This window comes from Kutzneria chonburiensis (assembly GCF_028622115.1).
Lineage (GTDB): Bacteria > Actinomycetota > Actinomycetes > Mycobacteriales > Pseudonocardiaceae > Kutzneria > Kutzneria chonburiensis.
Genome location: NZ_CP097263.1, coordinates 3,250,029 through 3,307,699 on the forward strand (window position 1 = coordinate 3,250,029; position 57,671 = coordinate 3,307,699).

45 protein-coding genes, 1 pseudogene and 1 riboswitch (2 of these 47 cut by a window edge) are annotated in these 57,671 nt (G+C 70.0%); of the genes and pseudogenes, 25 read left to right on the top strand and 21 right to left on the bottom strand.

Translation table 11 applies throughout. From position 1 onward, the window contains the following. The 6 genes from M3Q35_RS14615 to M3Q35_RS14640 form a co-directional block, all read left to right on the top strand. A protein-coding gene (locus tag M3Q35_RS14615; protein WP_273942288.1) for an RICIN domain-containing protein crosses the window boundary here: on the top strand, window positions 1-1,640 show its 3' portion. Its footprint begins 169 nt before the window's first position; only the last 1,640 of its 1,809 coding nucleotides appear in the window; its start codon lies beyond the left edge, outside the window; it ends in the stop codon at window positions 1,638-1,640. A 35-nt stretch (window positions 1,641-1,675) separates the two neighbouring features. Next, complete coding sequence (locus tag M3Q35_RS14620) at window positions 1,676-1,930, top strand: hypothetical protein (protein ID WP_273942289.1); 255 nt, start codon at window positions 1,676-1,678, stop codon at window positions 1,928-1,930. A 71-nt stretch (window positions 1,931-2,001) separates the two neighbouring features. Further along, the gene (locus M3Q35_RS14625) at window positions 2,002-4,101 is read left to right on the top strand and encodes a ricin-type beta-trefoil lectin domain protein (protein ID WP_273942290.1); all 2,100 of its coding nucleotides are present in this window, start codon (window positions 2,002-2,004) and stop codon (window positions 4,099-4,101) included. After that, the gene (locus M3Q35_RS14630; protein WP_273942291.1) at window positions 4,053-5,501 is read left to right on the top strand and encodes an arabinofuranosidase catalytic domain-containing protein; all 1,449 of its coding nucleotides are present in this window, start codon (window positions 4,053-4,055) and stop codon (window positions 5,499-5,501) included. The genes M3Q35_RS14625 and M3Q35_RS14630 overlap by 49 nt, the downstream gene beginning before the upstream one ends. A gap of 11 nt (window positions 5,502-5,512) precedes the next feature. After that, window positions 5,513-7,474, top strand: coding sequence for an alpha-L-fucosidase (locus M3Q35_RS14635; RefSeq protein WP_273942292.1), 1,962 nt, complete (start codon window positions 5,513-5,515; stop codon window positions 7,472-7,474). 14 nt (window positions 7,475-7,488) lie between these two features. After that, a complete protein-coding gene (locus M3Q35_RS14640; protein ID WP_273942293.1) occupies window positions 7,489-8,955 on the top strand; it encodes an arabinofuranosidase catalytic domain-containing protein in 1,467 nt (488 codons plus the stop codon). 97 nt (window positions 8,956-9,052) lie between these two features. On the opposite strand, the gene M3Q35_RS14645 is transcribed toward M3Q35_RS14640, so the two are convergent. From M3Q35_RS14645 to M3Q35_RS14665, 5 genes are read right to left on the bottom strand one after another with little or no spacing between them, the layout of a single operon-like run. After that, entirely contained in the window at window positions 9,053-10,366 is a 1,314-nt protein-coding gene (locus M3Q35_RS14645) for an extracellular catalytic domain type 1 short-chain-length polyhydroxyalkanoate depolymerase (RefSeq protein WP_273942294.1), read from the bottom strand. Beyond that, the gene (locus M3Q35_RS14650; RefSeq protein ID WP_273942295.1) at window positions 10,356-12,284 is read right to left on the bottom strand and encodes a DUF8034 domain-containing protein; all 1,929 of its coding nucleotides are present in this window, start codon (window positions 12,282-12,284) and stop codon (window positions 10,356-10,358) included. The genes M3Q35_RS14645 and M3Q35_RS14650 overlap by 11 nt, the downstream gene beginning before the upstream one ends. Window positions 12,285-12,287: 3 nt before the next feature. After that, window positions 12,288-13,157 (bottom strand): carbohydrate ABC transporter permease, encoded by an 870-nt coding sequence (locus M3Q35_RS14655; RefSeq protein ID WP_273942296.1) that lies wholly within the window; start codon window positions 13,155-13,157, stop codon window positions 12,288-12,290. Continuing rightward, complete coding sequence (locus M3Q35_RS14660; RefSeq protein ID WP_273942297.1) at window positions 13,147-14,028, bottom strand: carbohydrate ABC transporter permease; 882 nt, start codon at window positions 14,026-14,028, stop codon at window positions 13,147-13,149. Before M3Q35_RS14660 ends, M3Q35_RS14655 begins: the two co-directional genes overlap by 11 nt. Beyond that, complete coding sequence (locus M3Q35_RS14665) at window positions 14,025-15,359, bottom strand: ABC transporter substrate-binding protein (protein ID WP_273942298.1); 1,335 nt, start codon at window positions 15,357-15,359, stop codon at window positions 14,025-14,027. Before M3Q35_RS14665 ends, M3Q35_RS14660 begins: the two co-directional genes overlap by 4 nt. A gap of 229 nt (window positions 15,360-15,588) precedes the next feature. Here M3Q35_RS14665 and M3Q35_RS14670 point away from each other — a divergent pair, with 229 nt between their 5' ends. Next, on the top strand, window positions 15,589-16,341 hold the full coding sequence (locus tag M3Q35_RS14670; protein WP_273942299.1) for a FadR/GntR family transcriptional regulator: 753 nt from the start codon (window positions 15,589-15,591) through the stop codon (window positions 16,339-16,341). Here M3Q35_RS14670 and M3Q35_RS14675 read toward each other — a convergent pair. Continuing rightward, window positions 16,338-18,353: a cellulose binding domain-containing protein gene (locus M3Q35_RS14675; RefSeq protein ID WP_273942300.1), complete on the bottom strand. Its 2,016-nt coding sequence runs from the start codon at window positions 18,351-18,353 to the stop codon at window positions 16,338-16,340. The genes M3Q35_RS14670 and M3Q35_RS14675 overlap by 4 nt on opposite strands. Before the next feature lie 175 nt (window positions 18,354-18,528). On the opposite strand from M3Q35_RS14675, the gene M3Q35_RS14680 reads away from it, so the two are divergent. From M3Q35_RS14680 to atzF, 9 genes and pseudogenes are all read left to right on the top strand, one after another. Further along, the gene (locus M3Q35_RS14680; RefSeq protein WP_273942301.1) at window positions 18,529-19,446 is read left to right on the top strand and encodes an RlpA-like double-psi beta-barrel domain-containing protein; all 918 of its coding nucleotides are present in this window, start codon (window positions 18,529-18,531) and stop codon (window positions 19,444-19,446) included. A gap of 86 nt (window positions 19,447-19,532) precedes the next feature. After that, entirely contained in the window at window positions 19,533-20,564 is a 1,032-nt protein-coding gene (locus M3Q35_RS14685) for a LacI family DNA-binding transcriptional regulator (protein ID WP_273942303.1), read from the top strand. A 257-nt stretch (window positions 20,565-20,821) separates the two neighbouring features. Further along, window positions 20,822-21,790: pseudogene (locus M3Q35_RS14690) on the top strand (non-reducing end alpha-L-arabinofuranosidase family hydrolase); the annotation flags it as partial. A gap of 129 nt (window positions 21,791-21,919) precedes the next feature. Then, window positions 21,920-24,076, top strand: coding sequence for a cellulose binding domain-containing protein (locus M3Q35_RS14695; protein WP_273942304.1), 2,157 nt, complete (start codon window positions 21,920-21,922; stop codon window positions 24,074-24,076). A gap of 159 nt (window positions 24,077-24,235) precedes the next feature. Further along, a riboswitch (guanidine-I (ykkC/yxkD leader) is annotated at window positions 24,236-24,345 on the top strand. A 68-nt stretch (window positions 24,346-24,413) separates the two neighbouring features. Further along, window positions 24,414-25,925, top strand: coding sequence for an amino acid permease (locus M3Q35_RS14700; RefSeq protein ID WP_273942305.1), 1,512 nt, complete (start codon window positions 24,414-24,416; stop codon window positions 25,923-25,925). After that, on the top strand, window positions 25,922-26,566 hold the full coding sequence (locus M3Q35_RS14705) for a DUF1989 domain-containing protein (RefSeq protein WP_273942306.1): 645 nt from the start codon (window positions 25,922-25,924) through the stop codon (window positions 26,564-26,566). Before M3Q35_RS14700 ends, M3Q35_RS14705 begins: the two co-directional genes overlap by 4 nt. Next, window positions 26,563-27,189, top strand: a complete 627-nt coding sequence (locus tag M3Q35_RS14710; protein ID WP_273942308.1) for an urea amidolyase associated protein UAAP2 — start codon at window positions 26,563-26,565, stop codon at window positions 27,187-27,189. Before M3Q35_RS14705 ends, M3Q35_RS14710 begins: the two co-directional genes overlap by 4 nt. Next, on the top strand, window positions 27,186-29,222 hold the full coding sequence (locus tag M3Q35_RS14715; RefSeq protein WP_273942309.1) for a carboxyltransferase domain-containing protein: 2,037 nt from the start codon (window positions 27,186-27,188) through the stop codon (window positions 29,220-29,222). Before M3Q35_RS14710 ends, M3Q35_RS14715 begins: the two co-directional genes overlap by 4 nt. Beyond that, window positions 29,219-30,841, top strand: a complete 1,623-nt coding sequence (gene atzF / locus M3Q35_RS14720) for an allophanate hydrolase (RefSeq protein ID WP_273942311.1) — start codon at window positions 29,219-29,221, stop codon at window positions 30,839-30,841. Before M3Q35_RS14715 ends, atzF begins: the two co-directional genes overlap by 4 nt. Here the strand turns inward: atzF and M3Q35_RS14725 are convergent. The 7 genes from M3Q35_RS14725 to M3Q35_RS14755 all read right to left on the bottom strand — a co-directional run bounded on the left by M3Q35_RS14725 (window position 30,795) and on the right by M3Q35_RS14755 (window position 37,752). Next, window positions 30,795-31,505, bottom strand: a complete 711-nt coding sequence (locus M3Q35_RS14725; protein WP_273942312.1) for a DUF2306 domain-containing protein — start codon at window positions 31,503-31,505, stop codon at window positions 30,795-30,797. The genes atzF and M3Q35_RS14725 overlap by 47 nt on opposite strands. 57 nt (window positions 31,506-31,562) lie before the next feature. After that, window positions 31,563-32,228 carry a response regulator gene (locus tag M3Q35_RS14730; protein ID WP_273942313.1) on the bottom strand — a complete coding sequence of 222 codons (666 nt, stop codon included), beginning with the start codon at window positions 32,226-32,228 and terminating at the stop codon, window positions 31,563-31,565. Beyond that, window positions 32,225-33,346 (bottom strand): sensor histidine kinase, encoded by a 1,122-nt coding sequence (locus M3Q35_RS14735; RefSeq protein ID WP_273942314.1) that lies wholly within the window; start codon window positions 33,344-33,346, stop codon window positions 32,225-32,227. Before M3Q35_RS14735 ends, M3Q35_RS14730 begins: the two co-directional genes overlap by 4 nt. Before the next feature lie 55 nt (window positions 33,347-33,401). Further along, window positions 33,402-34,343 (bottom strand): NADP-dependent oxidoreductase, encoded by a 942-nt coding sequence (locus M3Q35_RS14740; RefSeq protein WP_273942316.1) that lies wholly within the window; start codon window positions 34,341-34,343, stop codon window positions 33,402-33,404. Beyond that, the gene (locus tag M3Q35_RS14745; protein ID WP_273942317.1) at window positions 34,340-35,257 is read right to left on the bottom strand and encodes an NADP-dependent oxidoreductase; all 918 of its coding nucleotides are present in this window, start codon (window positions 35,255-35,257) and stop codon (window positions 34,340-34,342) included. Before M3Q35_RS14745 ends, M3Q35_RS14740 begins: the two co-directional genes overlap by 4 nt. A 108-nt stretch (window positions 35,258-35,365) precedes the next feature. Continuing rightward, window positions 35,366-36,778, bottom strand: a complete 1,413-nt coding sequence (pdxR, locus tag M3Q35_RS14750) for a MocR-like pyridoxine biosynthesis transcription factor PdxR (RefSeq protein WP_273942319.1) — start codon at window positions 36,776-36,778, stop codon at window positions 35,366-35,368. Window positions 36,779-36,819: 41 nt separating this feature from the next. Next, window positions 36,820-37,752 (bottom strand): cupin domain-containing protein, encoded by a 933-nt coding sequence (locus M3Q35_RS14755; RefSeq protein WP_273942320.1) that lies wholly within the window; start codon window positions 37,750-37,752, stop codon window positions 36,820-36,822. A gap of 189 nt (window positions 37,753-37,941) precedes the next feature. Between M3Q35_RS14755 and M3Q35_RS14760 the strand changes: the two genes are divergently transcribed. The 3 genes from M3Q35_RS14760 (at window position 37,942) to M3Q35_RS14775 (ending at window position 43,081) form a co-directional block, all read left to right on the top strand. Next, a complete protein-coding gene (locus M3Q35_RS14760; RefSeq protein WP_273942321.1) occupies window positions 37,942-38,556 on the top strand; it encodes a TetR/AcrR family transcriptional regulator in 615 nt (204 codons plus the stop codon). A 113-nt stretch (window positions 38,557-38,669) separates the two neighbouring features. Then, window positions 38,670-39,416 carry an SDR family oxidoreductase gene (locus M3Q35_RS14765; protein WP_273942322.1) on the top strand — a complete coding sequence of 249 codons (747 nt, stop codon included), beginning with the start codon at window positions 38,670-38,672 and terminating at the stop codon, window positions 39,414-39,416. Window positions 39,417-39,586: 170 nt separating this feature from the next. Next, window positions 39,587-43,081 carry a discoidin domain-containing protein gene (locus M3Q35_RS14775; RefSeq protein ID WP_337960582.1) on the top strand — a complete coding sequence of 1,165 codons (3,495 nt, stop codon included), beginning with the start codon at window positions 39,587-39,589 and terminating at the stop codon, window positions 43,079-43,081. Window positions 43,082-43,083: 2 nt separating this feature from the next. Here the strand turns inward: M3Q35_RS14775 and M3Q35_RS14780 are convergent, their stop codons facing one another. Continuing rightward, window positions 43,084-43,632: a TetR/AcrR family transcriptional regulator C-terminal domain-containing protein gene (locus M3Q35_RS14780; protein WP_273942323.1), complete on the bottom strand. Its 549-nt coding sequence runs from the start codon at window positions 43,630-43,632 to the stop codon at window positions 43,084-43,086. Window positions 43,633-43,846: 214 nt separating this feature from the next. Between M3Q35_RS14780 and M3Q35_RS14785 the strand changes: the two genes are divergently transcribed. From M3Q35_RS14785 to M3Q35_RS14795, 3 genes are all read left to right on the top strand, one after another. Beyond that, the gene (locus M3Q35_RS14785) at window positions 43,847-44,401 is read left to right on the top strand and encodes an ester cyclase (RefSeq protein WP_273942324.1); all 555 of its coding nucleotides are present in this window, start codon (window positions 43,847-43,849) and stop codon (window positions 44,399-44,401) included. A gap of 173 nt (window positions 44,402-44,574) precedes the next feature. Next, window positions 44,575-45,105, top strand: coding sequence for an RNA polymerase sigma factor (locus M3Q35_RS14790; RefSeq protein ID WP_273942325.1), 531 nt, complete (start codon window positions 44,575-44,577; stop codon window positions 45,103-45,105). Between the two features lie 5 nt (window positions 45,106-45,110). Next, entirely contained in the window at window positions 45,111-45,686 is a 576-nt protein-coding gene (locus M3Q35_RS14795; RefSeq protein ID WP_273942326.1) for a hypothetical protein, read from the top strand. A 54-nt stretch (window positions 45,687-45,740) separates the two neighbouring features. Here M3Q35_RS14795 and M3Q35_RS14800 read toward each other — a convergent pair whose 3' ends face one another. Together M3Q35_RS14800 and M3Q35_RS14805 are read right to left on the bottom strand one after the other, a co-directional pair. Next, window positions 45,741-48,395: a WD40/YVTN/BNR-like repeat-containing protein gene (locus M3Q35_RS14800; protein WP_273942327.1), complete on the bottom strand. Its 2,655-nt coding sequence runs from the start codon at window positions 48,393-48,395 to the stop codon at window positions 45,741-45,743. 113 nt (window positions 48,396-48,508) lie between these two features. Next, window positions 48,509-48,985, bottom strand: coding sequence for a cupin domain-containing protein (locus M3Q35_RS14805; protein ID WP_273942329.1), 477 nt, complete (start codon window positions 48,983-48,985; stop codon window positions 48,509-48,511). A 110-nt stretch (window positions 48,986-49,095) separates the two neighbouring features. Between M3Q35_RS14805 and M3Q35_RS14810 the strand changes: the two genes are divergently transcribed. Continuing rightward, window positions 49,096-50,055: a GlxA family transcriptional regulator gene (locus M3Q35_RS14810; protein WP_273942330.1), complete on the top strand. Its 960-nt coding sequence runs from the start codon at window positions 49,096-49,098 to the stop codon at window positions 50,053-50,055. Here the strand turns inward: M3Q35_RS14810 and M3Q35_RS14815 are convergent. The 4 genes from M3Q35_RS14815 to M3Q35_RS14830 all read right to left on the bottom strand — a co-directional run bounded on the left by M3Q35_RS14815 (window position 50,049) and on the right by M3Q35_RS14830 (window position 55,135). Further along, window positions 50,049-50,906, bottom strand: a complete 858-nt coding sequence (locus tag M3Q35_RS14815; RefSeq protein ID WP_273942331.1) for an alpha/beta fold hydrolase — start codon at window positions 50,904-50,906, stop codon at window positions 50,049-50,051. The two genes, M3Q35_RS14810 and M3Q35_RS14815, sit on opposite strands and share 7 nt — an antisense overlap. A gap of 41 nt (window positions 50,907-50,947) precedes the next feature. Further along, window positions 50,948-51,757 (bottom strand): enoyl-CoA hydratase/isomerase family protein, encoded by an 810-nt coding sequence (locus M3Q35_RS14820; RefSeq protein WP_273942332.1) that lies wholly within the window; start codon window positions 51,755-51,757, stop codon window positions 50,948-50,950. A gap of 26 nt (window positions 51,758-51,783) precedes the next feature. Continuing rightward, the gene (locus tag M3Q35_RS14825; protein ID WP_273942333.1) at window positions 51,784-52,161 is read right to left on the bottom strand and encodes a nuclear transport factor 2 family protein; all 378 of its coding nucleotides are present in this window, start codon (window positions 52,159-52,161) and stop codon (window positions 51,784-51,786) included. A 148-nt stretch (window positions 52,162-52,309) separates the two neighbouring features. Beyond that, window positions 52,310-55,135, bottom strand: coding sequence for a GH92 family glycosyl hydrolase (locus M3Q35_RS14830; RefSeq protein WP_273942334.1), 2,826 nt, complete (start codon window positions 55,133-55,135; stop codon window positions 52,310-52,312). A 169-nt stretch (window positions 55,136-55,304) separates the two neighbouring features. Here M3Q35_RS14830 and M3Q35_RS14835 point away from each other — a divergent pair, with 169 nt between their 5' ends. Then, window positions 55,305-56,192: a hypothetical protein gene (locus M3Q35_RS14835; protein ID WP_273942335.1), complete on the top strand. Its 888-nt coding sequence runs from the start codon at window positions 55,305-55,307 to the stop codon at window positions 56,190-56,192. On the opposite strand, the gene M3Q35_RS14840 is transcribed toward M3Q35_RS14835, so the two are convergent. Next, window positions 56,172-56,711: a TetR/AcrR family transcriptional regulator gene (locus tag M3Q35_RS14840; protein WP_273942336.1), complete on the bottom strand. Its 540-nt coding sequence runs from the start codon at window positions 56,709-56,711 to the stop codon at window positions 56,172-56,174. The two genes, M3Q35_RS14835 and M3Q35_RS14840, sit on opposite strands and share 21 nt — an antisense overlap. Before the next feature lie 108 nt (window positions 56,712-56,819). Between M3Q35_RS14840 and M3Q35_RS14845 the strand changes: the two genes are divergently transcribed. Further along, on the top strand, window positions 56,820-57,671 hold the 5' portion of the coding sequence (locus tag M3Q35_RS14845; protein ID WP_273942337.1) for an aldehyde dehydrogenase. It continues 597 nt past the right edge of the window; the window shows 852 of its 1,449 coding nt (coding positions 1-852); the start codon lies at window positions 56,820-56,822; its stop codon lies off the right edge, out of view.

Below are 57,671 nucleotides of genomic sequence, written 5' to 3' on the forward strand. Positions count from 1 at the left end.
CCTCGGACGGCACCCAGCCGGTCGACCAGTTCCTCCAGCCGTTGGGCCTCAACGCCTTCCGCGGCGGCGGCTGGTACTCCGGCGGCTGGATCAGGGACGGCTACCGCTTCGGCTCGGCCACCCAGGCCGACCTCGACTCGATGATCGCGCAGGCCCGGCGGCTGACCCGACCGCCGTACCACGCCCAGTACCAGGCGCTGCTCACCGACATCTACGGCCTCAACGGCGGCCAGCCCTCGAACACCACCTACCCGTGCGACAACGGCAGCTGCGCGAACTGGGTCAGCTTCATCGACGCCACCATCGGCGCGTTGCAGGCGTCGGGACTGACCTTCGCCTACGACATCGACAACGAGCCCGACATCTCCGTGTTCTGGACCCGGGGTGTGAACAGCGCCCAGTACTTCCAGATGTGGGACACCGCCTACCGGGAGATCCGGCGGCTCGCGCCGGGGGCGAAGATCGTCGGCCCGTCGTTCGCGTACACGCCGCAGGCCCGCTCGGCCCAGTGGCAGACCTGGCTGGCCCACGTCAAGGCGGCCGGCACCGTGCCCGACATGATCACCAATCACGACGAGGGCGACGTCGACGACCCGGTCACCGTCTCGCAGTCGCTGAACAACGCGCTCACGACGGCCGGTGTCGGTCCGGTTCCGTTGTCGGCCAACGAGTACCAGCCGGCTGACCGGCAGACCGCCGGCGTGACCGCGTGGTACCTGGCCCGGTTCGCCCAGTCCGGCTACACCAACGCCATGCGCGGCAACTGGGTCTGCTGCGTCACCCCGAACCTGACCGGGGTCCTCACGCAGAGCGGCGGGACCTGGCAGCCCACCGGCAACTGGTGGGCGCTGCGCGACTACGCCGACCTGACCGGGACGCTGGTCGCCACCTCGGGGCAGGTCGGCTCGACCGCGATCTCCGCCGCCGAGGACGCCACCGCCAAACGCGCCGTGGCGATCATCGGCGACTCCAACGGGTACACCGGTTCCTCGCCGGTCACCTTCAGCGGCCTGTCGGCGGTCCCCTGGCTGGCCAACAACGGTTCGGTGAACGTCACGGTCCAGCGCATCCCGGACCAGGCGCCGCTGGCCGCGCCGCAGGTGGTCTACAACCAGAATGTTAGCGCTAACAGTGGCTCGATCACCGTGCCGGTGACGTTCCAGGCCTCGCACGACGCGTTCGCCGTCTACCTGACACCGGCCACGTCCGGCGGCGGTGGCTTCCCCGGCGGCAACCGCCAGTTCGTGGTCGCCAGCAACAACCTCTGCCTCGACGTGTACGGCGCGAGCTCGAACACCGGCGCGGTGATCGACCAGTGGAGCTGCAACGGGCAGACCAACCAGCAGTTCCAGTTCGTCCCGGGCACCGGCGGCTACGGCGAGCTCCGCGCCCAGGGCTCCGGGCAGGACGTCGTGGCCGGTTCCACCGCGCAAGGCACGCCGAACATCGTCCAGGGACCGCCGGGCACCGGCGGCCTGTGGCAGCCGCTGCCGCAGTCCGACGGCTCGTACGAGTTCCGCAACCAGGCCAGCGGCCTGTGCCTCGACGTCTACGGCGCCAGCGGCAACCCCGGCCAGCAGCTCGACCAGTGGCCGTGCAAGGACGCGCCCGGCACCAACCAGGACTTCCTGCTCCGCTGACTCGTTTTTTCCCTGCACCGGAAGGCATCAAAGCCATGGCCATCCGTACCACAGCAGTGCTCGCCGCACTTGCTGCCCTCGCCGGGAGTGCGGTGATCGCGACCCCCGCGCACGCCGCCGGCGCCGTCACGATCGCCGTCTCCCCCACCGGCAACGACGCCAATCCCGGCACGCTCGACCAACCCGTCGCCACACCGGCCAAGGCGCAGCAGCTGGCCCGCGCCGTGGCGGCGAACAACGACGTGGTCGTGCAACTCGCCGGCGGCACCTACCGGCTCACCTCTCCCTGACCCTCACCGCCGCCGACTCGCCCGGCAGCGGTCACCAGGTCACCTGGCAGGCCGCGGCCGGCCAGACCCCGGTGCTGTCCGGCGGACAGCAGGTCACCGGCTGGACCGTGCGTGACGCGGCGGCCAACATCTACGTCGCCACCGTGCCCAAGGGCATCGACTCCCGGCAGCTCTTCGTGGACGGATCGCTGGCCCCTCGCGCGGCGATCTCGTTGTCCCGCAACGACGTGCAGATCACCACGGCCGGCATGACGATCACCAACCCGGCGCTGAACTATCTGGCCACGCTGCCCGGGCAGAACCGGATCGAGGTGGAGAGCCAGAACTCGTTCACCGACCGGTTCGCGCCGGTCGACCACATCAGCGGCACCGCGATCACCATGCAGCAGCCGGCGTGGAACAACAACAACTGGGGCTACGACACGCTGGCCAAGCCGTTCGGCGGCGGGCAGCTGTTCCTGGAGAACTCGTACTCGTTCCTCAACGCCGGGCAGTGGTTCCTCGATCCGTCGGCCGGACAGCTGTTCTACAAGGCCCCGGCGGGGAAGAACCCGGCGCAGAGCGACATCGAGCTGCCGCGCCTGACCTCGCTGGTCGACATCGGCGGCAGCTACACCGCCCCGGCGCACGACATCGCGTTCAAGGGCATCCACTTCGAGCACACGACCTGGCTCACGCCGAGCACCTCGGTCGGCTACGCCGACCAGCAGAGCGGCACGTTCCTCCCGCGCGCCGAGCAGCAGCCGTCCGACTTCCTGAGCTCGTGCCAGTCGGGCTGCCAGCTGTTCGAGGGCGCGCGCAACGACTGGGCCCAGGCTCCGGCGGCCGTGCAGGTCTCGGCGGCCAGCCGGATCGCCTTCGCCGACAACACCTTCACCAACCTCGGCGAGGTGGCACTCGGCATCGGCAATGACGCCGACGCCCACGCCTCCGGTGTCGGTCTCGGCGCATCGTCGATCACCGTCGACCACAACACGTTCACCGAGGACTCGGGGGCGGGCATCGTCGTCGGCGGCGTGCGGCCCGACGCGCACCACCCGTCCAACCCCGCGATGGTGGACAAGGACATCACGCTGTCCGACAACCTGGTCACCGGCGTCGCCAAGGACTACAAGGACATGGCCGGCATCCTGTCCACCTACGTCACGCACGCCGTGATCACCCACAACGAGGTGGCCAACCTCGCCTACGACGGCATCGACATCGGGTGGGGCTGGGGCGCCAACGACGCCGGCGGCAGCCAGGACTACCGCAACCGCGGCCTGTACAACTACCAGCCGGTCTACACCACCGCCACCACGTTGCGGGACACCGTGGTCAGCTACAACCGCGTGCACGGCACCAAGCGGATCTTCCACGACGGCGGCAGCCTCTACAACCTCTCGGCCAACCCCGGCAGCTCCTTCGACCACAACTACGTCTACGACAACCAGCACACCGTCGGGCTCTACCTGGACGAGGGCTCGCGGTACGTGAGCCTGTCGAACAACGTGGTGCAGGACTCCGGGGTGTGGGCGTTCACCAATGCCAACGGCAGCAACAACACCAACGACAACACGTTCTCCACCAACTGGTACAACGGCGGCGCGACCAACGTCGCCACCGGTGCGCCGCACAACAACGTGCTGAGCGGGAACGTGCTGGTGAGCGGCACCAACTGGCCGTCAGGCGCGCAGCAGGTGATCTCCGCCGCCGGTGTCGGCGGCAGCGGTGGCGGCTCGACGTCTGGCGTGCTGCGCAACAGCGCCGCCAATCGGTGCCTCGACGTCAACAACAACAGCACGACGGCCGGCACCCAACTCCAGATCTGGGACTGCAACAGCGGCGGCAACCAGACCTGGACCCGTACGGCCAATGGCGAGCTGAGCGTCTACAGCGGCGACAGCATGCGCTGTGCCGACGCCAGCGGTCAGGGCACGACGCCCGGCACCAAGGTGATCATCTGGAACTGCAACGGCCAGACCAACCAGCAGTGGACCGTCAACGCCGACGGCACCGTCAAGGAGTCCAATCAGGACTGTGCCTCGACATTACCGGCACCACCAACGGAACCCTCGTCCAACTGTCGACCTGCAACGGCCAGACCACCCAGAAGTGGGCCACCAGCTGACGGGAGCGGACAATGTGGTCTCGAATCGCGATGGCGTTGGCGGTGCTGCTGGCCGCGGTGACGTGGTCGGCGCCGGCTTCGGCCGCCGCCACCGGCCCCTGTGACATCTACGCCGCCGGCGGCACGCCGTGCGTCGCCGCCCACAGCACGGTGCGCGCGCTCTACGGCTCGTACTCGGGCAGCCTCTACCAGGTCCGGCGCTCGTCGGACAACACGACCAGGAACATCGGCGTGCTGGTGGCCGGCGGCACCGCCGACGCCACCGCCCAGGATTCCTTCTGTGCCAACACTTCCTGCGTCATCACCGTGGTGTACGACCAGTCCGGCCACGGCAACGACCTGTGGTACCAGGGATCGAGCGCGGTTCCCGGCTCGCCCCAGAGCAGTCCCGCGAAGGCGACCACCGAGTCGCTGACGGTCGGCGGCAGCAAGGCCTACTCGCTGTACATCAACCCCGGCAACAGCTACTGGCGTGACGGCCATCTGACCGGGATTCCGACCGGCACCGCGCCCGAAGGCATGTACATGGTCACCAGCGGCACGCACGTCAACGGCGGCTGCTGCTTCGACTACGGCAACAGCGAGACGACAAGGAAGGCCGACGCCGCCGGGGCCATGGACGCCATCAACTTCAGCACCTCCTGCTGGTTCGGCGGGTGCAGCGGCACCGGCCCCTGGGTCCAGGCCGACCTCGAATGGGGGCTCTACCCCGGCGGCAGCCAGCAGTGGAACCCCAACCAGCGGGCCTTCACCAGCAAGTACGTCACGGCGATGCTGAAGAACAACGGCACGACACGATTCGCGCTCAAGGGCAGCAGCGCACAGGCCGGCGCCTTGACGACACTGTGGGACGGCTCGCTGCCGCCCGGCTACAACCCGATGAAGAAGCAGGGGGCCATCGTCCTGGGCAGCGGCGGGGACTGCTGCAAGCCCGGCGGCGGCGCGAACCTCAGCGCCGGCACCTTCTACGAAGGTGCGATGGTGTCCGGCTACCCGTCCGACGCGACCGAGAACGCGGTGCAGGCCAACATCGTCGCCGCCGGGTTCGCCAGCGGCGGCAGCGGTTCGACCGGGGCGGTGCGGGCGGTCGGCGCGGGCAAGTGCCTTGACGTCAACGGGCTCAGCACCACTCCCGGCACGCAGCTGCAGATCTGGGACTGCAACGGCGGGACCAACCAGACATGGAGCCGGACGGCGACCGGTCAGCTGACCGTGTACAGCGGCAGCGACATGAGGTGCATGGCAGCGGCCAACGACCAGACCACCTCCGGCACATCCGTCGTGATCTCGGCCTGCGGCAGTGCAGCCGGCCAGCAGTGGCACTTCAACGACGACGGCACCATCACCGGCGCGCAGTCCGGGCTCTGCCTCGATGTTAGCGGTAACAGCACCGCCGACGGCGCCAAGACCCAGCTCTGGACCTGCAATCACGGCAGCAACCAGCAATGGACCCTCGGCTGAAAGGCTCCGCCATGTCCCACCGGTTCACCCGCCGAAGGCTGCTGACCGTCGCCGGCATCACCGCGGCCGCCGGCCTGACGCGCCCCGGCATCGTCTGGGCCACCGCCGGCCCGAGCAGCTACAGCCCGACCTGGGCCTCGGTCGACCAGCACCCGCCAGCGCCGGAGTGGTACCAGGACGCCAAGTTCGGCATCTACTACCACTGGGGCGTGTTCAGCGTCCCGGCGTTCGGCAACGAGTGGTACCCGCGCAACATGTACAGCAACGGGTCGGCCGAGAACAACCACCACAAGGCCGTCTACGGCGACCCGTCGGCGTGGCCGTACCAGAACTTCATCAACGGCGCCCGCGACAAGGCCGGCAACTGGGTGCAGTTCGCGCCGAAGCTGCCGTCGGCGGGCGGCAACTTCGATCCCGACGCGTGGGCGCAGCTGTTCGCCGACGCCGGCGCGAAGTTCGCCGGGCCGGTCGCCGAGCACCACGACGGCTACTCGATGTGGAACAGCACCGCCAACGAGTGGAACTCCGTCCGGACCGGACCCAAGCTGGACCTGTTGCAGCTGCATGCGAACGCCATCCGCGGCAAGGGCCTGAAACTGGTGGCGGCGCTGCACCACGCCTATCACTTCAACGGGTACTACCAGTACGTCCCCTACCAGTCGACGGAGACGCTGCGCCGGCTGTTCGGCCAGAACGGCTCGGCTGCCGAGAACCTGCTGTGGTACAACAAGCTTCAGGAGGTCATCGACGGCTACCAGCCCGACCTGGTCTACCAGGACTTCGATCTGGGCCTGGTGGACGAGTCGCAGCGGCTGGCCTTCCTCGCGCACTACTACAACCAGGCCGTGGCCTGGAACCGCGATGTGGTCGCCACGTACAAGGACGGCCTGGACAACAAGGGCGAGGTCTACGACTTCGAGCGCGGCGGCCCGACCAGCCTCCAGTTCCCGTACTGGCAGACCGACGACAGCATCTCGCCCACCAGCTGGTGCTACACCATCGGACTCAGCTATTACACCGCGAAGTCGCTGCTGCACTCGCTGGTCGACCGGGTCTGCAAGAACGGCAACCTCCAGCTGAACATCGCGCCGATGGCCGACGGCACGATCCCCGACCAGCAGCGGTCGATCCTGCTCGCCATCGGCGACCACCTGCGGCGGTTCGGCGAGTCGATCTACGCCACCCGCGCCTGGACGGTGTACGGCGAAGGGCCGACCCAGATGGGCGGCAGCGGCCCGAAGGAGGGCACGAACCGGGACATCCGGTTCACCCGCAGCAAGGACAACACCGTGCTGTACGGCAGCGTCCTCGGCTGGCCGGGCAGCACGCTGACCATCACCACCCTTGGCTCCAACCAGGTCAGCCTGGCTTCACTGAAGTCCGTGCAGCTGCTGGGAAGCACCGCCGGCACGTTCGTCGACCTGCCGACCCGCACGCAGGACGGCGGCGGGCTGCACATCACCATGCCCACGACCAACCCGCCGTTCGACGCGTTGGCCTACGTGGTCAAGCTGACCTTCGCCGGGCCGATCCCGACGCCGGGCTCGGGCCCGCTGCCCACCGGCTGGACGCGGATCGCCAACGGCACCACCGGTTTGGTGCTGGACGGCGGCGGCAGCGTGGCCGCCGGATCCCGGGTCAAGCAGTGGAACTGGGACGGCAGCACCAACCTCCAGTGGCAGCTGGTCGACGCCGGCGGCGGCTACTACCGGATCGTCAACCGCACCAACGGGTTGGTCATCGACAGCGGGGGCAACACAGCCAACGGCGCGACGGCCGTGCAGACCGCCTGGAACGGCAGCACCAACCAGCAGTGGCGGTTGAACAGCATGGGCAACGGCCTCTACCAGATCATCAACCGCGGCACCGGTACCGCACTCGACGGCGCGGGCGACCGCACGGTCGGCGACGCCGCGGTCCTATGGGCTCCGAACAACAGCACCAACAACCAGTGGACCATCACCGCCGTCTGACCACGGGGAGACACATGGGAAGCAAGCTGCTCCTACGGGCCGGCCTGGCCGCCGCGCTCGTGCTCGGCTCGCTCTTCGCGACCAACGCCGCCGCCGTCCCGGCCCGGGCCGCCACCAGCGTGGCCTGCGACATCTACGCCGCCGGCGGCACGCCGTGCGTCGCGGCGCACAGCACCACCCGGGCACTGTTCGCGGCCTACAGCGGCCCGCTGTACCAGGTCCAGCGCAACTCCGACAAGAAGTTCCTCGACATCGGCGTGCTGGCCGCCGGCGGTGTCGCCGACTCCGCGCCGCAGGTCACTTTCTGCGCTAACACCTCTTGCACCATCACGAAAATCTACGATCAGAGCACCAACCACAACGACCTGCCCATCTCCTGGGGCGGCTTCTGGCACGGCCCCGGACCGAACGGCTCGGACATCGGGGCCAACGCGATGGCGCTGCCGGTGACGGTGGGCGGCCATCCGGCCTACGGCATCAAGAACACGCCGGGCACCGGGTACCGGATCGACGTGGCCAAGAACGCGCCGACCGGGTCGCATCCGGAGGGCGTCTACATGGTGACGTCGTCGAACTACGTGAACAACCAGTGCTGCTTCGACTACGGCAGCGGCGAGACATCGCACAACGACACCGGCAACGCCACCATGAACGCCATCGAGTGGGGCACGGCGTGCTGGTTCGGCAGCTGTGTCGGCAGCGGGCCGTGGGTCGAGGCCGACCTCGAGAACGGCATGTACCACACGGGAACCGGGTCCAACAAGGACCCGAACAATCCGGGCGTGCACTTCCCGTTCGTCAGCGCCTGGGAGAAGAACAACGGCACCAGCAACTTCACCCTCAAGTACGGCAACGCCACCGCCGGCGGACTGACCACGCCGTACTCGGGCGCGCTGCCCAGGGGCTACTCGCCGATGAAGACCGAGGCCTCGATCCTGCTGGGCACCGGCGGCGACAACAGCGTCGGCGGCGTCGGCCAGTTCTTCGAGGGCGCGGTGATCTCGGGCTTCCCCTCCGATGCCACGGAAAGCGCCGTGCAGGCCGACATCGTGGCCGCCGGCTATTCCGCCGGCACCGGTGGATCGAGCACGGCGGCGGTGCGCAACAACGCCGCCAACCGCTGCCTGGACGTCAACAACAACACCACGACACCGGGCACGCAGGTCCAGATCTGGGACTGCAACAGCGGGGCCAACCAGACCTGGACCCGCACCCCGGCCGGCGAGCTGAGCGTCTACAGCGGCGACACCATGCGCTGCCTCGACGCCAACGCGCAGGGCACCACGCCGGGCACCAAGGTGATCATCTGGAACTGCAACGGCCAGACCAACCAGCAGTGGACCGTCAACGCCGACGGCACCGTCAAGGGAGTCCAATCAGGACTGTGCCTCGACCTCGTCAACTCGGGCACCACCAACGGAACCCTGGCCCAGCTACAGAGCTGCGGCGGTCAGGCGAGCCAGAAGTGGACGCTGAGCTGACCACATGACCGATTCCCCGGGAGCACGGGCGGCTGTCCCGGGGGATCGAAACCGGGCCCGGCGCACTGCGCCGGGCCCGGTCCTTCATGCGCGGGAATCAGCCGAGGGTCCACTGCTGGTTGGAACCGCCGCTGCACGTCCAGAGTTGGACAAGTGCGCCGTCAGCGGTGCTGTTACCGCTAACATCGAGGCATAGGCCCGATTGCACACCGGTGACGGTGCCGTTGGCATTGATCTGCCACTGCTGGTTTGTCTGCCCGTTGCACGGCCAGACAACGGCCTTGGTGCCGGCCGAGGTCCCGTTGCCGTAGGCGTCGAGGCACAATGACGAGCCCACCGTGAGCTGGTTGGCGGCGGTGTGCGTCCACGCCTGGCTTGCCCCGCCGGTGCAGTCCTGGATCTGCACCTGAGTGCCGGCCGTGGTCGACGAGTCCAGGCACTTGCCCGCGCCCACCGCGTGCAGTGGACCGCTGGTCGGCTGAGTGCCACCGCCGTCAAGCCCGAAGAAGTGGATCGCGTTGGCCGCCATGCCGCCCTGCGGCAACGCATGCCCGACCCCGGCAATGCTGTACGCCTCGACGTCGACAGTGCCGCTGCCGTCGGCGTACCGGGTCCGCGTCCAGCCGGACTGCGGCGTGTCGGTGGACGTCGGTGTCTGGCTCAGGCCGAAGACGTTGGTCCACTGCTTGATCTCTTCGCCGAAGTTCGCGTAGTAGAGCGTGGTGTCGGCGGTGCCGTGCCACAGCTGCATCCTCGGCCGCGGACCGCTGTAGCCCGGATCGGCTCCACGAACCAGATCGCCCCACTGCTGCGGGGATTTGCTGATGTGGCCCTGCGCGCACTGGGCGTTCCACTGCGAGCCGTCGGTCGTGGCGAAGCAGCCGAACGGCACGCCCATGAACGCGGCGCCGGCCTTGAACACGTCCGGGTAGTCGCCGAGCAGGACGTTGGTCATCATCGCGCCGGAGGACCCGCCGGTCACGTAGACCCGGCCGGCGTCGGCGCTGTGGTGCTGCTCTTCGTACTGGATCATCGACACCAGGCCGACCGGATCATTGTTCCCGTTGTGGGTCAACGAGTTCGGTGAGGACACGTCCCAGCAGTCGTAGCTGCGGGTCACCGAGGGATAGATCACGATGAAGCCGTACCGGTCGGCCAGTGACCGGAACTCGGTGGAGGAGAAGAACTGTGGGCCCGATCCGGTGCAGCCGTGCAGGGCGAGCAGCACCGCCGGATGCGGCCGCACGGTGTCCGGCACGTACTCGTACATCTTGAGATTACTGGGGTTATTGCCGAACTGGGTGACCTGCGTCAGCGACGCCGCCGGCGCGGCGCCGGCCGGTGCGGTCACGGCGATCGCGGCGCCGGCGAGCACCGCTATCGCCGCGGTGAGAAGTCGGTCAAGGCTCATGCCAGGTGCTCCTTCGCACATCGAAAGGCGTTCGATAGCTGGCGGCGTTGTCCCTCAAGGTGAGGCGCAGGGTGAGGCGGATGCGGGTGGAGGCGGGCAGCTCGACGGCCAACCACGGACCGTCGACCGGCAACGATTCCTCGATGACCTGAGGCTGCCCGTGCCCGTAGTCGTAGAGCCCGCCGATCCACGAGTCGTCGTGGCACGCCGTATGGCGCACCGTGTGAATGGTGTGCTCGGCGAACGCGCCGGCCTGCACGATCACGGTTCGCCGCTGCCGCCCGTCCAGGTTGACCAGTTCGACCACGGTCGCCTCGGGATCGATGCCGCGGACCAGCGCGGCGACCGCCGGCGGCAGTCCGGGCCGGCGGGTATCGCCGTCGTAGTAGCGGACACGGGCCTGCGGCAGGCCGCCGTTGTAGATCACCTGCGGTGCGCCCCAGGTGAGCTGCACGAGCGCCTCGGTGACGACCGGGTTCGACTGCTGCCACAGGTGAATGTCCGCCTCCGGCACCTCCTGGTCCCGGTACCGGGCCATGCGGGCCAGGCGATGGCGGACCTGCGCCTGCGCGGCCGCCAGAATCCGCTCGGGATAGTCGGGGTTGTCGCCGCTGAGGTAGGCCAGCCAGGGTTCCTCGTGGCCCGCTTCCTCCTTGCTGCGGAACGGCCGCACCGTACGCCAGTCGTGTCCGCCGGCGGCGCGCAGCCGGTCGAGACGCTCCCGGTCGCCGTCGGCCGCGCTGTGGTGCCACAACGCGGTCGGCACGGCCATGAGCATCGGGTTGAAGTCGAACCATCCCCGATCGTCGTGACGGAACGGCACATGCAACGTGGGCACATCGACGTCCTCGCCGAGCTGGACCGTCCATTTGGAACGGAGGCTGGAGTCGGCATCGGAGAACGCGATGGTCTTGCCGTTGGCGATGACCGCGTCCAGCGCCGGGCGGACGAGGTCGAGGTGGCTCTCGTCGCCGGTCGCCTCGACGGCGGCGACCGCGGCGATGATCGCGGCGTGCCCGACGCTGTACCAGCCGTGCGGCCAGGACCACCCGTAATGGCCGCCGTACCAACGACCGTCCAGCAAGCCGCCGACTGTGCCGTCCGGGGCCACGTTGTCGGGCAGGATCCCGCCGGCGGCTCGTTCCCGCCAGGCGCCGACGTACTCCGCGATCCAGTCACGGTATTTCCGGTCCCCCGACAGGAGCAGGGCGTTGTGCACGAGACCGGCCACGGCGAGGTTGACCGCCGTGTCGCCGACCCCCAGCCGCTCGGTCATCTCGCGGCCCAGCCGCGGATCCCGGTCGCGCGGCGGCTCGTCGACGCCCGGCGGCAGCAACCAGTTCAGCGGAAAGCCGTAGGTCTCGGCTTCGCTCGGCAGCCACGGATACCAGTCCCCGTCGAACAGTCCGGTGCGCGTGGCGTCGGATCCGTTGTGCGGACGGGTGATGATGCGGCGCTCCGGGTCGTAGTTGCCGTGTGCCGGGTCGACGTACAGATCGGCGAAGCGCAGCGCGCGCTCCTGCCAGCGCTCGGGCGCGGCCATGCACAGGAAATACAGCAGCAGCAGGCTTTCGCCCTGGTGGAACCAGTCGTAGCCGCGCTCGAACTCGTCGGAGAGCATGCCGAGTTCGGTGAGCTGCGCGGTGACGCCGTGCCAGTGGCGTTCCGATTCGCCCAGCAGGTCGTCGGCCCCGCCGAGCAGGTAGAGCTGCGGCCAGTTGAAGAAGGACTCGTAGAAGTCGTCGACGCCGTCACGGGAGCTGAGCCGGCCGTGGTAGGTCAGCCGCCCGTCCGGGCCGGTGTAGTCGCGCGCGAACTGCCGCCACGCCTGGTCGAGCAGATCGAACAGGCCGCGCTGGGCGACCGCCCAGCCCGGCGGCTCGAGCAGCGGCACGGACGCCGTGATCACGGGATACATGGCTCAGTCCTTCGTCGCGCCGGACAGCAGGCCGGCCACCAGGAAGCGTTGGGAGAACAGGAAGACCACCAGCACCGGGGTGATCGCCAGCAGGGTCGCCAACGCCACCTCGGGCCGCTGCACCGCCGCCGCGCCGGCGGTCGGGTTGAACTGCGGGACGTTGTCCAGCAACGTGCCCAGGCCCACCTGCACCGGAACCTGGTCGCTGCCCGGCAGCAGCACGTACGGCAGGAAGTAGTTCGTCCAGTTGGCCACGAAACTGAAGAAGCCGACCAGGGCGACGACCGGCGCGGCCAGCGGCAGGGCGATGTGCCGGAAGGCGGCGAACTCCGAGCAGCCGTCCAGCTTGGCCGCGTCCAGCAGGTCCCGTGGCAGCGCGGCGCCGAAGTAGATGTAGGCCAGGTATACCCCGAAGGGGTAACACGCGTACGGCAGGATGATCGACCACATCGAGCCTATCAGGTGCACCGCGTTGACTTCGAGGAAGAGCGGCACGACCAGGGTCGCATTGGGCATCAGCATGACCACGAGGGTCGCGATCAGCAACGCCCGCCGGCCGCGGAACTCGGTCAGGGCCAGGGCGTAGCCGGCCGGGATGGCCACTGCCAGGGTGATCACGAGCGCCGCGAACGAGTACACCGCGGAATTGCCCAGCCACCGCAGGATCGCGCCGCTCTGATAGCCGGTCAACGCGTCCCAGTTGGCCCGCAGCGCCGACCACGACCCGAACGACAGCGGGCTGTCGTGCACGAGCTGGTCGTCGGTCTTGGTGGCCGCGAGGACCAGCCAGACCACCGGCAGCACGAAGAAGACGGCGAACAGCCCGAGCACGGCCGCCCTGAGCAGACCGGGAACCGCGCGCTCAGTCCGCATCGAAGAACCCCGACCGCACCACGAAGACCGCGGCCACGACCAGCCCGACCACCAGCAGCTCGACCGAGATCGCCGCGGCGGTGTTGACGTTGTCGTTCTGGAAGGCGAAGTCGTAGGACAGCTGGTTGGGCGAGTAGTCCCGGCCGGCCACGCCGACGCTGGCCTGGGAGAGCAGCTGCGGCTCGACGAACAGCTGCGTGCCGCCGGCGAAGGCCAGGATCACCATGTAGACAATCCACTTGCGCAGCAAGGGAATCTGGGTCCGCCACGCCGTCTGCCACGCGCCGGCGCCGTCGATCCGCGCCGCCTCGAGCACCTCGGTCGAGATGGTGTTCAAAGCGCCGTACAGCACCACGATCCAGCCGCCGGCGCCGGTCCAGAACGCGATCGCGGCGAACAGCACGGGCAGGTTGCCGGGCGCGATGACCTGGCCGAACGTCTCATAACCCAGCGCCCGCAACAGAAATCCGACCGGGCTGACCACGGGGTCGAGCACGAACAGCCACACCATCACGCCGGCCGCGCCGGCCAGCGCACCGGGCAGGTAGTAGAGGAGCCGCAGCGTCCGACCGGCCCCGCTCGCGCCGAGCCGGTGCAGCAGCAGCGCCAAAGCGACCACCAGCACGACCAACGCGGCCAGCCAGCACACCAGGTACAGGGCGACGTGCCCGATGGCCGGCAGGAAGCGGAAATCAGCCGCGGCGACGGCGAAGTTGGCCAGGCCCGCGAAGGCGCCTTCGTTGTCGGTGAAGGCGAAGTAGATCGCATAGGCGGTCGGCACGATGCCGAACGCCACCAGCAGGGTCACGTAGCCGGCGACGAACGCCGGCGCGGCCCGGCTGGGGCGTGGACGGGATCCGACCGTCGTCACTCGGTCACCTGGTAGCCGTCGGAGCGGGCATAGTCGGCGATCGCCTTCTGCCAGGCCGGCAGCATGGAGACGATGGTCTTGCCGGCGGTCAGCCCGGGAGTGACGGTGGCGGCCCAGATCGCCTCCTGGCTGAACTGGCCGTAGCCCCAGTCCGGCCACACCTGGCCGGCCGCGGCCTGAAGCGGCGCGGTGATGTCGTTCGCGTAGTAGCCGGACGCGGCCTGGGCGGCCAGCCAGGTCTTGGCCGCCGGGGCGTAGGCCGGATAGCCGACGGCGAGCTTGCCCTGGTAGTCGTCCGAGGTGGTGACCCAGGTCAGGAAGTCGGTGGCCGCCTTGAGATGCGCGGAGTGGGCCGAGAGCAGCCAGGTCCCGCCGCCGACGTTGCCGGCGGACGGGCTCGGGTCGTCGGCCCAGTGCGGCATCGGCGCGATCCCGACCTGCCCCTTCGGCGTCTTGAACGTGCCCTGGAACAGCGAGCCGCCGTACCAGGACGGGCCGGGCATCATGAGGATCTTGTCGGCCTCGTTCTTGTCGAAGTCCGAGGAGAAGACGCTGCTCGTCGACATGGTCTTGGCCGCGACAAGGCGGTCCAGCAGCGAGGCCATCCGCGTGCAGGCCGGACTCGTGGTGTTCACCGCGACGGCCTTGGGCCCGGTGATGTGGTTGGCGCCGCACTTGCTCGCCCAGAGGTAGATCTCCGGGGTGAAGGTGTCGCCGGCCGCGCCGACGAGGTAGCCCGGGTGCTCCGTGGCGACCTTCTTGCCCAGCGCTTCGTACTGTTCCCACGTGGTGGGGACGGTGTAGCCCCACTGGGTCATCAGCGCGGCGTTGTACCACAACACCGTCTGCGAGAGGTCGTTGCGCAGGCAGTGGACCACACCGTCCACAGTGCACGGTTGGTTGGCGTTGTTGGCCCAGCCGTCCAACAGGGACTGCGGGATCAGGCCTTTGTTCAGCGGGGCGGCGAACTTGGCCGTGACGGCCCAGGTCGCCTCGTTGTTCTGGGAGCTGAACACCACGTCCGGCCAGCCGTTGCCGGTGCGGTTGAACAGACTCACCTTGGTCTGGAGGTAGTTGGACCCGTTGGCGTCGCCGTCGTAGGTGACGATGTCCATCTTCACCGCCGGGTGCTGCTTCTGGTAGAGCTGCGCCGCGGGCAGCCGGGTCGAGTCGACCCACACGGTCAGCGGGCCGTCGGACTGCGGCGCCTGGGTGAAACCGTCCTTGGTGTCACCGGCGTTCGTGGTGCCACTGCATGCAGTGGCGGCCAGCGCTGCGGCGACGGCCAGCAGGGTGATCGTCCGGGGAGGTCTTGCCTTGCTTCGGATCATGGCTTGCTCCACGACTGTGTGGGCCGGAGACGCCCAGAATTAGGCTCCCCATCTCGGCTCACGTCAAGAGGAAGAGCCCACCTATTCCCCGGCTGCTGTCCGCCTTTGCAGCGCATTTGCCGGACACACCTGCGGCGTCGACTGTTTCGATGGCAGAATAAGTCGTACACATATGGGCCAAGCCGGTGATGGCGTACGCTCATCCCGGCCACGATCACGGAGGTACACGGTGGACGCACTGCCCGTGGAGCCGGCAGCCGGCGGGAAGGCCTACCGTCCCGGCTATGAGCTCGTCGCCGAGCAGATCCTCCAGCTGATCGCCGATCTCCGGCTGCGGCCGGGCGACCGGATGCCGACCGAGAACGAGCTGGCCGCCCGGCTGGGCACCAGCCGCACCGTGGTCCGGGAGGCCATCAAGATCCTCTCCGCGATCGGCCGGGTGCGGGCGCAGAAGGGCCGCGGCCTGTACGTCGCCGACGACGAGGGCATGCTCGGCACGGCCCGCTGGGGCGGCTTCTTCATGCCGACCGACCTGGACCACGTCTACATGCTCTTCGAGTTCCGCCGCATCCAGGAGATGGAGGCCAGCCGGCTGGCCGCCACCCGGGCCACCCCGGCCGAGCTGCGGGCCATCGAGGCGGCCGGCGAGACCTGCCGGCACGGCCATCTCACCGGCCAGGCCGCCGTTTTCGAGCAGGGCGACGACGAGTTCCACGTCGGCATCGCCACCGCGTCGCACAATCCGCTGCTGGTCATCGCCGTCCGCGAGGCCCGCCGGCTTCAGCACCAGTCCAGCGTGATCGGGCTGAACGGGACCGTCGGCGGGCACGCCGAGGACGCCGTCGCCGAGCACGCCGCGATCTACCAGGCGATCCGGGACGGTGAGCCGGAGGCCGCCGCGCGGGCGGCGGCCCTGCACATCGACAACACGCTCGAGGACTACCGCCGGGAGATCCAGCGCCGGGTGTTCGGCCAGGGCTAGCCGGTGGCGCACACGGTTCCGTTCAGGGTGAAGGCGATCGGTGTCACGTTCGGCCCGGTGTAGCCGGCGACGAAGCCGGTGTTGACCTTGGCGTTCGGCGCCAGCTGGCCGGTGCCGGTGACGACGACCGTGGTTCCCTGCTGCGTCCATGTCCCGTTCCAGCCGCTGCTGACCTGCTGGTACGGCGTCGGCCAGGTGAAGGCGAGCGTCCAGCCGTCGAGCGGGGCGGAGCCGGTGTTGGTGATGTCGACGCTGCCGACGAAGCCGCTGGCCCAGTCGTTGGCGTCGGCGTACCGCACCGAACACGTGCTGTGAGCTGGTGCCGTTGTCGTGAACGTCAGCGGCGGCGAAGACCACGACACGGCACCGGAACCGTTGCGGGCCAACACGTTCACGGTGTAGCGCGTGCCCGGGTTGAGGTTGGCGACGTCCAGTGACGTGCCGGTGGTCTCCCCCAACTCCTCGCTGACGGCACCGACCTGCCGGTAGACCTCGTACTTCAGACCGGTGCCGGACGACGGCCAGGAGATCGTCGCGGTCCGATCCGTGACCGTGCCGGCGGACGGCTGGCCCGGCGGCGCGGGCTGGGCGTTGGTCGCGGCGGGATGCAGCAGCACGGTGGTCAGGGAGTACGGCGGCAGTGTTTGGCTGGTGGCCGTGCCGGCGGAGGTGGTGGTGACGGCGCTCGCCCCGTTGGTGAACGTCGAAACTGTCGGAACAGCAGGCGAAGGCGTGTATCCCGCGTAGTTGACGGCGATGGTGTGGGCGTTGTCGGGATCCTTGTTCACCAACAGGAGCGCGAGATCACCGTTGGCCCGGCGAACGGCGTAGGCGTTGACGGTCGGCTGATCGCTGCCGGCCCGCACGAACTGATCGCCGGGCCGGGCAAAGGAACCAAGCATGGACAGCGCGTGGTACGGGGCGAAGGGCGTGTTCACCGCCGGCTCGCACGTGCCGTTGACGCAACCGCCGCTGGACAGCAGCCCGGAGTCGCCGTAGTCGGTCTGGCCGGCCACGGTGGACACTGTTGTCGGCCCGTTGTGCGTGTCCCACCAGTCGACCGTGAACACGCCGTTGGCCAGCAGACTGGCGTAGGTCTCGGCGGCGAACAGTGCGCCGGGCTGGGTGTCCATGCCGACGGCGGTGTTGGTTTCCGTCAAGGCGATGCCGATGTCCCGGCCGCCGGAGTGCCGGTCGATCTCCTGGCGCACCAGGTAGAGCATGTCGGTGACCTGGTCCGGGCGGGACAGCTCGTCGGCCGCGGTCGCGCCGGACGGGTACCAGTGCAGGATGACGAAGTCGATGTGCGACGCCGCGATCGACAGCACGGTCTCGTTCCACGTGGCCGAGTCGCCGCTGCCGACCAGGCCGTCGGGCCAGTTCGCCGGGGTGGTGAGGACCGCGCCGACCTTGATCGTCGGGTCGACGGCCTTCATCGCGTCGGCGTAGGCGACCACGCCCTGCGCGTAGGCCGTCGGGCTCTTGTCGGCGTGCTGGTCGGCTTCCCAGTTGGCGCCGTAGTGGCCGTTGCCGTACAGCTCGTTGCCGATCTCCCAGTACTTGGCCCCGTATCCCTTGGTGACATTGGCGTATCGCACCCAGTCGGCGGCCTCCTGCGGCGTGCCGCTGCCGTAGTCGGCGATGATGATCGGCTGTGCGCCGGCGCGGTGCACGCCGCCCATGAACGTGTCGAAATCGGTGTTCGGCGCGACGTAGCCGCCGGGGGCGGTGTTGTCCTTCCAATGGTAGATGTCGCCGTAGGAGCCGCCCGGGTAGCGCATCATGCCGACGCCGGCCTTGGCGTACAGATCGGCCACCGTGTTCGTGCCGAGCTCGCTGTCCCACACCGCGTGGTTCACGCCGACGGCCGTGTCGGACACGGTGGCCAGCCCGGCCCGGGCGTTGACCGTGACCGTCACCGACCCTGGATCGGCCGCGGCCGGCCCGGCCGCGAGCAGTCCCGCGCCGAGTACCGCGACCGCCGTGATCAGACGGAATCGCCGCGCCGTCAACGAGATCACCATCCTGCCTGTGCCGCAAGGGAAGATCGCTGTCCGGGCCGGAGGAAAGCACCGCCACGACGAGACCGTCAACCACCGCGGCCATCGACGGGGTCGGCCGCGGAAACTTTCACGCCGGCCACGCGGAAACTTGACAGCGCGACTGTTGGCGCTCACAGAATCGGCCATGCGCAAGGATGTCGTGTCCCGACTGGCCTCGGTCGCCGTGCTCGCGGCGGGCCTGCTCGCCACCCCGGCCGCGTCCGGTCCGGTGACCGGCAACGCCACGTACTTCTCCGGCCTCGGCTCGCCGTACGGCGGCTGTGGACTGCCGCAGTCCGCCATCGACAGCCAGAACTTCGTGGCGCTCAACGTGTTCAACACGCCCGGCGACTACGGCTGGCATCAGCGCCCGATCCCCGCGTCGTCGTCGAATATCATCGGCTCGTTCGACAACGGTCACAACTGCGGCCGGTACGTCCAGGTGACCATCGGCGACCTGTGCACCGGCACCAACGACGGCGCGCCGGGACAGCCCTTCTGCCGCAACGGGTCATGGATTTCCGACAAGTACGACGGAGCGACGCTCACCATGCTGGTCGCGGACAGCTGCGCCGATTCCAACGCCTGGTGCCGTGACGACCCGAACCACCTGGACCTGGCGCAGAACTCGCTCAACCTGTTCGCGAAGGGCGGGCAGCCGGTCGGCGACCTGTACCCGAACCACTGGAACAACCGGCGGATCAGCTGGCAGTACGTGCCGGCCCCGGCCTACTCCGGCGACATCCGCATCGGTTTCATCCAGTCGGCCCAACCGTACTGGCCGGTCATCGCGATCTCGCACCTGCCCAACGGGATCCACGGCGTGCAGTACTACTCCAATGGCGCCTGGCATGCGGCCACCATGGACTCCGACATGGGCCAGGACTACCAGATCGCGCCCACGACCACATCGCCCGCCCAGGGCACGCAGTACCAGATCCGGGTGGTGGACGCCGCGGACGCCCCGGTGGCCGGAGGGCGGATCTACCAGTTCTCGCTGCCGTCCACCTGCGCAACCGGTTGCGGCCCGGCCTACACGGCGGTCACGTACACCACGTCATGAGTGAACGTTCCTTCCTTGCCCGGCATGAATGTTTGCGGTAACACTGAGGTTACGCCACTGGACAACGCCGTCGTGTGAGGTGGAGCGTGACCGCTGTCGAGCCGTGCCCTTCGCCCCCGACGCTCGCCGATGTCGCGCGGGCGGCCGGGGTGTCCTCGGCGACCGCGTCCCGAGTGCTCAACGGTTTTCCGCGCGTGCGCGCCGAGACCCGGAGACAGGTCGAGTCGGCCATAGCCACATTGGGCTATGAACGCCAGCGTGCCGCCCGGGGTGCGCCTCGGCCACGCTCGCGGTCGATCGCGTTCGTGGTGTGCGAGGAGGGACTGCGGCTGTTCACCGATCCGTACTTCGCGCGCATCGCGGCCGGCGTCAGCCGGGAGCTGACCGCCGCCGGTCTGCAACTGGCACTGTTACCGGTACCGTCCACAAGGGACTGCCAGGCGCCGGCCATGCACTACCTGAGCAGTGGTCACGTTGACGGCGCGCTGTTCGTCAGCATGCACGGCCGCAGTCCGCTTGATCTCGACCGCATCGAGGTCCCCGTGGTCATCGGCGGCCGACCGGTGCACGGCGACGGACACGACGACTTCTCCTACGTGGACGCGGACAACCTCGGCGGTGCCGCCCGGGCGGTGCGACACCTCGTGGACAGTGGCCGTTCGGTGATCGCCACCGTGGCCGGGCCACGGGACATGGCCGTTGGCCTTGACCGGCTTGCCGGCTACCGCCGGGTCATGGCCGAGGCGGAGCGGTCCGACCACGGCCTGATGTTCTTCGGCGACTTCGGCCAGTCGTCCGGCGAGCATGCGGCGGCGCGATTGCTGGAGCGCCGACCCGACGTGGACGCCATCTTCACCGCGTCCGACCTGATGGCCGTCGGGGTGCTGCGGGCCTTGCGCCGGGCCGGCCGCCGGGTGCCCGACGACGTCGCCGTGATCGGCTTCGACGACCTGCCGATCGGCCGGCACACCGATCCCCCGCTGACCACCGTCCGCCAGCCGGTCGAGGAGATGGGCGCTCGGATGACCCGGGAACTGCTCAGCCTGATCGGCGGCGGCCCGTCGGCGCCGCGCCGGGTCGTGCTCGACACGGAGCTCGTGCTGCGCGCCTCGGCGTGACCCCGGACCGACGGGCTTTGTAACTTTCATCGCCCGACTGTCCTTTGTGGACCGTGCATCGCCGTCTCGACGTGCTGAGGCCGACCCACCAGCCGGACGCCCGTGACACACGGATTGACAACTCCCGACCCGGAAGTCGAGGCTTGGCTGCGAGATGTTAGCGGTAACAGTCCCTTCGTTCAGGGGGAAGTGCCATGAACAGAGCAAGTCTCAGGGGCCGGTCCTTGCTGGCCGCCGCGGCCGTGGTCGCGTCGGCCGGGCTGCTGGGCACCGGCACGGCAACGGCCAGCGCTACCGGCCCGTCGTCGACCAGCGCCGGCTGCTCGCTGCCGTCCACGTACCACTGGACGTCAACGGGCGCGCTGGCCACGCCGCAGCACGGGTGGGTCTCGGTCAAGGACTTCACCAACGTCGTCTACAACGGCCGACATCTGGTCTACGCGTCCAACGTCAACGGGTCCTCGTACGGCTCGATGGCCTTCACTCCCTTCACCAACTGGTCGGACATGGCGTCGACCGGGCAGACCGGGATGAGCCAGGGCACGGTGGCGCCGACGCTGTTCTACTTCGCGCCCAAGAACATCTGGGTGCTCGCCTACCAATGGGGCCAATACCCCTTCATGTATCGCACGTCGAACGATCCCACCAACCCCAACGGCTGGTCCTCGCCGCACGCGCTGTTCACCGGCAGCATCGGTGGCTCCGGCACCGGTCCGATCGACCAGACCCTCATCGGCGACGGCACCACCATGTACCTGTTCTTCGCCGGTGACAACGGCAAGATCTACCGGGCCAGCATGCCGATCGGGAACTTCCCCGGCAGCTTCGGCTCCTCGTACACGACCATCATGAGCGACTCGACGAGCAACCTGTTCGAAGCGGTCCAGGTCTACCACGTCCAGGGCCAGAACCAGTACCTCATGATCGTCGAGGCGATGGGCACGAACGGGCGCCGCTACTTCCGCTCGTTCACGGCCAGCAGCCTCGGCGGGGCGTGGACCCCGCAGGCGGCCAGCGAGAGCAATCCCTTTGCGGGCAAGGCCAACAGCGGCGCCACGTGGACCAACGACATCAGCCACGGCGACCTCGTCCGCAGCAATCCGGACCAGACCATGACCATCGATCCCTGCAACCTCCAACTGCTCTACCAGGGCAAGTCCCCCTCGGCCGGCGGTCCCTACGACCAGCTGCCGTGGCGGCCGGGGCTGCTGACGTTGCAGCGCTGACCCGACATCCGTGCAAGTTTCATCGGCGATGCCAGGTGGACCGGGGCGTGCCCGGGCGTCGGTTGACGTCCGGGCACGGGCCTGCCGAATCTCCGCCGTGACGAGTTCCATGACCCGAGGAGCCACGGCATGCCGATCCCGCACAGAGATCACCGCAGACGATGGATGACGCTACCCGCCACGGCGTTACTGGCCACCGCCTTGGCGACCGGCGGGCCGGCGGCCGCGGTGACCCCGGCGGCCACCGCCGCCTCGGTGAGTGTGAACGCTAACAGCGCGCTCGCCACCGTGCCCGCGACGGCGATCGGGATCAACGGCTCGGTGTACGACGCCGCACTCACCGACGCCGCCGTGCCCGGACTGCTGAAGTCGGTCGGCACCAACGTGATCCGCTTCCCCGGCGGCACGTCGTCGGACACCTACGACTGGCGGGCCAACACCGACGTCACGTCCGGCCAGCGGCAGGCGGTGGACTTCGACCACTACGCCACGCTGCTGGGCCAGACCGGGGCGCAAGGCATGATCACCGTCAACTACGGAACCGGCGACGCCGCCGGGGCGGCGCAGAACCCGCCCGAGACCGGCGCGCAGCTGGCCGCCGACTGGGTCCGCTACGCCAACGTCACCCACCACTACGGCATCAAGTACTGGGAGATCGGCAACGAGATCTACGGCAACGGGACCTACGGCGGCAGCTGGGAACCCGACCGGCACTGCGCCGCAGGCTCGAACCCGGCCAACTGCGGTCCGGCCGTGTACGCGCAGAACGCCAAGGCCTACATCAGCGCGATGAAGGCGGTCGACCCCAGCATCGTGGTCGGCGTCGTGCTGACCGCGCCCGGCAACTGGCCGGACGGCCTCACCTCGGCCGGCAGCCCGCAGCCGTGGAACCAGACCGTGCTGTCCACGCTGGGCGACCAGCTGGGTTTCGCCGACGTGCACTGGTATCCGCAGAACCCGAGCAGCGTCACGCCGCCGGGGCCGACCGACGCCGGCCTGCTGAGCTCCGACGCCCAGATCCCCGGCATGGTGTCGTCGCTGCGCTCGCTGATCGGCAATGCGGTGCCGATCATGATCACCGAGACGAACTCGGTGTCGTCCAACCCCGGCAAGCAAACCGTCGGCATCGTCAACGCGCTGCACCTCGAGCAGGACTACCTCGGCTGGCTGGGTGCGGGCGTGGCCAACGTCGACTGGTGGCAGATCCACAACGGCATCGTGACCACCGGCGACAACGGCCCGTCGTTGTACGGCACCGCGAACTACGGCGACTACGGCGTGCTGTCCGACGCCAGCTGTGACGCGTCGACCGGCACGCGGTTGTGCGAGCCGGCCGTGGACACGCCCTTCCCCGCCTACTACGGACTCCAGCTGCTCGGCCAGTTCATCCACCCCGGCGACACGCTGGTGTCCACGTCCTCCAGCTCCTCGCTCGTACGGTCGTTCGCCGTGAAGAAGGCCGACGGCTCGCTGAAGGTCATGCTGGTCAACGGCGATCCGTCCACCAGCTACACGGTGAGCCTGGCGTACAACGGATTCACGCCCAGCGGCGCCACGCCGACCGTGGCCACGCTCGCCCCGCCCGGCACCGGCATTACCACGACGACGGCCGGTAGCGCGGCGTCGCAGACCATCGCGCCGTACACCGCGACCGTGATCACCCTCCAGCCCGGGACGACCCACACCCCGCCGAGCACCCCCGGCACGCCAACCGCCACCGCCGTCACGTCGAACTCCGTCAGCCTGAACTGGACTCCATCGTCCAGTTCGAGTGGCATCGCCGGCTACGACGTGGTCCAGGTGAACGGCACCGCCGAGACGGTCGTCGCGTCCCCGGCCACGAACGCCGCCACGGTCAGCGGTCTCACGCCCGCCACCGCCTACACCTTCGCTGTGTACGCCAAGGACACCGCCGGCACCCGCTCGGCCCGATCCGGCACCCTCGCGGTGACCACCGGTCCACCGGCGTCCGGCGGATGCAAGGCCACTTATCAGGCCAACACCTGGCCCGGCGGATTCACCGGCAACGTGACCATCACCAACACCGGCGCCACGCCATGGCCGGGCTGGACCGTGACGTTCACGTTCGGCGGTGACCAGAAGGTCACAAATGCCTGGAACGCCACGGTCACCCAGTCCGGAGCCAAGGTCACGGCGATCAACGCCGGCTACAACGGATCCGTACCCGCTGGCGCGTCGGCGTCGTTCGGCTTCCAGGGCGTCTGGTCGAATTCGAGCGCGGCACCGACCGCGTTCTCCGTCAACGGCACGGCCTGCACGGGCTGACCGATCGGCGGGTGGTCGACGGCCGGCCACCCGCCGATCCCGTGTGAACACGATGTGACGCGTTCGGCCGCCCATCGACTGTTTCCGATACAAGGGGTTCACCGGACCGACCCGGCGGCGACACCGCCCACCGGTGCACTGGTCACGACCCGCCGCAGCGCGGGGCGCGTCTAGGGTTCCGCCGCGGCGACGCGGGTCTGGTCCGAGAGACGCAGGCGGTCCGCGCCGGTCGCGGCACCGTTCCACGGCGGGAGAAAAGCCCGGGAGGCCACTGGCCCCGGGCTGCGCGCGTGGTTCGGGCTCGCATGATCCGGAGGCTGTCGTGAGCGTCAGACCCATGGCTGCGGAGCCGCCCTCCGCCACGGACACCAGCGACCTGTCCACCTTCGGCTACGGCCAGCAGCTGCGCCGCAAGATCGGCGGCTACGGCTCGTTCGCCGCCGGCTTCTCGTTCGTCTCCATCCTCACCACCGTGTTCCAGCTGTTCTTCTTCGGCTTCGGATTCGGCGGCCCGGCGTTCTTCTGGACCTGGCCGATCGTCCTGGTCGGACAGCTGCTGGTCGCGCTGTGCTTCGCCGAGCTGGCCGCCCGCTACCCGATCTCCGGCGCGATCTACCAGTGGGCCACCCGATTGGGCGGCCGGCTCTGGGGCTGGACCGCCGGCTGGCTGATGATGGTCGCCCAGGTGGTGACCCTGGCCGGCGCCGCGATCGCGTTGCAGGTCGTGCTGCCGCCGGTCTGGTCCGGGTTCCAACTGGTGCCCGGGGACAGCTCGTTGACCAGCCCGACCGGCGCGGCCAACGCCGTGGTGTTGGGCGTGCTTCTGCTATGCGTCACGACAGCCGTGACGGCGACCGGTGTGCGGCTGATGTCCGTGGTCAACAGCGTCGGCGTGACGTGCGAGCTGGTCGGCGTGGCATTGCTGTGCGTTGCCCTGTTCGCCCACTCCGAGCGTGGCCCCGCGGTGGTGTTGGCGACGCAGGGCACCGCCGGGCACAGCTACCTGTGGTCGTTCGCGGTGTCGGGCCTGATGGCGGCGTACGTGCTGGTCGGGTTCGACAGCGCGGGTGAGCTGTCGGAGGAGACCCGCGACCCGCGCCGAACCACGCCCCGCACCATCGTCCGGGCCGTGCTGGTGTCCGGGCTCGGCGGCGCGCTGATGCTGCTGGCCACGTTGATGGCGGCCGGCAGCGTGACCGACGGCAGCCTCGGCGACCCGGCCCGCGGCCTGCCCTTCGTGCTGACCGACCGGCTCGGCGACACGCTCGGGCGGGTGTTCCTGGTGGACGTCGCGATCGCGGTCGCGGTGTGCACCCTGGCCATCCAGACCGCCGCGACGCGGATGGTGTTCTCGATGTCGCGGGACGGCGTGCTGCCGTTCTCCTCCGGGCTCGCGGCCGTCAACCGGCGCACCGGCACCCCGGTTCGCGCCGCGGTCCTGGTCGGGGTGCTGGCGGCGGCGCTGTTGCTGGTCAACGTGGGCAATCCGGCCCTGTTCACGACGATCGCCAGCGTCTGCATCATGTTGCTGTACTTGGCCTATCTCATGGTTACCCTGCCGTTGCTGGTACGACGGCTGCGCGGCGGCCTACCGGCCCGGGCCGGCGAGTTCAGCCTCGGACGGTGGGGCGTCGTGGTCAACGTCCTGGCCGTCGGGTGGGGCGCGCTGATGGCCGTCAACCTCGGCTGGCCGCGGAGCGAGGTGTTCGATCCGGCCGGTGGCCACGTCTACCTCCAGTGGTTCGCGCCGCTGTTCTTGATCGGTGCGCTGGCCGTCGGCGGGCTGGCGTACCTGGCCCGCACCCGCCGTCCGATGATCGTCACGCTGGCGTTGGACGGTGTCGAATGAGTGATGTCCTTGTCTCCCATGACATCCCGGCCGGCGCTGCGTGGTCGGTGCTGGTGCGGGCGGGCCGCGAACTCCGGCTCACCGCGCTCGGTCCCGGCGCGAACTGCTCGACGCTGCTGTTCACCGCCGGGCATCCGGTCGACCGTCTGAACGTGCCGGACACGTTGAAGGCCCAGATGTCGGCCACGATTCGGCCGCCAATGGTGTTGATGTCCGACCGCGGCCTGGCCTTGTGCTCGGTCACCGGCTCGTCGCTGCCCTGGCACGACGCCCTGTGCGGCCATTCCGCCGACGCTCGACGAGGCCTGCTCTCCGAACTGCGCAAGCACGGCCGGGACGTGGCCGACATCCACGGCTGTGTGAACTTCTTCGCCAAGGTGGCCACGTCCGATGACGCGGCCGGAACCCTTGCGTACCAACCGAATCACGCTTCTGCCGACGATTGGGTGGCACTGCGCACCGAGATCGACGTGCTCGCCGTGTTGTCGACCGCGCCCCATCCGCTCGATCCGCGTCAGGAGGCGCAGCCGGTGCGGGCGGAGGTCTGGGCCGCCGAACCGGCCGGTCCGGACGACCCGTCCCGGACGTTCCGCGTGGAAAGCGAACGGGCCCTGCTGCTGTCGAAGGAGGTCTTCGCATGACCGCGTTCGACCCCGCGACCGCCGCGTTGGACACCGTTGTCGAGGCGGGCGAAGGCTTTCTCGGCCCGATCCCGGCCGGCGGCACGTTCCGCATCGTCGACCTGCACGGCAACCAGGCCGTGGACACGCTGTTCTACGACGCCGCCGACGTGGACAACCGGTACAGCGCGTTCGACACCGTCCGTGAGCAGGGCGCGGTCTACCTGACCACCGGTTCGCGGCTGCTGTCGACGCGACTGGACGTGTTGGCGACGATCACCGACGACACCTGCGGCCGCCACGACACGCTGGGTGGCGCGTGCGCGCAGGAGTCCAATGTGGTCCGTTATGGCACGCACACCCGTCACCAGAATGCCTGTCGTGAAACGTTTCTGCGCTACGGCGCGGCGGCCGGCATCGACGCGCGCCGACTCGGGCACAACATCAACTTCTTCATGAACGTCCCGGTGACGGCAGCCGGCGGGCTCACCTTCGTCGACGGCGTCTCCGCGCCGGGCAAGCACGTCCAGGTGCGGGCCGAGCGAGATCTGCTGGTGCTGATCAGCAACTGCCCACAGGTCAACAACCCTTGCAACGGCTGGAATCCCACCCCCGTGCGACTGCTGGGCTGGTGGCCGGTATGACCGTCATCGACCACGGCGTGCGGGCCGCGACCGTCACGGTCCTCGCGGCCGGCACGCAGACCACCGTGCAGGATCTGGCCGGTCGCGGCGGCCTATGGGACGTCGGCGTGCCGCCGTCCGGGGCCTGGGACGACTTGTCTTTCGCTCTGGCCAACGCCGCCGTGGGCAACCCGCCGTCGGCCGCGGGGCTGGAAGCCGTGGCAACCGGCCCGGTGCTGCGGTTCGACCGCAGGGCAACGGTGTGCGTCACCGGGTCGGCGCATCAGGCCACTGTGGACGGTCGTCTGCTTCGGCCAGGCGTGGTCACTGTCGTCGGCGCGGGTTCGGTCGTCGACGTCGGCCCCTGCGGCGCGCCGGGCTTCCGGGCCTATCTCGCGATCGGCGGTGGCATCGCGGTGTCACCGGTGTTCGGCAGCCGGGCGACGTTCCTGCTCGGCAAGTTCGGCGGCCTCGACGGCCGAGCACTGACGGTCGGCGACGCGATCCCCTTGGGGCGTGAGGAAAACCTCGCGGTTCCGGTGGACGTCGCGGCCGTGTTGCCAACGCTGGGATCGACCTGGACCGTCCGCGTGCTGGCCGGTCCGCACGGCGCGCCGGAGCACCTCACCGAAGCCGGTGCCACCGCGCTGCTGGCGGCGACGTGGACGGTCGATCACCGGGCCGACCGCACCGGCGTCCGGCTGGTCGGCCCCCGGCCGGATTGGGCGCGGCCGGACGGCGGCGAGGCCGGTCTGCATCCGTCCAACATCCACGACAGCGCCTACCCGATCGGCGGCATCATGCTGTCCGGCGACACCCCGGTCGTGGTCGGGCCGGACGGGCCCAGTCTCGGTGGTTTTGTCGTGCCCTACACGGTGATCCGGGCCGATCGCTGGATGTTCGCCCAGGCCCGGCCGGGCGACACCGTCCAGTTGGTGCTGGTGTCCCCGGACGAGGCCGATGCCGTCAACGCCGAGCGTGACGCGCTGCTGGCCGACCCGACCCGTGCCGTGTCCGATGCGTTCGAGCGATCGCTGGCCGGCGTGCCCGCACCGCGTTCGGCCCCGCCGAGCATCCGTCCCGACCTGCTGCGCGATCACGGTTTGTTGCTGTCCCGGTCCGCCACGGCGGACGCCCCCGCGGTCGTCGTTCGACGCGCCGGCGATCACCACGTTCTCCTGGAGGCCGGCCCGCCGCGGCTTGACCTGCGCGTTCGACTGTGGGTGCATCTGCTCGCGCGGTCGCTGCGGGGCTCCGCCGTCGTCGGCGTCCGGGAGATCGTCGAAGGCGTGCGGTCACTGCTGGTGCGGGTCGACCCCATCGCCTGTCCGCTGCCGCACATCGCCGATGTGCTGGACCACCTGGCCGACGGCCTGCCCGATCCGGCGGCCGTCACCCTGGACGTGCGCGAGGTGACCCTGCCGATCGCGTTCGACCACCCGGCCGCGCACGAGGCGATGGCCCGCTACGCCCGGTCGGTTCGGCCGGACGCGCCGTGGTGTCCGGACAACGTCGAGTTCATCCGGCGGGTCAACGCGCTGGCCGAGCGGGACGACGTCTTCGACATCGTGCGGGACGCGACCTATCTCGTGGTCGGCCTCGGCGACGTGTACCTCGGCGCGCCCGTGGCCATTCCCCTCGATCCCCGGCACCGGCTCGTCACCACCAAGTACGACCCGGCCCGCACCTGGACACCGCAGAACGCGGTCGGCATCGGCGGCGTGTACCTCTGCGTGTACGGCATGGAAGGCCCCGGCGGCTACCAGCTCGTCGGCCGCACCGTGCCGGTCTGGCGACATGTCCCCGACGTCGCCGAACCGCCGTGGCTGCTGCGGCAGTTCGACCGGCTGCGGTTCCGGCCGGTCAGTGTCGAGGAGCTGGCCGACCTGCGAGCCGACATCCTCGCCGGCCGGTCCACATTGGACACCCGAACGGCGGAGTTCGGTCTGGCCGAGGTCACCGCACTCGAGGACCGACATGCCGAGGAGATCGCCCGCTTCCGGAACGCGCGTGAGGCGGCCTTCGCCGCCGAGCGGGAAAGGTGGCGGGCATGAGCCACGACGTGCGCACCGCGCTGAAACTGGCCGCCGAGATCGACCAGCCCGCCTTCATCACACTGCTGGACGACGCGCCGGACGGGTCGGACGGCCCGCTCAGCGGAATTCCGTTCGCAGTCAAGGACAACATCGACATCGCCGGCGTCCCGACCACCGCCGCCTGCCCGGACCGCACGGAACCGGCGGCGCGGACGGCGTTTGCCGTTGAGCGGTTGCGGGCCGCCGGTGCGGTGCCGATCGGCAAGACGAACCTGGACCAGTTCGCCACCGGACTGGTCGGGACCCGATCGCCGTACGGGGCGTGCCACAGCGTGGCGTCCGCCGCGCACGTCAGCGGTGGCAGCAGTTCCGGCAGCGCGGTGGCCGTCGCGCTCGGCGTCGTTCCGTTCGCGCTCGGCACCGACACCGCGGGCAGCGGACGGGTGCCGGCGGCGTTCAACGGCCTGGTTGGCGTGAAGCCGACCCGTGGTCTGGTGTCCACCCGTGGCGTCCTGCCGGCGTGCCCGTCGCTGGACTGCGTGACGACGCTGACCCGTGCCGTCTCGGACGCCCGGCCGGTGCTGGCGGCGTTGACCTGTCACGATCCGGCCGACCCGTACTCACGGCCGATGCCGCCGCGACTCCCCCACGGCGTGGCGGCTCGGATGCGGGTGGTCGCGATCCCTGACCGGCCCCTGGACCTCGATCCGGCGTACGAGACCGCATGGGCCGCCGCGGTGGACCGTCTCAAGCTTGTCGCCCACGTCGTGCCCGTGGACGTCGAGCCGTTCCTGGCGGCGGCGCGGCTGTTGTACGGCTCGGCGCTGGTCGCCGAACGGCTGGCCGCGTTCGGCGACCAGTTGGACGGCCCCGGGGTGGATCCGACCGTACGGCAGATCGTGTTGGCCGGCAACGGTTTCCCCGCAGCCGAGGTGTTCGCCGCCCACCGTGAACTGGCCCGGCTGCGGTCGATCGCGGAACGGACCTTCGTCGGAGCGGACGCCCTCCTGCTGCCCGTGACACCGGGGCATCCGACACTGGCCGACGTCGCCGCCGATCCGGTCGGGGCGAATGCGCGGCTGGGCGTGTTCACGAACATGGTGAACCTGTTCGACCTGTGCGCGGTCGCGGTGCCGGCCGGCGAGGCCGACGGCCTGCCGTTCGGCGTGCAGTTGATCGCGCCCGCCTTCGCCGACGCACCGCTGCTCGACCTGGCGGCCCGCTGGACCGGCGAGGCCGAACCGCCGATCGTCGAACGGTGCCTGCTGGCGGTCGCCGGAGCCCACCTCACCGGTCAGCCCGCCAACGCCGACCTCGTCCGGCTCGGCGGCACCTTGCACAGCCGGGCCCGGACGGCCGCGGGCTACCGTATGTACACAGTGGACGGACCGTTTCCGCGACCAGGTCTGGTCGCGGGCGACGGTCCGGGCGGTTTCGAGGTAGAGGTGTGGGACCTGCCGGCCGCTGCCGTCGGCGGTCTGCTGCCTGGCATCGCGCCGCCGCTGCACCTCGGGCCGCTCGGGCTGGACGACGGCACGACGGTGCTCGGCTTCGTCGCGGACACCGGCTGCGCCGATCCGACCCGGGAGATCAGCCGACACGGCGGCTGGCGAGCCTATCTTGCCGACCGCGCTTGAGGGCCGCGCCCAGCACCTGGCGAGAGACGGCGCGGCCGCGGCGAGACGGCCGCCGGCGCAGGAACCATTCGGCGATCGCCAGGTTGAGCAGCCAGGCCCCGAGCGACATCAACGCGTCGGTGAGCGTGTTGACCGAGCCGAACACGACGACCACCGGCAACTGCGTGACCGCCTGGGTGCCGGCACCGATGCCGATGGCGTATCCGCGCGTCATCCATGCGCGATGCCCCGCGATGTCACGGCGCCTGACGGCCAGGAACCCCAATACCAGCGACACCGCCATCGCGGTGCCGAACACCAACCGGAACGCGGTGAGCAGATCGCCGACGTTGGCCGCACGCGGGTAGAACACGGTCATCCACAGTCCCGACAACGCCGCCGCGAGCCCGCACGGCAGCACGACGCGGCCGGCGATCCGGTGCCAGCGCGGCCATCGTGCCCGAAATCCGGCCGAGAACTGGAAAGCGCCGAGCACGCAGAACACGGTGACGCCGATGATGTGCACCACCACCGGCACGGGATCGGCGAAGAACCGAGCGTTGTCCGCGGTGATCTGGGCACCGGTGCCGAGCTGGCCGATCCGCAGGCCGCCGGCGAGCACGGGAATGGTGCTGAGCAGCACGAGACCGGTTGGCAGCAGCCACATCCGCCTGGTTGAAGTCATGGCCAGAGCGTGGCGTCCGGAGCGGGGGCGGCTCATCGGAGCACGGGCCGGAGTTCCCTAGTACTTTCGGTCGCGGGTCCGCCCGGTCTCGTACGCCCACATCGCGATCTCCACCCGGTTGCGGGCCTGGAGCTTGGTCATCAGGCTGGCGATGTGGGTCTTGACGGTGCTCAGCGTGATGTAGAGCTCGTCGGCGATCTCCGTGTTGGTCCGGCCGGCCGCGACGGCCGCCAACACCTGCTCCTCACGGGCGGTCAGCGGGTCCAAAGGCTGCGCCGGCGGCGTCGCGGGCCCGCTGCCGGCGAAGGCGTCCAGCAGCCGGGCGGTGATGCTGGGCGCGATGAGCGCCTCGCCGCTGGCCGCCGCCCGCACGGCCTGGGTGAGCATGGCGGTGCCGGCGTCCTTGAGCAGGAAGCCGCGGGCACCGGCACGCAGTGCCGCGTAGACGTATTCGTCCAGGTCGAACGTGGTGATCACGACCACGGCGAGAGGATCGGCGACGTCCGGGCCGGCCAGCCGCCGGGTGGCTTCGATGCCGTCGACCACGGGCATGCGGATGTCGAACAGGCACACGTCCGGCCGCAGCCGGCGGGCCAGCTGGACGGCCCGTTCGCCGTCGGCGGCCTCGCCGACCACCTCGATGTCGGGCTGGGCGTTGAGGATGATGGTCAACCCGGTGCGGACGATCTCCTGGTCGTCGGCGACGACCACCCGCACGGTCATGCCGTGGTTCCGGTGCGCGGCAGCACGGCGGTCACCGTCCAGCCACGGTCGGGGTTCGGTCCGGCGGCGCAGGTGCCGCCGAGCAGGCCGGCGCGTTCGGCCATGCCCACCAGTCCGTATCCCGACGATCCGGCGGCCCGGCCGCCGTCGCCGTCGTCGCTGACCTGGAGCCGTATGGTCCGGTCGTCCGCCGCGACCCGGACCTCGATGCGCGTCGCGTGCCGGGCATGCCGGCGGGCGTTGGTCACGGATTCCTGGGCCAGCCGGTAGATCGCGGCCCCGACCGACTGGGACACGTCTCGGACGTCGCCGTCGATCGCCACGTCCACCACCGGTCCCCCACGCTCCCGGCCGGCGAGCTGTTCGAGGTCGCCGATACTCGGATTGGGGGCGAACTCCGCCGGTTCGTCGGTCCTGAGCACGCGGACCATGGCCCGCATCTCCGTGAGGGCACGGGATGCCTCGGCCTCGATCAGCCGCAGCGCCTCCGTCGCGGCCGCCGGCTGGGTGTCGGCGATCGCGAGCCCGGCCTGGGCCCGAATCGCCATCGCCGACACGTGATGGGCGACCGTGTCGTGCAGGTCGCGCGCCAGGCGTTCGCGTTCGAGCAGCTTGGCCTGGTCCAACTCGCGCCGGCGGGCCCGCGCCCGGTAACGCATCGCCGCGCCGATCGCCCCCGCGGTGACGAGCACGGCCGCCTCGCCGAGCGCCTGCCCCGCATCGACGAAGCCGGCCAGCAGCCAGAAACCGATCTTCGCCAGCACGACCGCCGAGCCCAGCACCATGTCGCGGCCGGATCCCCAGCGCAGCAGCGAATACGGCAGCAGCAGCATGTAGACCATGGCGTAGAGGTCGGGCGGCTGGCCGTGCGTGAGCAGCGGGGCCAGTCCGGCGACGACGAACGCGGCGGCGATCACCGGCAGCGGCCGGCTCCGCCGCCACAACAGCAACGGGGCCAGCACGACCGCGACGGTCACCGAGACCGGGCGCCAGGCCAGGTCCGGCTGGAACACCCCCTCCAGCACGGCCACCAACTCGAACACGCCGACCAGCGCCCAGTCCCGCCACGTCCGCGGCGCCGGCACGAGGCGGGGTTCGTCCCATCCGGAGCGGAGCACCGCATCATGGTAGGTGCCGGTCAGGCCGCCGGTATCGCCCGAAAGTACGACGCGCCTACCGAACGCGGATGATCGTCTTTCCCGCGACCGGCGCGGTCGGGTTGAAGGCGGCGACGGCGTCGTCGAGGGGCGCGACGGCGCCGATGTTGGTCCGCAGTCGCCCGTCACGCACTCGCTGGACGATCTGGCCCAGCTGGGCGCGGTCGGGCACGACGACGAAGTCGACCGCGACGCCGTCGGCCGGCCGGGCCTCGGGCGGCCCGGTCACGGTGACCAGGGTTCCGCCGGCGCGAATCAGGCCGGCGGAGCGTTTCTGGATGTCGCCGCCGAGAACGTCGAAGACCAGGTCGACCTGGCCGACGTCGTCGAGGCAGTCGTGCTGGAGGTCGACGAACTCGTGCGCGCCGAAGTCGAGCGCGGCTGGCCGACCGGCGGCGCGTCCGGTGCCGATGACGTAGGCACCGATGTCATGGGCGAGCTGGGCGGCCATGGATCCGACCGCGCCGGCCGCGCCGTGCACGAGGACCCGCTGCCCCGGCTGAAGGCGGCCGTGCTCGAACAGACCCTGCCACGCGGTCAAGCCGGACATCACCACGCCGGCGCCGGTCGTGAAGTCGACGCCGCCGGGCAAAGGCGCGAGGTTGCGCGCCTCGACGGTCACGTACTCGGCCAGCGTGCCGTCGCGGGTCCAGTCCGTCAGGCCGAACACCCGCTGGCCGACCGACAACCCCGTAGTGCCGTAGCTCAGCGCGGTGACCACGCCGGCCACCTCGTGCCCGGGAATCGACGGCGTCCGGTCATGGCCGAGACGATCGACCCAGGTCGACGGCCATTCCAGTTCATTGCCGGTGAATCCCGACGCGTGCACGGCGACGACGACATCGCCGTAGCTCGCCCCGGAGAGGTCGGCCAGCCGCGCCGCATCCGGATCGGGCCGCTCCGCCAGCACCATGCCGGCCGTCCCGGCGGCCTGGTCGGTGACGACGATCGCCTTCACGGGCGCACGCTGATGATCGTCTTGCCCTTGACCCGGTCGGTCGGGTTGAAGGCGGCGACGGCGTCGTCGAGGGAGGCGACCTGGCCGATGAGGGTCCGCAGCCGCCCGTCCCGCACCCGCTGGGCCAATTCGGTCAGCTGGGCCCGGTCGGCCTCGACGACGAAGTCGACGGCGAGGCCGTCGGCCGGCCGGACCTCGGGCGGGCCGGCGATGGTGACCAGGGTTCCGCCGGCCCGGATAAGCCCGACGGATCGCTTCTGGATCTCGCCGCCGAAGATGTCGAAGACGAGATCGACGCCGCGGGCGTCGTCCAGGGAGTCGTTCTCGAGGTCGATGAACTCGTGGGCGCCGAGGTCGAGCGCGGTCCGGCGGTCGGCGGCCCGTCCGGTGCCGATGACGTGGGCGCCGGCTTCGTGGGCCAGCTGCGTCACCACGGAACCGACGCCACCGGCCGCGCCGTGCACCAGGACGCTCTGTCCGACCTGGACCCGGCCGTGCACGAACAAGCCCTGCCACGCGGTCAGACCCGAGATCGGCAGGCCGGCGCCGATCTCGAAGTCGACGTCGGCCGGCAGCGGCGCGAGGTTGCGCGCCTCGACCGCGACGTACTCGGCCAGGGTGCCGTCACGAGTCCAGTCGGTGAGGCCGAAGACCCGCTGGCCCACCGACAGACCGGTGGTGCCGTAGCCGAGTTCGCGGACCACCCCGGCCAGCTCGTGCCCGGGAATCGACGGCGTACGGTCACGGCCGAGGCGATCGGTCCAGGTCGTGTCCCAGTCCAGCTCTCCGGTGGTGAACCCGGAGGCATGCACCTCGACCAGCACATCATTCCCGGCCGGCGTGGGCCGGGGACGTTCCGCCAGCGTCATCCCGGCCGTTCCCGCCGCCTGGTCCGTCACCACGATCGCCTTCATCCGGCACCTCCCTGCCTCCGCTTGATGGACCATAAAGTCCATTCCGCCACGCTAACCCGGTGCCGACCCGGAACCTGGGTCCACTTCGCCCCCACGAACGGGAACCAGTCACCGCAGGGCGCGAACCAGCGCGTCCAGTGCGCCCGACCAGGCGCTGGGGGACGGCGCGGCGAACCCGATGGCCACGCCGTCACGGTCCGATGTGGACTCAGGGTGCCGGAAGAAGTCCAGCGGCTCCACCGTGACCTGCTCTCGGGCGGCACGGCGCACGAGTTCGGCGCCGGTTCGAGCGGGATGTTCGAGCACGATGTGCAGCCCGGCGGACATCCCGGTGACCCGAACCTCGGGGGCGTGCCGGCCGATCGTCTCGACCACCTGCTCGCGTCGGCGGCGGTACTGCGAGCGCATCGCGCGGATGTGCCGGTCGTACGCCCCCGACTCGATGAACTCGGTCATCGCCAACTGGTTGAGGAAGCCGACGGTCTCCTCGGTCTCGCCCTTCTGCGCGACGACCGGGCCGACCAGGTGGTCCGGCAGCACGAGCCAGCCCAGGCGCAACCCCGGCGCCAGGGATTTGCTCGCGGTGCCCAGGTAGACCACATGGTCGTGATCCAACCCCTGCAACGCGCCGACGGGCGAGCGGTCGTAGCGGAACTCGCCGTCGTAGTCGTCCTCGATGATCGGCGTGCCGCGCCGCCGCGCCCAGTCGACGACCGCCGCCCGGCGATCGGGATGCAGCGCCACTCCCAAGGGAAAATGGTGCGACGGCGTGAGCAACACCGCGCCTGGACACGGCATCTGATCAAGCGCCGACACGTCGGCCCCGTCCCCATCCACCGGGAGCGGAACGGTGTCGAGCCCAGCCTTGGCCAACGCCTCGCGTTGGGTTTGCAGGCCGAACTCCTCGACTGCCACCGTCGTGACACCGGCCTCGGCCAGCGCGGCGGCGACGAGCCGCAAGCCTTCCGCCGCGCCGCTACACGCCACGACGTTGTCCGCCCGAGCCCGCAGGCCCCTGGCGCGAGCCAGATACCGGGCGACTGCCTCGCGGAGTTCACGCCGGCCGTGCGGATCGGTGTACCCGAACGCTTCGAACGGCGCTGTGCTCACCGTCCGCTTCACCGCCCGAATCCACTCGTCCCGTGGGAACGCCGACAGATCCGGCAGCCCGGGCCGGAGATTGTGCACCAGCTGCGGGCATTTCGCCGGTGGCCGCGGCCGTTCCCGTTCGCCCGCCGGCTCCGCCGCCCGCTGCGCCACCTCGGTTCCGGAGCCGTGCAGCCCGGTCAGCCAGCCTTCGTTGATCAGCTCCGAGTACACGCGGACCACGGTGTTGCGGCCCAGCCCGAGATCGTTGGCCAGCACTCGGCTCGACGGCAGCCGCGTCCCCGGGGCCAGCCGCCCGCTGCGGATCGCCTCCCGGAAGGCATCCATGAGCCCCGCTCGCACATTGCGGCCGATGTGGCCCAGATGCAGGTCGAGGCCGGACGTCCGGGCGCTGCCGGGTCCTTGCTCGGTCATGACGGACCACGATACGGCCCGCGCGACCGCACCGCCGGTGGTCATGAGTGGGGATCGTTGGCCTGGAGCGCGTCGCCGGTGGTGGAGACGTAGACGACCAGCAGCTTGGCCCGTTCGGTGGCGCTGGGATTGGCGGCGACGACGTGGTGGGCACCGGGCTTTTCGAACCAGTTCTCGCCCGGGTGGAACGTGGTCGCGGGATTGTCGTCGACCTGGCTGCGGACGTCCCCTGCCAGCACGTAGGCGTACACGAAAGCCTGACCGTGTCGGTGCGGCGGCGCGGCCGCGCCGGGCGGGAAGTCCACGATCTGCGAGGTGAACGTCTTGCCTTCGGCGTTCGGCAGCGCCTGCTGGAGCAGGACATTCACCTGGGGCGGCGTCGAGGCGGCCGTGGTCGCCGCCACAGGTGTGGTCTGGGTGGCCGGGCTGCACGCGGTTACGCCGGCCAGCGCGGCAACGGCCAGCAGGCGACCGGCGACCTGCGATCGCTTCCTGGCGAACATTCCGTCGACACTGAAGGCGAACCTGTCCACGGGCGCGAGGGCCAGCAGCAGGGCGGCGGCCGCAGCGGCGGGAACCGAATTGCTCAGCGGTGCTTCCCAGCCCAGGAACAGCCCCATCGACAGCGCGAAGCCCAGCAGCAGCGCGGTCGCGGCCAATGCGGACCAGCGCACGAGGATGCCGGCCAGCAATGTCAGGCCCAGCACCGTTTCCGCCGCGGTCGCGGCCCATGCGGCGGCCCCTTGGAACATGTCCGGCAGGTACGGCGAGAGGGTGTGCGTGTAGGCGGTGTACGTGGCGAAATCGCCCCACCCGACCGCCCCGGTGTGCGGCGGGCCCCAGATGCCGAACCGGTCGGCGACGGCCGAGAGGAATCCGGCCGCCAAGGCCAGACGTGCGAACACGGTCGCGACCGACCACACACGTTCCCGCCGGGCCGTCAGGGACAGCTCCTTCCCCCAGTGCACAACCATCAGATCTCCCTGGTAGACGCATTTTCGGCAGCCAGGAACGGGCCACCGACTCCGAAACTAGCCCGTTTTCGACGGCCGACCTGGGTCCACTCGGCCCCCAGAAACGGGAACCACTCGCGGTGGCCCAAAAGGACTGCGCAGTCCACTTCACTGGCCACCTTCACTGACCAAAGGGGTAGCCTCAGGCGGATGAACACGCCGCCGTCCCGGCCGACGTCCCGTGGCGCCGCCACCCGCGCGCGCATCGTCGCGGCGGCGGCCGACCTGATGTACGTCAACGGCGTGAACGCGACCACGCTCGACGACGTCCGCGTCGCGAGCGACACCAGCAAGTCCCAGCTCTACAGCCACTTCCCGGACAAGACCGAACTGGTCCGCGCCGTCGTCGCGGCGCGGGCCGCGCAGATCCTCGACCGTGAACGCGGCTACCTCCAGCACCTGAAGTCGTTCCGTGGCCTGGTCCGCTGGCGCGACGCCCTGGTGCGGCGAAATGCCTTGCAGCACGGGGCATACGGCTGCGCGCTCGGTTCGATGGCCAGCGAACTGGCCGACCAGGACGACCAGGCCCGCGCCACCCTCGCCGAGTCCTTCACGGCCTGGGAAGGGCTGCTCGCCGCCGGCCTGCGGCGGATGCGTGACAGCGGGGCCCTTCGGCCCGAGGCCGACCCGGAACGACTGGCCACCGGTCTGATGGCCGCGTTGCAGGGCGGATACCTCCTGGCCGAGACCGCGCATGACATCAGGCCCATGGAGGTCGCCCTCGACCTGGCGCTCGACCACGTGAAGTCGTTCCTCACGGCGTGAGTGGTTCCCGTACCGGGATCCCAAGTGGACCCCGGCCTCCGCCCCGCTGGCGGTTAGCGTGGCCGCAACTGGACCGTCGAGTCCAGTGCGACCAACCACAGTGGAGTGATCACATGTCGGCACGTACAGCCCTGATCACCGGCGGCACCAGCGGGATCGGGAAGGCGACCGCCGAGATTCTGCACAACCGCGGTTACCGCGTCGCCGTCACCGGACAGCGCCTGGAGAGCGTCGCCTGGGCCCGGTCGGAACTGCCGGAGGACGTCCTGGTCCTCCAGGCCGACTCGCGCTCGATGGCCGACACCGAGAAGGTCATGTCCGAGGTCGGCGAGAAGTTCGGCGGCCTCACGACGCTGTTCCTCAACGCCGGCGTCAGCCGTCCGATGACCTTGGCCACCGCAGACGAGGCCGCTTACGACGAGGTGTTCGCCGTCAACACCAAGGGCCAGTTCTTCACCTTGGCCAAGGCACTGCCCCTGCTCTCCGACGGCGCTTCCGTCATCGTCACCGTCGGCATCGGCGCGACGCGCAGCCTCACCGGCAACAGTGTCACCGCCGGTTCGCACGGCGCTTTCCTCGCCATGATCCCCACGCTCGCCCTCGAGCTCGCCCCTCGTCGTATCCGCGTCAACGCCGTGAGCCCCGGGTTCACCGACACCCCCATGACCCGCACCTCGCTGCGCGCCCGCTCCGGCGACGTCGCCGCCACCATGGCCGCCATCGCCCAGACCAACCCCTTCGGCCGCCTCGCCGAGCCCGAGGACATCGCCCGCACCGTCGCCTTCCTCGCCTCGGACGACGCCGCCTACATCACCGGCCAGGAGATCCTGGTGTCCGGCGGCGCCGGGCTGGCCATCTGACCCGAGTCCGCGGCGACCGCACGGTCACGCGGACGGCAGCACCCCGATTCCTTGACCGCCGCGGCCCCCGGGCGTAACACTGAGGCGGTTGGGAGAGCGCTCTCCCAACCGCCTCACCTCCGGCCGCCACCGGGCTCCGACCTACCCCTCCACCCTGCGCGGGAGACGGTATGCCCAGCTCACGTGGCGCGACGACGCGCCGAATCCGTCCACTGAGAATCGCCTTCGCGCTGGCCGTCGCGGCGGCGCTGGCGGCATCGTCGCTGGTGACCACGAGCCCGTCGGCCCAGGCCGCGCCCACGCTGCTCTCCCAGGGCAAAACGGCCACCGCGTCCTCCACCGAGAACGCCGGCACCCCGGCCTCCGCCGCGGTCGACGGCAACACCGGCACCCGCTGGTCCAGCGCGGCCAGCGATCCCCAGTGGCTCCAGGTCGACCTCGGCACGACGGCGTCGATCAGCCAGGTCTCGCTCCAGTGGGAGACGGCGTCGGCCAAGGCGTTCCAGATCCAGGTCTCGACCGACGCCACGAACTGGACCTCGGTGTACAGCACCACCACGGGCCCCGGCGGCACGCAGACGCTCGACGTCAACGGCACCGGCCGCTACGTGCGGATGTACGGCGCGCAGCGCAACACCGGCTACGGCTACAGCCTCTGGGAATTCCAGGTCTACGGCACCGGCGCCGGCTCGTGCGGCAGCGCGAACGCCGCGCTCAACAAGACGGCGACCGCCTCGTCCACGGAGAACGCCGGCACCCCGGCCAGCGCCGCGGTCGACGGCAACACCGGCACCCGCTGGTCCAGCGCGGCCAGCGATCCCCAATGGCTGCAAGTGGATCTGGGCAGCAGCCAGACCGTCTGCGGCGTGTCGCTGACCTGGGAGACGGCGTTCGCGTCCGCGTTCCAGATCCAGGTCTCCGCTGACGGCGCCAACTGGTCGACCGTCTACAGCACGACCACGGGCACCGGCGGCACACAGACGCTAGACGTCAACGGCACCGGTCGCTACGTGCGGATGTACGGCACCGCAAGGGGAACGGGCTACGGCTACAGCCTCTGGGAGTTCGGCGTCTTCACCACGGGCGGAGGCGGTGGCGGCAGCTGCGCCGACCCCGTCATCTCGGCCTACGCCCCCGTGCAGGCGTCGTCGTACGTCGGCGCGAACGCCCCGGCCGCCGCGCTGGATGGCCGCGCCACCACGCGGTGGGAAAGCGCCGCCAGCGACCCACAGTGGCTCCAGGTCGACCTCGGCGGCAACGCCGCGGTCAGCTGCGTCGTGCTGACGTGGGAGACGGCGTACGCCACGGCGTACAGCGTCGACATCTCCCCCGACGCCACGACCTGGTCCAGCATCTACGCCACCACCGCCGGCCAAGGCGGCACCGAGACGCTGAAGATCGGCGGCACCGGCCGCTACCTCCGCATCCGTGGCACCGCGCGCGCCACCGGATACGGTTACAGCCTCTGGGAATTCCAGGTGCACGGCACCGTCGACACCTCGACCTCGACGCCGCCGCTGCTGTCCGCGCCGACCAAGGCCCCCGCCACCACCGGCCAGTTCGCGCTGTCCGCCCCCGGCAACAACGCGCTGGTGACCAACACCCGCCGGCCGACGTTCTCCTGGGCGGCAGTCGCCGGCGCCGCGCATTACCAGCTGTGGCTGAACATCAGCCGTACCGACTACGACTTCACCGCGTCCGGCAATCTGCTCGACTTCTACACCAAGGTCGCCGAGCCCGCCGGCACCAGCTACACGCCGACGTGGGACATCTCCGACCGCTGGACGTACAGGTGGTTCGTGGTCTCGGTCGACGGCGCCGGCGGCACCAAGACGTCCAACATCAACACCTTCGGCCTGTACCTGCCGACCGTCACCGCGGCCAACGACGGCGTGCCGATCGTCAACGGGGCCCGGGACCTCAACAAGGACGGCACGATCGAGCCGTACGAGGACTGGCGGCAGCCGATCGCCACCCGCGTCGACGATCTGCTCGGGCGGATGTCGACGCAGGAGAAGGCATACCAGATGTTCTACAACAACCAGGTCCACCCGCAGTCGGGCTGGATCTTCGGACCGGCCCAGCCGCAGGACCTCGACGGTTTCCTGAAGGCCTCCGCCGGCACCCGGCTCGGCATCCCGCCGATCGCCGCCGGCGACACGATCATCGGCTACCAGACCACGTTCCCGGCGCAGAGCGCGCTGGCCGCCGGCCAGGACTACAAGCTGGACTACCAACTCGGCGACATGCAGCGCCGCGAGGAGGTCCAGGCCGGGGCCCGCGGCACGCTCGGGCCGCTGGCCGAGGTCGGCACGAAGGTGCTCTATCCCCGTATCCAGGAAGGAAACGGGGAGAACGCCCAGGTGGCCGCGGCCCAGGTGCGGGCGCTGGTGTCCGGCATGCAGGGCGGGCCAGAGCTCAATCCGCAGTCGATCCTGGTCACCGTCAAGCACTGGCCCGGCGAGGGCGCGGGCGGCGAGGCCGGCGTGGTGTTCGACGGGACGACGATCAAGTACACGATGATCCCGTGGACGGCGGCGATCGAGGCCAACGCCGGCAGCGTGATGACCGGCTACGCCGGAGCGTCCTATTTGGACCCGAGCGGCGCCGGGGCCGGCAACAGCGCGCCGATCATCAACTACCTGCGGCAGAACATGGGCTACACCGGGCTGGTCACCACCGACTGGCTGCCGTCGGGGGCGTGGGTGAGCGCCGCCAACGCCGGCGCGGACGTGATGGGCGGCGCCGATCCCGGGGCCGTCGGCTTCTCCCTCGACACGTTCGCCAGCAGCGTTCCGCAGTCCCGGATCGACGATTCGGTGCGGCAGATCCTCACCGTGAAGTTCAAGCTGGGCCTGTTCGAGCACCCGTACGGCGATCCCGCCAACGCCCCGTACCGGTTCCACCAGCCCGCCTATACGGCGTTGATCAACCAGGCGGCGCGGGAATCCGACACGTTGCTCAAGAACGACGGCGTGTTGCCGGTCAAGCTCAACTCCGGTGACAACATCGTCGTCACCGGAGCGCGGGCCGCCGACGGGGCCGCGTGTTGCCTGTGGACCAGCTACTTCCACCAGGACTACGGGTCACTCGACTTCCTCGACGCCATCAAGGCCCGGGCGGCTCAATCCGGGATCAACGTGTACCAGGGCAACTCCCCGACACCGCCGAAACTCGCGGTCGTAGCGGTCGGCGAACCTTCGTACACGCACGCCACCGCTTGGACCAAGGAGCAGCCCTACCTGCCGGCGGACCAGGTCGCGTTGATCCAGAACTACAAGAACCAGGGCATTCCCGTGGTCGTGCTGCTGGTGTTGCCGCGCCCGTACGTGATCTCCGACTGGAACGGCCTGGCCGACGCCATCGTGGTCACCTACCGCGGCGGCGAGGAGATGGGTCCCGCGGCGGCCAGTCTCTTGTTCGGCGACTACACCCCGCGCGGCAAGCTGCCTTGGCAGTTGCCCGCCAGCCTCGACCAGGTCCTCAAGCCCGGCGGCACCGATGTCCCTGCCGACGCCGTCGAAAGCTGGGACCTGCCGTACGACCTCGGCGCCACCGCCGCCGAGCGGGCCGACATCCGCGCCAAGATCGGCGCCGGCCAGACCGTGCCGCCCACGTACGGCAAACCGTTGTACCAGTACGGTTCTGGCCTTCAGGGCTGGTAGCTCTACCGGAGCCGTGCGACCAGTGCGTCGAGTACGAGTTCGACGGCGAACTCGTACTCGGCGGCGCTGTCGAAACGGGCGAGGTCCGGGGCGGCAGCGGCGACCGCGGGGAGGCCGCTGCGCTCCAGAACGGCACGGCGCTGGGCGATGCCGGCGAGGTCGGTGGTGCCGAAGGTGGGCCCGGCGTTGACCTCCCGTAACAGCGCGCCGACGAGGGTGGCGACGAGCATCCGCAGCAGGCGTACGGACTCCTCGACGGAACAGCCGGCGTCGAGCAGGACGGCCAGCACGGCGTCCACGGGTTCGAGGGCGGCGAGGGAAGAGAGCTGACGGGTGAGGACGAGCGAGGCGGCCTCGGGATGGGCCAGCGCCGGCTGACGGAAAGCGTAGGCGATAGCCCGCAGGTCGGCCCGCAGATCGCCGGTGCGCGCGGGCAGCGCGATGGCCCCGAGCAGGTGCTCAGCGACGGCGTCGAGCAGGCCGTCCTTGCCGTCGACATGGTTGTAGAGGCTCTTGGCGTCCACCCCGAGCACCCGCCCGACGGCCCGCATGCTGACCGCGCCGACCCCGCTCTCGTCGATGACCCGCAGGGTCGCCGTGACGATGGCGGCGCGGGACAGCTGGCTCTCGCCCTCGGCGGCCGGCCCCGACGTCCGGTGCTGGTGGTCATGTCCCCATGATGCCGGACAACCTTGAGTAAATCCACGGTGTGGGTATACCGTGGCCAGCGCATACCCACACCGTGGATAAAAGGGAGTGCCGCCGATGTCCCGCTTCGCCCTGCCGCCCGAGGACGTGCTGCGCGCCCGCGAGAAGCTCGTGCTGGACCACTTCCACGACGAGGTCGAGCAGGACTGGGACGCCACCCTGGCCACGTTCCCGCACCCGCACTACGAGCTGATCGCCCAGATGACCGTGCACGACGGCGACACCGAGGTCCGCGGCTACTACCACGACACCCGCGTGGCCTTCCCCGACCAGAACCACGAGATCATCGCGCTCCGGCACGCGCACGACGCCGTGATCGTCGAGTTCTGGCTCACCGGCACGCACCGCGGCCCGCTCGGCCGGATCCCGCCGACCGGCTCGCCGCACCGCACCCGGATGACCGCGTACTTCCTCTTCGACGCCGACGAGAAGCTGGTCACCGAGCGCATCTACTTCGACCAGCTGACCATCCTCAAGCAGCTCGTCGCCGGGCTGGACAAGCGCAATCCCGCCGACCTGCTCACGCTGGGCCGCGTCGTGGCCGGCGCCCTGGCCATGTCCGGCGGCGAGCCCGACCCGCGCCTCACCGACACCCCCGCTGTCCATCTGTGAGTATCCCACCAGTCCCCGACGGAATCGCCGGTGAAGGCGCTGTGAACGGACCATTCCCAAACTCCGAGTTGAGGAATGGTCCGTTCCGAAGTTCACCGGCTTGACCGGCGGGCTGGGGGCGGGCGATGTAACGGATCGGGGCGAAGTCGGCAACCATGAGTGTGAGCCACCAGATGACCGACCGACAGCGGGCCGCGCCACCGGCCACCGAGTTCGAACGGATCTACCGGGCGAACTTCGCCGCGATCACGGCCTACTTCGCCCGGCGGGCGACCGAGCCGCAGATCGTCGCCGACCTGACCTCGGACACCTTCGTCGCCGCCATCACCTCGTTCGCCACCTTCGACCCGCGCCGGGGGACGCCGCGGGCCTGGCTGTTCGGCATCGCCCGGCGGGTGTTCGCCGGGCACTGCGAGGACTTCCGCCGCGACCACGACGTGGTGCGGCGGCTGACCGGACACCGGCCGCTGGCGACCGACGAGACGGCGGACCTCGTCCGCCGGATCGACGCCGAGCAGCCCGGACGCGAGGCGTTCGAGCGGCTGGCCGCCCTGCGCGCCGCCGACCGCGAGGCAGTGGAGCTGGTCGACCTGGCGGGGCTGCCGGTCAAGGAAGCCGCCGTGGTGATCGGCGTGACCGCCGGGGCGCTGCGGATCCGACTGTTCCGGGCGCGTGCCCGCCTTCGCACGGAGAATGGGAGTTGAACCCGATGAGCAGCTTCGAAGACACGCTTTGGCAGGACCTCATGCAGCAGCACGGCCAGGAACTGGCCGCTGGCAACCACATCCGCCCGCCGCAGCGGCGGCGCCCGCTGGTGGCGGCCGCGGCGCTCGCCGTCGTCGGGACCGGCGCCGTCGGGCTCGCCACCGGTATGCTCGGCGGCACACCGGCCTATGCGGTGACCGAGCATCCGAACGGGACGGTCACGGTGACGCTCAAGGAGATCGCGGCCGCCGATCAGACCAACGCGGAACTGCGGCGGCGCGGCATCCCGATCCGGGTCATGCCGTACGCGCCGGACTGCGCCAACACCAAGTCGTACACGGTGGACGAATCCGCTCCCGAGACGGCCCTCGGCGACAACAACGGGGCGGCCGGGCTCACCCTCGACACGACGACGGTGCCGCCCGGGGACTACGCCGTGATCACCGCGCTGTCCGATGCGGACGGAAAGATCGCCGTCATGATGTCCGGCGGCCGGCCGGCGAAGGGCGAAGTGCCGTCGTGTCTTCGTGGCGACATCGCCGGCCTGGGCGTCTACCACGCGCCGAGCCCGACTCGGTGACGGGATCGGGCTGGCATGCCGCGCCGACATGCCAGCCCGATCGACCTGCGCCGGCTACGGCATCGTGGTTCGCCAGATGCCGCGCCCGTGGGTCGCGACGTACAGCTGCCGGCCGTCGGGGCTCGGCGTGAGATAGACCGCCGCGGACACCGGCAGGTTGGTGCCGAGCCGTGACCAGTGCCCGAGGCCGTCGATCTTGGGGTTGTCCACGAACACGCCGAGGTCGGAGGCGACGACCAAGGTGCCGTCCGGCGCGATCCGCAGCTGGTTGGCCGGGGCGTCGGGGAAGGCGTCGGAGGCGGTGTCGCCGCCGGTGACGTCGGTCCAGGTCGCGCCGCCGTTGGTGGTCTTCCAGATGTGCCCGTAGCCGGCGCCGGGGCCCTCGTTCCAGTGGCGGGAGAAGCCCGACACCGTCGCGTAGACGGTCCCGCCGGTCGGGTCGGCCGGGTCGATGGTCACGCCGGAGACGTAGCGCACCGGGAAGTCCGCCGGCAGACTGAGCTGGTGCCAGCTGCCGCCGTAGTTGGTCATGATGCCGCGGCCGAAGGCCGCGCCGGGGTTGCAGTCGCCGCACCAGGCCGCCCAGACCACGTGGTTGCGGCTGGCGATCGCGGTGATCGAGTGCCCGGCGCCGGAATCGGCCAGCTTCTGCCAGTCGGCCCCGGAGGTGCTCTGCCACGTCTTCGTGTCGGCGTAGGCGAATTCGCCGCCGGCCACCCAGTAGCCGGCATCGGCCGAGTCGGCCGCGAACGGCGCGATGAACCGGGCGTTCGGGTCGTTCGGGCTGATGTCGGTGATGGCGGCCGGGGTGCCGTCGTCGTTGGCCGTGTAGCCGCAGTTGTTGGTCAACGACATGGCGAGGTTGGTGTACTCGCCGACGGTCTGGCAGCCGTTGTTCGGATTGACCAGCTGGTCGCCGCCGTCACCGCCGAACGGCTCGGACATCTCGCCGGCGGGGTTCAGGTTCTCGGTGACCGGCGTGTTCGTGCCGGGATAGGTGTACGTGTACTTCGCACCGGTCGGAGTGGACAGTGCGACCCCGTTGTCCTGCAAGCCGCCCCACACCGCGACGCCGCCGGAGGCCAGCGTGCCGACGCCGACCGAGTAGAACTGGAGGGTGCGCAGCGTGCCGCTGGCGTTGAGGTTGCGCCAGCCGACGGTCTGGCTGGTCGGCCGGGCGTACGCGCCGCCGTCGTTGCCGACGTACACCTCGGGGGCGCGGCCGGGCCAGGCGGAGAACGCCAGCGCATGTTGGTCGGAGTGCATCACGTTGCCGTCACAGGTGTTCTGCGCCGGTGAGTAGCTGAAGCAGTTCAGGCCGAGGTTCCAGTAGCGGCCGACGGTCCGCCAGGTGGCCCCGCCGTTCCACGACTCGTACAGCTCCTCCAGGCCGAGGTAGACGTGCTGCGGGTTGGCCGGGTCGACGGCCAGCGACTGGTCGTACCAGGCCTGCGTGCCGGGCTGGTAGCCGGCGCCGATCTCGGTCTTCTTCATCGCGGACCCGCTGTTGGCCAGCGCACTGGACGTCGCGACCTGGGCGTAGGGGCCGTTGATGTCACCGCTGCCGCTGGCGAAGACGCCGGCCAGCACGCTGTAGCCGCTCTGCCCGCCCGGGCTCTTGTTCAACAGCGTCGGCGACTCCATCACGACGTACAGCTGCGATCCGTCCGCGGAGTAGGCGAACGTGGCGTTGCCGATCTCGTGCGGGTTGATCGCGCCCTGCGGATTGGCGAGCTGCCACGTGGTGCCGCCGTCGGCCGAGTAGTAGAAGCCGTTGTAGGTGGCGCCGCCGCGCCACGCCACGTTGGCGACGAGCTTGAGACCGTGGCTGCCGGGCTGGATGACGAGGTCGTTGGCGATGTCCGCGAAGTACGAGCTCGTGCCGCACGTCACCCCGCTGATGCCGACTCCGGCGCACGGCGCGAGAACTCGTTGCCACGCCGTGCTTTGCGTCACGGAGACCGGCCGGCGGAACACGCCCCGCGAAGTAACGGCAAAGACGTTACCTGCCTCGTGGTCGAAGCGGAGCTCGTGGATCGACGTGCTCTCCAACTCGACGCCGCCGACCCGGTCGCTCGGTGAGAACGTGCCGCTGGCCGGATTGGCCAGTCGGTAGACGCCCGTGCCGAGGTAGTTCTCGAACGCCGTGGTCGCTTCGCCGGTGCCCAGCCACAGCGCGCCGTCCGCGGCGACCGCGAGGGAGCCGACCGACAATGCGGGCAGGCCGTCGGCAATCGGCGTCCAGGTCGCGCCGTCATCGCCGGACCGGAAGACGCCGCCGTCCGCGGCACCGGCGTAGACCACGCCGGCATGCGTCGGATCGGTGGCCAGGGCAGCAATGCGGCCGGCCGAGTAGCCCGCGCCGCCGCCGGAGTTGGACTCGACGTGGTCGCGGAAGTGCAAAGAGTCCGAATTGAACGGTTGGGTCGTCACCTCGCCGTACGTCGCCTTGGCAACCGGCATGCCCAGCACGTGGTTCCACGCGGCCCCGTAGGCACCGGGCAGCACGCTCGCGGTCGGTGAGAGCCGCTGGTCGTCGAACGAGTTGAAGGAGTCCATCAGCTCGCCGGAGTCCTCCCCGGCCTCGTGCTGAGTCGTGGACGTGGTCGGCGTCTGCGCGTGGGCCACGCCCATGGAGACGACGAGCAGGGACACCGCGCCGGCTGCCAGCAGGCGAATGCCGCGGCGCCGTTGTCGTGACAAGGCCATTGACCCCTCCGATATGGGCACGACGATGTGCTCATCTCACGTGCTACAGCGCCGGCCTGGCCGTTTGTGTCACACCTCCCCGCTGACCTGCGCACATCGACATCTGCCACCGGTCACGGCAGCAGGGGTGGCCCCACGATCTGGATGCCGTGCCGGGCGGCGATCCGCGTGAGTTCGGCCGGCGCGGGGACGTCGGCCGGAACGTTCAGCGGCGTGCCGACCTCGGCGACGAAACGATCAAATCCGGCCGGCGTGTGCAGGGTGAGGAAACGCGCCGAGCCGGACACGACGACGAAGCCGTGCGGCAGACCCCGTGGCAGCAGAGCCAATCCCCCAGCGCCGACCGCGTGGGCCTCCGATCCCACCTCTACCCGCAGCTCGCCGTCGAGCACGAGGAAGGTCTCCTCGTCGGCCTCGTGCAGGTGCAGCGGGGACATGTAGCCACGCTCGCCGGCGTGTTCCAGCACCGCGAACCGGCCGGCGGTGTCCTCCGCACCGATCCGGGCCCGCACGACGGCGCCGAGGAAGTTCACCGCGGCCTGGGTGTCGGGGTCGGTCACCACGGTGACGGCTCGTGAGGTGTCGGTCATGGTCTGTCGCTTTCCCTTCGTAGTGGCATCGGTGACCCGCCGGGCACGAATTCGGCGCCGGTCGACCGTCGATGCGCTGCCACAATTCGTATGGCCGATAAAATCGCGCCATGGGCCGCCATCAGGTCGCCGTCCTCGCGCTCGACGGCGTCTATCCCTTCGAACTGGGCATCCCGGCACGCATCCTCGGCGCCGCCGACGACCGGTACGACGTCGTGGTCTGCTCGCCCGACGGCCGCCCCATCGAGACCAACGCCGGTTTCTCGGTGACCCCGCACCACGGTTGCGAGATCATCGCCACCGCCGACACCACGATCGTGGCCCCGGTCGACCCGTATCGGCTGACCCGCGAGCCGCCGCCGGGCATCGCCGCCGTGCTGGAGCGGCGCAAGCCCGGCAGCCGTATCGCCTCCATCTGCACCGGTGGCTTCGTGCTGGCCGCGGCCGGCCTGCTCGACGGACGGCCGGCGACCACGCACTGGGAGTGCGCGCCGCTGTTCCGCCGCTGGTATCCGCACGTCGAACTGGACGAAGGGGTCCTTTTCGTCGACGACGGCGACCTGCTGACGTCGGCCGGCGCGGCGTCCGGAGTGGACCTCTGCCTGCACCTGATCCGTACCGACCACGGCACCGATCTGGCCAACCGGGCGGCCCGGCGCTGTGTGGTGCCGCCCTTCCGTGACGGCGGCCAGGCCCAGTACATCGAGCGTCCGGTGCCGGACGACGGCGGCATGTCGACCTCGCCGACCCGGCAGTGGGCGCTGCACCACCTCGGGCAACCGCTCACCCTGCAACGGCTGGCCCAGCACGCCCATATGAGCACGCGCACCTTCGTCCGTCGTTTCCGGGACGAAACCGGTATGACGCCTCGACAGTGGCTGATCGGCCAGCGTCTGAACCGGGCGCGGCACCTGCTGGAGGCGAGCGATCTGCCGGTGGAGCGGATCGCCACCGAGATCGGCTTCGCCACCGCCGCCTCCCTTCGCCAGCACATGAGTGCCGAGTTCGGCGTGTCCCCGCTGGCCTACCGGCGGACCTTCCGGGCCGTCGAGCCGGCCGCCGGTCAGTGACCGAGGAACGCGTTCACCTCAGCGGCGAACTCCACGGGGTACTGGAACAGGAATCCGTGGCCGGCGTCCGGGTAGATGCTCAGCCGGGCGTTCGGCAGGTGCTCGGCCAGCAGATAGGTGTTCTTGGTCGGCACCATCTCGTCGTTGTCGCCGTTGGCCACCAGCACCGGGTGCTCGATCGACGCCAGCCGCTGCAACCGTGTGTCGTCCCGTACGCCCCAGCCGGCGATGGCGGTCAGCTGCGCGTCGCGGACGGCGAGCGTGGCCGGGGCGTCCCGCTCAGCGGTGCGCAGCGCCAGCCGCTTGAGGAACTCCACGCCCAATGCCTGGCTGGAGGCCGACTTCTCGAAGAACAGGACGAGCAACCCTTGAGCCGTGGCGTCGTCGGCCAGGGCCGTGTCGCGAATGGCACCCGCCGTGTACTGGTGGATGTCCCGCCCGCCTCGCGGCGCGGTGCCGGCCAGCACCAGACGGCGGAGCTGCCACGGCCGCAGCAGCGCCACCTCCTGGGCGATGAAGCCGCCCAGCGAGAAGCCCAGCAGATCGAACCGTCGCACGCCCAGCGCGTCGAGGAAGGCCAACACGTTGTGGGCCATCTCGTCGACCGTGTTGGGCGTGACGCCGGTCGAGCCGCCGACGCCGGCGAGGTCGACCAGGATCACCTCCCGCTCGGTGACGAAGTTGTCGACGAGGTCGGGGTCCCAGTTGTCGAGTGTTGCCCGGAAGTGGACCAGGCAGAGCAGCGGCACGTCGCTCTCGTTGGCCACGCCGAAGCGGCGGTAGCGGTAGGTGACGCCGTCGGCCGCCTCGACGTGGAGGTTGGGCGCGGTGAGCTGGCTGTGGACGGGCACGGTGCTGTCCTTTTCGGACGGTGGGATGGACGTGGCAGCGGTCATCGGCGCGGGCCGATCCGGTCGCCCATGTTCAGTTCCAGGTCGAGCACGGCCTCGGGCGGCAGCGCCCCGGCCCGCCCGAGCCGCTCCTGCACGAAGTCCCGGGTGAACAGCTGGATGAACCGCTCGTGCGTTGCGGCCAGGCTTTCGGCGCTGGGCGTGGGGATCTCGTGGCCGAGGATCTCCTTGACCGCGCGCAACGCCTCGGCGTCGAAGAAGGCGATGCGCCGCGCGAACCGGTCGACGACGGCGTCGAGTTCGGCGTCGGGCACGGCGCGGTTGACCCAGCCGTACCGTTCGGCCGTGTCCGCGTCGTAGTCCTCGCCCGACGCGACGACCTCCAGCGCACGGGCCCGGCCGATCAGCTGTCCGAGCCGTTCGATGCCGCCGCAGCCGGGAATGATCCCGTTGCCGATCTCGAGCTGGCCCAGCACCGCGTGCTCACGGCTGGCGAAACGCACATCGAGCGCGGTGAGGAACTCGTTGCCGATGCCACGGGCCCGTCCGCGCACGGAGCCGACGGTGATGTAGCGGGCATCCTGCAACCGTTCGACGATGTCGAACCAGGTCGGCATGCCGGGCCCGTGCTCGCCGATCCGGCCCAGATCGAGATGGGCCAGGAAGAAGTCGGGGTGGGCGCTGTCGAAGACCACGACCTTGACGTCGCGGTCCGCTTCGAGCCGATCGAGCACGTCGACCAGGTCGGACTCGACGTCGGGGTCATAGAGGTTGACGGGCGGATTGTCGAAGGTCACCCGCCAGTAGGCCGGGCCGACCTGCTCGGCCCGGACGGTGCTGGTCACGGACATGGGTTGGTCCTGTTTCTCATGGGGCGTCAGAACATCGTGTTGTCGTTGGCGCTCTCGTCCGGCACGGGCTGCATGACGTCCCAGTGTTCGACGATCTTGCCGTCGGCCAGGCGCCAGATGTCGGCCACGGCCAGGCCGCGGTCGCCCGGCTGCAGATGCATGTTGCTGTGGGTGACCACCAGGTCCTGCTCGGCGATGGCGCGCCTGATGTCCAGGCGCAGTTCCGGGAAACGGCCCCGCATCTGGTGCACGTAGGCGATGAAACCGTCGGCGCCGTCGGGGGCCTGTGGGTTGTGCTGGGTGTAGGTCGCGCCGAGGTGGGCGGCGGCCAACTCGGGTTCACCGTCGTTGAACGCCTGTCTGTAGAAGGCGAGCACGGTTGCGGTGTTGTCCGCTGGCGACATGGACGACTTTCCTTTCCGGGGGCGGCCGAAACAGCATCTCCGGGGACGGTGTCGCCCTGCCAACGCCGGAAAAGTCAATTACCGCTGGAAACACGCCAACGGACGGGCCGGCGCGGGGGTCGCCGGCCCGTCCGAGGTCACACCCTGGTCAGCTGTAGACCTCGAATTCGTAGATGCGGGCGGCGCCGCCGGTCCCCTGCTCGGGGGTCAGCACGGTGAGCTTGAGATACCGGGCGGTCAGGTTCACGGCATGGGTGGTGACGCCGGCGGTGTTGCCCCGCTGCTGAACGATGGTCGTCCAGGAAGTGCCGTCGGAAGACGCCTGGATGTCGTAGTCACGGGTGTTCCAACTGGCGCTCTCGCCGCCGGCACCGGCGTGCTGGAGGGTGATGGTCCGGACGGGAGTGGCGCCGCCGAGGTCGACCTGCCACCACTTGCTGCTGCCGGTCGAACACCACTTGTCGCTGGTGCCACCGGACACGCTGCCGTTGACGGCCTTGGCGGGACCCTCGTTGCTGTTGCAGGAAGAGTCCGAAGTGGCCGGTTTGTTCAACGCCACATCGGTCGCGGTCGCGGCGGTGTCGAAGGACGGCGGGGCGTCGGCGGCCGCGCTGCCCCACGAGGTGTTGGCAGTGATGCCCAACGTCATGTCGACGGTGCCGCCGCTGCTGATCACGGATTCGGGCAGCCAAGGCTTGGTCGAGGTGACACCGTTGAGCCGCAGGCTCTGGATGTACGGGGCGTTGGTGCCGGACCCGGTGGCGTTGAGGGTGAGGGTGACGCCGTTGCCACGGTGCACGACGACCTGGCTGAACAACGGACTGGCCAGCAACAGGTCGGCCCGGCCGGGGGCCAGCGGATACAAGCCCATGGCGGCGAAGACGTACCACGAAGACATGGCCCCGAGGTCGTCCTGGCCGGGAATGCCGCCGGGACCGTTGGACCACAAGGTGTTGACGACCTGACGCACGGTCTGCTGGGTCTTGTACGGCTGCCCGGCGAAGTCGTACAGCCACGGCGTCCCGATCGACGGCTCGTTGCTCAGATCCGAATGCTTGCCGTCCGAACTGGACAGTGCCCAGCTGCCGTCGGCGTTGTGGAAGAACCCGTCGAGACGGCCGACGGCCGACGCTGTGCCGCCCATCTTGGTGAACAAACCCTTGGCGTTGAAGGGAACCATCCACGTGTACTGGGCGGCGGTGCCCTCGGCGAACCCGTCGTCGCTGGCCGGGTCGAAGGACTGCCAGGTCCCCGCGGAGTCGCGCTGCTGGATGTAGCCGGTGGCCGGGTTGAAGACGTTCTTCCAGTTCTGGGCCCGATTCAGGAACTGGCTGCCGACGCTCGCGTTGCCGAGTCGTTGCGCCAGCTGGGAAATGCCGAAGTCGGCGGAGACGTCCTCAAGGGTCTCCCCCGCGCCGCCCCAGGCGTGCCCGTCCGACGGGACGTAACCGATCGACAGGTACTTGTCCAGCGACGGCCGCTCGCCGACGACCATGACGTTCCAGCCGTCGTCGCTCTGATCGGCGGCGGTCACGGTGGTGGCGGCGTGCACCATGGAGGTCAGCGCCCCGGCGGCGTCGAAGGAGGTGCCGCCGAAGGCGTAGATGCTGGACACGGCGGCATGCGCGGGGTCGCCGGTCATCACGTGGGTGCCGCCCTGGTTGTGGGTCCAGCGGTCCCAGACGCCGTTGTTCTGGTTGGCCTGGTTGTACAGCGACTGGGCGATGTCCGCGCCGACGTCGGGCCGCAGCAGGGTCACCAGCTGGAGCTGGTCCCGATACACGTCCCAGCCGGAGAAGTTGGCGTACTGCGCGTGCTGGGTGCCGCCGACCGTATGGACCTTTTGGTCCATTCCGGGGTACTGACCGTTGACGTCGCTGAACACGTTGGGGTGCAACAGGGAGTGGTAGAGCGCGGTGTAGAAGGTCGCCTGCTGGGCCGCACTGCCGCCGGTGATCTCGATCCGGTTCAGCTCCGCGTTCCAGGCGTCGTGGGCGCGTTGTCGCACGGTGTCGAAGGAGGTGCCGGCGGGGTTCTCGGTGTCGAGGTTGGCCTTGGCGTTGGCCAGACTGACGTACGAGATGCCGACCCGCATGCCCACGGTCTGCCCCTGGCTGAGGTCGAACGTGACGTAGCCGCCGGAGCCCTTGCCGGCGACCGGCCAGCCGTTCGTGCCGTACGTGGTGCCGCCGCTGGCGCTGGTGCCGCCGGCCGTGCGGGTGCCGTCCTGCCAGGTTCCGGTGGCGCTGAACGGTTTGTCGAACGCGGCGTAGAAGTACAGCGTGTAGTAGCTGCGCCGATCGACGGTGTTGATGTACCCACAGAAGTTCCCGCTCGTGACCGAGCCGCTGATGGCCTGGTTGCCCGCGTCGATCGTGGTCTGGGCGGCGCTGCTGCCGACCTCCGAGTTCGACGTGCGGACCAGCAGCGACGCGGTTTTCCCGCTGGGGTAGGTGAAGCGGCCGGCGCCGCTGTGCGTGGTGGCCGAAAGTTCCACGTTCACGCCGGAGTCGAGGCCGACCCGGTAGTAGCCGGCGGTGCCGGTCTCGTTGGCGTGGGCGAAACCGCTGGCGTAGGTGGCGTCGGTCTTGTCCGAGCTCGGGGACGTGGACACCGCTCCCGGGAACGGCAGGATCGGCACGTCGCCGGAGCCGCCCGCGCAGCCGGTGCCGGACATGTGGGTGAGGCTGAAGCCGCGCACCCGGGTCACGTTGTAGTCGTAGCCGCCGGGCTGCGGCGTCCGGGTCTGGTCGCCCCTGGTGTTCTCCGGGCTCCACTGCACCATGCCGTACGGGCTGTCGGCGCCGGGGAAGGTCTCGCCGCTGTTGCTGGTGCCGACGAGGGTGTTGACGGCGGCGGCCGGGTCGGCGACCGCCGCGGACGCGGCCGGCGCGGCGACACCGGCGGCGGCGAGTGCGACGCCGACCGCCAGCGAGATCGACCACCTCAGGCGTCGGGATCGGGCTAGGTCCATGGCATCTCCTCGAGACGCTCGGGCGGCGGCCGGCTGACAACGTTGACGGCATCGAGCATCGGCATCGCCCCGGCGATCGGACAGAGCCGAAATTTCGCCCCGGCCGAAAGTGGTCTGGGCCTGTTCAGCCGATTGACGTTAGGCTGGCCCGAATTCGGCGAGGGGTCAGATGTCCGGACCGTTCCACGTGGTGCTGCGCGACGCGATCCGGCAGCGGGGACTGCCGTTGCAGCGGTTGCGCGCCCGGCTGGCCGAGCGGGGCATCCGGGTCGGCATCGCCAGCCTCAGCGACTGGCAGCACGGTCGGGCCTGGCCGCAGCAGGCCAACTCGCTGCGGGCGATCGGCGCGCTGGAGGAGATCCTCGGCCTGCCCGACCGCACCCTCACCGGCCTGCTGGCCGGCCGCCCGACCACCCCGTTCCTGCCCCGGCAGGGCGTGGACGAGTCCACCGGACCGATCAGCGAGCTGCTGGACCAGCTGCCCGGTTCGCGCGCGTGGGACCTGGACACGCTGACCACCGAGCACATCGTCACGGTCGACGAGCACCGCTGTCCCTCGCTCGTCACCGTCCGCAGCCTCGTCCGCGCGCGCAAGGACGGCGTGGATCGGTTGGTGGTGCGGTACTTCGCCGCCGCCACGGGCGACGTCGACCGGGTCACCGTCCGCCCGACGCGCAACTGCCACACCGGCCGGATCCTGCGGCACCACACCGGTCGCGTGATGGTCGCCGAGCTGCTGTTCGGCCAGCCGCTGCGGGCCGGGGACACGTGGATCTTCGAGGTCGAGCTGGCCGACCCGACCGCCCAGGCCCGGTCGGACTTCGCCCACGGCTTCCGCCGGATGGAGGGCAACTACCTGCTGGAGGTCCGTTTCCACCCCACGGCACTGCCCAGCCACGTCAACGGCTACCTCAGGGCCGACCTGTACACCGAGAGCCACCGGCTCACCGATCTCCGCCTGACCAACCACAACGCCGTGCACCTCACGGCGGCCGACATGACCGCCGGGGTGCTGGGCATCCAGTGGGAGTGGCCGCTACGCGCCGGCTCCGCGTAGGAAGGTCTCGACGACCACGTCAGCCGCCTGCGCGGCGCTGAGTTCGGACAACTCCCGGCCGCCCAGGGCCAGCAGCTGCCCGAGCACCGCGCCCAGCCAGCCCTCGGGCAGGCCGGATCGGAGCACGCCCTCGTCGACGGCCCGCCGCAGGAACGCGTCCACGTCGGCGACCACACGATCGCGGCGCTCGCGGGCCCCGGGATCGGCCTTCCACCGCCCCAGGTCCACGGGCCATTTGCGGTTCACGCCGATGATCTCCTCGACGTACCGGTGCAGCGCCACCACCACCGACGCCTCGGGCAGCCGCGCGACCTCGACGGCCTGCTCGATGGCCGCCAGGCGGGCCTGATACACCGCCGCCAGCAGCTCCTCGCGCCCGGCGAACCGGCGGTAGACGGTCCGGCGGTCCACGTCGGCCTCGGCCGCGATCATCGCGACGGTGGTGCCGGGATCGGCGGCGAGCATGCGCGCCGCCGTGGTCAGCACGAGTTCGAGATTGCGCGCGGCGTCAGTCCTCACGGCACTGAAGGTACACGGACTGAGACCTTACGACCGTGCTCTGCCTCACTACAGTGGCATAATCCTCAGTAAGTGCTACATTGATGTGACAGATCCGAGGAGGCAGACGTGATCACCTACGACCAGCTCTTCATCGGCGGCACCTGGGCCACCCCCAGCAGCGCCGCCCGGCTCGACATCGTGTCCCCGCACGACCAGTCGGTCCTCGGCCGCGCCGTGCAGGCGCTGCCCGCGGACGTCGACCGGGCCGTCGCCGCCGCCCGTCAGGCCTTCGACCAGGGGCCGTGGCCGCACCTCGCCCCGGCCGAGCGCATCGCAGTGCTGCGCCGACTGGCCAAGCTGCGGGAAGAGCACGCCGACGAGATCGCCGCGCTGATCTCGGCCGAGAACGGCTCCGCGCTCTGGTTCACCAAGGCCGGCCAGCCGGGACTGAGCCGGCAGGCCAACGCCTACCTGGCCGCCGCCGAGCAGTTCGACTGGTCGCGGCCCCTGGAGCCGTCCGACCCGAGCTCCCCGTTCCGCTCGATCGTGCGCCGCGAGGCGATCGGCGTCGTCGCCGCGATCATCCCCTGGAACTCGCCGTTCTCCGCGGCCCTGGCGAAGGTCATCCCGGCCCTGATCGCCGGCAACACCGTCGTGCTCAAGGTCTCCCCCGAGAACACGCTGAGCATGAACCTGCTGGCCCGGCTGCTGGCCGACGCCGGCCTGCCCGACGGCGTGGTCAGCGTGCTGCCGGCCGACCGCGAGACCAGCGAATACCTGGTCAAGCACCCCGACGTGGACAAGATCTCGTTCACCGGGTCGACCCGCGCCGGCCGCCGCATCGCCTCGCTGGCCGGCGAGCAGCTCAAGCGGGTCAGCCTGGAGCTGGGCGGCAAGTCCGCCGCGATCATCCTGCCCGACGCCGACCTGCCCGCGGTGATCAACGGCCTGAAGTTCGGCTCGCTGCTCAACAACGGC

Excerpts from the sequence above, each read along its gene's own strand:
- M3Q35_RS14635 (WP_273942292.1), top strand. The coding sequence starts at position 5,513 with ATGTCCCACCGGTTCACCCGCCGAAGGCTGCTGACCGTCGCCGGCATC.
- M3Q35_RS14800 (WP_273942327.1), bottom strand. The coding sequence starts at position 48,395 with ATGGCCTTGTCACGACAACGGCGCCGCGGCATTCGCCTGCTGGCAGCC.
- M3Q35_RS14715 (WP_273942309.1), top strand. The coding sequence starts at position 27,186 with ATGACCGTCATCGACCACGGCGTGCGGGCCGCGACCGTCACGGTCCTC.
- M3Q35_RS14655 (WP_273942296.1), bottom strand. The coding sequence starts at position 13,157 with ATGCGGACTGAGCGCGCGGTTCCCGGTCTGCTCAGGGCGGCCGTGCTC.
- M3Q35_RS14665 (WP_273942298.1), bottom strand. The coding sequence starts at position 15,359 with ATGATCCGAAGCAAGGCAAGACCTCCCCGGACGATCACCCTGCTGGCC.
- M3Q35_RS14700 (WP_273942305.1), top strand. The coding sequence starts at position 24,414 with ATGGCTGCGGAGCCGCCCTCCGCCACGGACACCAGCGACCTGTCCACC.
- M3Q35_RS14810 (WP_273942330.1), top strand. The coding sequence starts at position 49,096 with ATGGGCCGCCATCAGGTCGCCGTCCTCGCGCTCGACGGCGTCTATCCC.
- M3Q35_RS14780 (WP_273942323.1), bottom strand. The coding sequence starts at position 43,632 with ATGCGGGCCGTCGGGCGGGTGCTCGGGGTGGACGCCAAGAGCCTCTAC.
- M3Q35_RS14785 (WP_273942324.1), top strand. The coding sequence starts at position 43,847 with ATGTCCCGCTTCGCCCTGCCGCCCGAGGACGTGCTGCGCGCCCGCGAG.
- M3Q35_RS14765 (WP_273942322.1), top strand. The coding sequence starts at position 38,670 with ATGTCGGCACGTACAGCCCTGATCACCGGCGGCACCAGCGGGATCGGG.
- M3Q35_RS14790 (WP_273942325.1), top strand. The coding sequence starts at position 44,575 with ATGACCGACCGACAGCGGGCCGCGCCACCGGCCACCGAGTTCGAACGG.
- M3Q35_RS14705 (WP_273942306.1), top strand. The coding sequence starts at position 25,922 with ATGAGTGATGTCCTTGTCTCCCATGACATCCCGGCCGGCGCTGCGTGG.
- M3Q35_RS14835 (WP_273942335.1), top strand. The coding sequence starts at position 55,305 with ATGTCCGGACCGTTCCACGTGGTGCTGCGCGACGCGATCCGGCAGCGG.
- M3Q35_RS14775 (WP_337960582.1), top strand. The coding sequence starts at position 39,587 with ATGCCCAGCTCACGTGGCGCGACGACGCGCCGAATCCGTCCACTGAGA.
- M3Q35_RS14645 (WP_273942294.1), bottom strand. The coding sequence starts at position 10,366 with ATGAGCCTTGACCGACTTCTCACCGCGGCGATAGCGGTGCTCGCCGGC.
- M3Q35_RS14745 (WP_273942317.1), bottom strand. The coding sequence starts at position 35,257 with ATGAAGGCGATCGTGGTGACGGACCAGGCGGCGGGAACGGCCGGGATG.
- M3Q35_RS14640 (WP_273942293.1), top strand. The coding sequence starts at position 7,489 with ATGGGAAGCAAGCTGCTCCTACGGGCCGGCCTGGCCGCCGCGCTCGTG.
- atzF (WP_273942311.1), top strand. The coding sequence starts at position 29,219 with ATGAGCCACGACGTGCGCACCGCGCTGAAACTGGCCGCCGAGATCGAC.
- M3Q35_RS14710 (WP_273942308.1), top strand. The coding sequence starts at position 26,563 with ATGACCGCGTTCGACCCCGCGACCGCCGCGTTGGACACCGTTGTCGAG.
- M3Q35_RS14695 (WP_273942304.1), top strand. The coding sequence starts at position 21,920 with ATGCCGATCCCGCACAGAGATCACCGCAGACGATGGATGACGCTACCC.
- M3Q35_RS14725 (WP_273942312.1), bottom strand. The coding sequence starts at position 31,505 with ATGACTTCAACCAGGCGGATGTGGCTGCTGCCAACCGGTCTCGTGCTG.
- M3Q35_RS14825 (WP_273942333.1), bottom strand. The coding sequence starts at position 52,161 with ATGTCGCCAGCGGACAACACCGCAACCGTGCTCGCCTTCTACAGACAG.
- M3Q35_RS14760 (WP_273942321.1), top strand. The coding sequence starts at position 37,942 with ATGAACACGCCGCCGTCCCGGCCGACGTCCCGTGGCGCCGCCACCCGC.
- M3Q35_RS14620 (WP_273942289.1), top strand. The coding sequence starts at position 1,676 with ATGGCCATCCGTACCACAGCAGTGCTCGCCGCACTTGCTGCCCTCGCC.
- M3Q35_RS14650 (WP_273942295.1), bottom strand. The coding sequence starts at position 12,284 with ATGTATCCCGTGATCACGGCGTCCGTGCCGCTGCTCGAGCCGCCGGGC.
- M3Q35_RS14730 (WP_273942313.1), bottom strand. The coding sequence starts at position 32,228 with ATGACCGTGCGGGTGGTCGTCGCCGACGACCAGGAGATCGTCCGCACC.
- M3Q35_RS14755 (WP_273942320.1), bottom strand. The coding sequence starts at position 37,752 with ATGGTTGTGCACTGGGGGAAGGAGCTGTCCCTGACGGCCCGGCGGGAA.
- M3Q35_RS14795 (WP_273942326.1), top strand. The coding sequence starts at position 45,111 with ATGAGCAGCTTCGAAGACACGCTTTGGCAGGACCTCATGCAGCAGCAC.
- M3Q35_RS14630 (WP_273942291.1), top strand. The coding sequence starts at position 4,053 with ATGTGGTCTCGAATCGCGATGGCGTTGGCGGTGCTGCTGGCCGCGGTG.
- M3Q35_RS14830 (WP_273942334.1), bottom strand. The coding sequence starts at position 55,135 with ATGGACCTAGCCCGATCCCGACGCCTGAGGTGGTCGATCTCGCTGGCG.
- M3Q35_RS14680 (WP_273942301.1), top strand. The coding sequence starts at position 18,529 with ATGCGCAAGGATGTCGTGTCCCGACTGGCCTCGGTCGCCGTGCTCGCG.
- M3Q35_RS14820 (WP_273942332.1), bottom strand. The coding sequence starts at position 51,757 with ATGTCCGTGACCAGCACCGTCCGGGCCGAGCAGGTCGGCCCGGCCTAC.
- pdxR (WP_273942319.1), bottom strand. The coding sequence starts at position 36,778 with ATGACCGAGCAAGGACCCGGCAGCGCCCGGACGTCCGGCCTCGACCTG.
- M3Q35_RS14805 (WP_273942329.1), bottom strand. The coding sequence starts at position 48,985 with ATGACCGACACCTCACGAGCCGTCACCGTGGTGACCGACCCCGACACC.